This window comes from Bifidobacterium sp. ESL0800, from assembly GCF_029395355.1.
Lineage (GTDB): Bacteria > Actinomycetota > Actinomycetes > Actinomycetales > Bifidobacteriaceae > Bifidobacterium.
This window is the reverse complement of record NZ_CP113913.1, coordinates 1,845,491-1,903,161: the sequence shown is the minus strand read 5'-3', so window position 1 is coordinate 1,903,161 and position 57,671 is coordinate 1,845,491. Positions and strand designations below refer to the sequence as shown.

The 57,671-nt window shown below is 56.5% G+C and carries 37 protein-coding genes, 2 tRNA genes and 3 pseudogenes (2 of these 42 running past the window's edge); 22 read left to right on the top strand and 20 right to left on the bottom strand.

All coding sequences use genetic code 11. The annotated features are described in order from the left end of the window. Positions 1-530 carry the 3' end of a class E sortase gene (locus OZX75_RS07300; protein WP_277147503.1) on the top strand. 541 nt of this gene lie to the left of the window's left edge, so 530 of the gene's 1,071 nt are visible here — the last part of the coding sequence; its start codon lies off the left edge, out of view; the stop codon is at positions 528-530. A gap of 430 nt (positions 531-960) precedes the next feature. After that, positions 961-2,076 carry a thioredoxin-disulfide reductase gene (trxB, locus tag OZX75_RS07295; protein WP_277145983.1) on the top strand — a complete coding sequence of 372 codons (1,116 nt, stop codon included), beginning with the start codon at positions 961-963 and terminating at the stop codon, positions 2,074-2,076. Positions 2,077-2,460: 384 nt separating this feature from the next. Here trxB and OZX75_RS08695 read toward each other — a convergent pair. The 8 genes and pseudogenes from OZX75_RS08695 to rpmH all read right to left on the bottom strand — a co-directional run. Then, positions 2,461-3,375, bottom strand: a pseudogene (locus OZX75_RS08695) (ParB/RepB/Spo0J family partition protein); the annotation flags it as partial. 604 nt (positions 3,376-3,979) lie between these two features. Then, positions 3,980-4,927 carry a ParA family protein gene (locus OZX75_RS07285; RefSeq protein ID WP_525930290.1) on the bottom strand — a complete coding sequence of 316 codons (948 nt, stop codon included), beginning with the start codon at positions 4,925-4,927 and terminating at the stop codon, positions 3,980-3,982. A 697-nt stretch (positions 4,928-5,624) separates the two neighbouring features. Further along, the gene (gene rsmG / locus OZX75_RS07280) at positions 5,625-6,311 is read right to left on the bottom strand and encodes a 16S rRNA (guanine(527)-N(7))-methyltransferase RsmG (protein ID WP_277145980.1); all 687 of its coding nucleotides are present in this window, start codon (positions 6,309-6,311) and stop codon (positions 5,625-5,627) included. Positions 6,312-6,645: 334 nt separating this feature from the next. Further along, positions 6,646-7,185 (bottom strand): annotated as a pseudogene (locus OZX75_RS07275) (Jag family protein); the annotation flags it as partial. Between the two features lie 98 nt (positions 7,186-7,283). Beyond that, entirely contained in the window at positions 7,284-8,306 is a 1,023-nt protein-coding gene (locus OZX75_RS07270; RefSeq protein WP_277145978.1) for a membrane protein insertase YidC, read from the bottom strand. Then, the gene (gene yidD, locus OZX75_RS07265; RefSeq protein WP_277147499.1) at positions 8,306-8,596 is read right to left on the bottom strand and encodes a membrane protein insertion efficiency factor YidD; all 291 of its coding nucleotides are present in this window, start codon (positions 8,594-8,596) and stop codon (positions 8,306-8,308) included. Before yidD ends, OZX75_RS07270 begins: the two co-directional genes overlap by 1 nt. Positions 8,597-8,832: 236 nt before the next feature. Beyond that, a complete protein-coding gene (rnpA, locus tag OZX75_RS07260) occupies positions 8,833-9,348 on the bottom strand; it encodes a ribonuclease P protein component (protein WP_277145977.1) in 516 nt (171 codons plus the stop codon). Between the two features lie 19 nt (positions 9,349-9,367). Continuing rightward, the gene (gene rpmH / locus OZX75_RS07255) at positions 9,368-9,502 is read right to left on the bottom strand and encodes a 50S ribosomal protein L34 (protein ID WP_277145976.1); all 135 of its coding nucleotides are present in this window, start codon (positions 9,500-9,502) and stop codon (positions 9,368-9,370) included. Between the two features lie 1,119 nt (positions 9,503-10,621). On the opposite strand from rpmH, the pseudogene dnaA reads away from it, so the two are divergent. The 12 genes and pseudogenes from dnaA to OZX75_RS07195 form a co-directional block, all read left to right on the top strand. Then, positions 10,622-11,857 (top strand): annotated as a pseudogene (dnaA, locus tag OZX75_RS08690) (chromosomal replication initiator protein DnaA); the annotation flags it as partial. A gap of 228 nt (positions 11,858-12,085) precedes the next feature. Further along, entirely contained in the window at positions 12,086-12,817 is a 732-nt protein-coding gene (locus OZX75_RS07245; protein ID WP_277145974.1) for a response regulator transcription factor, read from the top strand. Between the two features lie 26 nt (positions 12,818-12,843). Continuing rightward, on the top strand, positions 12,844-15,168 hold the full coding sequence (locus OZX75_RS07240) for a sensor histidine kinase (RefSeq protein ID WP_277145973.1): 2,325 nt from the start codon (positions 12,844-12,846) through the stop codon (positions 15,166-15,168). Between the two features lie 599 nt (positions 15,169-15,767). Next, positions 15,768-16,889 (top strand): DNA polymerase III subunit beta, encoded by a 1,122-nt coding sequence (gene dnaN / locus OZX75_RS07235; RefSeq protein WP_277145972.1) that lies wholly within the window; start codon positions 15,768-15,770, stop codon positions 16,887-16,889. A gap of 139 nt (positions 16,890-17,028) precedes the next feature. Then, positions 17,029-18,669 (top strand): DNA replication/repair protein RecF, encoded by a 1,641-nt coding sequence (gene recF / locus OZX75_RS07230; protein ID WP_525930238.1) that lies wholly within the window; start codon positions 17,029-17,031, stop codon positions 18,667-18,669. After that, the gene (locus OZX75_RS07225; protein ID WP_277145971.1) at positions 18,666-19,163 is read left to right on the top strand and encodes a DciA family protein; all 498 of its coding nucleotides are present in this window, start codon (positions 18,666-18,668) and stop codon (positions 19,161-19,163) included. The genes recF and OZX75_RS07225 overlap by 4 nt, the downstream gene beginning before the upstream one ends. A 499-nt stretch (positions 19,164-19,662) precedes the next feature. Then, a complete protein-coding gene (gyrB, locus tag OZX75_RS07220) occupies positions 19,663-21,768 on the top strand; it encodes a DNA topoisomerase (ATP-hydrolyzing) subunit B (protein ID WP_277147497.1) in 2,106 nt (701 codons plus the stop codon). 71 nt (positions 21,769-21,839) lie between these two features. Further along, positions 21,840-24,575 carry a DNA gyrase subunit A gene (gyrA, locus tag OZX75_RS07215; RefSeq protein ID WP_277145970.1) on the top strand — a complete coding sequence of 912 codons (2,736 nt, stop codon included), beginning with the start codon at positions 21,840-21,842 and terminating at the stop codon, positions 24,573-24,575. 211 nt (positions 24,576-24,786) lie between these two features. Further along, positions 24,787-25,347, top strand: coding sequence for a DUF3566 domain-containing protein (locus OZX75_RS07210; RefSeq protein WP_277147495.1), 561 nt, complete (start codon positions 24,787-24,789; stop codon positions 25,345-25,347). A 52-nt stretch (positions 25,348-25,399) separates the two neighbouring features. Further along, positions 25,400-26,104, top strand: coding sequence for a signal peptidase I (gene lepB / locus OZX75_RS07205; protein ID WP_277145969.1), 705 nt, complete (start codon positions 25,400-25,402; stop codon positions 26,102-26,104). A 325-nt stretch (positions 26,105-26,429) separates the two neighbouring features. After that, entirely contained in the window at positions 26,430-30,326 is a 3,897-nt protein-coding gene (locus OZX75_RS07200; RefSeq protein WP_277145968.1) for a BspA family leucine-rich repeat surface protein, read from the top strand. Between the two features lie 355 nt (positions 30,327-30,681). Further along, positions 30,682-31,878 carry a VanZ family protein gene (locus OZX75_RS07195; RefSeq protein WP_277145967.1) on the top strand — a complete coding sequence of 399 codons (1,197 nt, stop codon included), beginning with the start codon at positions 30,682-30,684 and terminating at the stop codon, positions 31,876-31,878. 176 nt (positions 31,879-32,054) lie between these two features. Here OZX75_RS07195 and gdhA read toward each other — a convergent pair whose 3' ends face one another. Beyond that, entirely contained in the window at positions 32,055-33,401 is a 1,347-nt protein-coding gene (gene gdhA, locus OZX75_RS07190; protein WP_277145966.1) for an NADP-specific glutamate dehydrogenase, read from the bottom strand. Positions 33,402-33,778: 377 nt separating this feature from the next. On the opposite strand from gdhA, the gene mscL reads away from it, so the two are divergent. The 4 genes from mscL (at position 33,779) to OZX75_RS07170 (ending at position 43,819) form a co-directional block, all read left to right on the top strand. Beyond that, the gene (gene mscL, locus OZX75_RS07185; RefSeq protein ID WP_277145965.1) at positions 33,779-34,255 is read left to right on the top strand and encodes a large conductance mechanosensitive channel protein MscL; all 477 of its coding nucleotides are present in this window, start codon (positions 33,779-33,781) and stop codon (positions 34,253-34,255) included. Between the two features lie 90 nt (positions 34,256-34,345). Beyond that, on the top strand, positions 34,346-35,341 hold the full coding sequence (locus OZX75_RS07180) for a helix-turn-helix domain-containing protein (protein ID WP_277145964.1): 996 nt from the start codon (positions 34,346-34,348) through the stop codon (positions 35,339-35,341). 359 nt (positions 35,342-35,700) lie between these two features. Beyond that, positions 35,701-40,266: a CshA/CshB family fibrillar adhesin-related protein gene (locus OZX75_RS07175; RefSeq protein ID WP_277145963.1), complete on the top strand. Its 4,566-nt coding sequence runs from the start codon at positions 35,701-35,703 to the stop codon at positions 40,264-40,266. A 421-nt stretch (positions 40,267-40,687) separates the two neighbouring features. Beyond that, the gene (locus OZX75_RS07170) at positions 40,688-43,819 is read left to right on the top strand and encodes a CshA/CshB family fibrillar adhesin-related protein (protein ID WP_277145962.1); all 3,132 of its coding nucleotides are present in this window, start codon (positions 40,688-40,690) and stop codon (positions 43,817-43,819) included. 83 nt (positions 43,820-43,902) lie between these two features. On the opposite strand, the gene OZX75_RS07165 is transcribed toward OZX75_RS07170, so the two are convergent. From OZX75_RS07165 to OZX75_RS07145, 5 genes are all read right to left on the bottom strand, one after another. Next, positions 43,903-44,313: a hypothetical protein gene (locus tag OZX75_RS07165; RefSeq protein ID WP_277145961.1), complete on the bottom strand. Its 411-nt coding sequence runs from the start codon at positions 44,311-44,313 to the stop codon at positions 43,903-43,905. Continuing rightward, positions 44,310-46,880, bottom strand: coding sequence for a ferrous iron transport protein B (gene feoB, locus OZX75_RS07160; RefSeq protein WP_348519486.1), 2,571 nt, complete (start codon positions 46,878-46,880; stop codon positions 44,310-44,312). Before feoB ends, OZX75_RS07165 begins: the two co-directional genes overlap by 4 nt. Before the next feature lie 255 nt (positions 46,881-47,135). Then, entirely contained in the window at positions 47,136-47,375 is a 240-nt protein-coding gene (locus tag OZX75_RS07155) for a FeoA family protein (protein ID WP_277145960.1), read from the bottom strand. Positions 47,376-47,634: 259 nt separating this feature from the next. Continuing rightward, positions 47,635-47,707: transfer RNA gene (locus tag OZX75_RS07150), tRNA-Ala, on the bottom strand. A 58-nt stretch (positions 47,708-47,765) separates the two neighbouring features. After that, positions 47,766-47,839 (bottom strand) — tRNA-Ile (locus tag OZX75_RS07145). Between the two features lie 136 nt (positions 47,840-47,975). Here OZX75_RS07145 and OZX75_RS07140 point away from each other — a divergent pair. Both OZX75_RS07140 and OZX75_RS07135 read left to right on the top strand, forming a co-directional pair. Then, positions 47,976-48,572, top strand: a complete 597-nt coding sequence (locus OZX75_RS07140; protein WP_277145959.1) for a M48 family metallopeptidase — start codon at positions 47,976-47,978, stop codon at positions 48,570-48,572. Positions 48,573-48,962: 390 nt separating this feature from the next. Then, on the top strand, positions 48,963-49,790 hold the full coding sequence (locus tag OZX75_RS07135; protein ID WP_277145958.1) for an SDR family oxidoreductase: 828 nt from the start codon (positions 48,963-48,965) through the stop codon (positions 49,788-49,790). A 146-nt stretch (positions 49,791-49,936) separates the two neighbouring features. Here OZX75_RS07135 and OZX75_RS07130 read toward each other — a convergent pair whose 3' ends face one another. Beyond that, positions 49,937-50,434, bottom strand: a complete 498-nt coding sequence (locus tag OZX75_RS07130) for a Dps family protein (protein ID WP_277145957.1) — start codon at positions 50,432-50,434, stop codon at positions 49,937-49,939. Positions 50,435-50,735: 301 nt separating this feature from the next. Next, positions 50,736-51,806 carry a Fic family protein gene (locus tag OZX75_RS07125; protein WP_277145956.1) on the bottom strand — a complete coding sequence of 357 codons (1,071 nt, stop codon included), beginning with the start codon at positions 51,804-51,806 and terminating at the stop codon, positions 50,736-50,738. Between the two features lie 149 nt (positions 51,807-51,955). Here OZX75_RS07125 and OZX75_RS07120 point away from each other — a divergent pair, with 149 nt between their 5' ends. After that, the gene (locus OZX75_RS07120; RefSeq protein ID WP_277145955.1) at positions 51,956-52,486 is read left to right on the top strand and encodes a DUF1643 domain-containing protein; all 531 of its coding nucleotides are present in this window, start codon (positions 51,956-51,958) and stop codon (positions 52,484-52,486) included. 2 nt (positions 52,487-52,488) lie between these two features. On the opposite strand, the gene OZX75_RS07115 is transcribed toward OZX75_RS07120, so the two are convergent. The 4 genes from OZX75_RS07115 to OZX75_RS07100 all read right to left on the bottom strand — a co-directional run bounded on the left by OZX75_RS07115 (position 52,489) and on the right by OZX75_RS07100 (position 57,345). Beyond that, positions 52,489-53,841, bottom strand: a complete 1,353-nt coding sequence (locus OZX75_RS07115; protein ID WP_277145954.1) for a hemolysin family protein — start codon at positions 53,839-53,841, stop codon at positions 52,489-52,491. Between the two features lie 303 nt (positions 53,842-54,144). After that, positions 54,145-55,188 carry an NAD(P)-dependent alcohol dehydrogenase gene (locus tag OZX75_RS07110; RefSeq protein ID WP_277145953.1) on the bottom strand — a complete coding sequence of 348 codons (1,044 nt, stop codon included), beginning with the start codon at positions 55,186-55,188 and terminating at the stop codon, positions 54,145-54,147. Between the two features lie 165 nt (positions 55,189-55,353). Beyond that, complete coding sequence (locus OZX75_RS07105; protein ID WP_277145952.1) at positions 55,354-56,175, bottom strand: histidine phosphatase family protein; 822 nt, start codon at positions 56,173-56,175, stop codon at positions 55,354-55,356. Positions 56,176-56,358: 183 nt separating this feature from the next. After that, a complete protein-coding gene (locus OZX75_RS07100) occupies positions 56,359-57,345 on the bottom strand; it encodes a LacI family DNA-binding transcriptional regulator (protein WP_277145951.1) in 987 nt (328 codons plus the stop codon). A gap of 243 nt (positions 57,346-57,588) precedes the next feature. On the opposite strand from OZX75_RS07100, the gene OZX75_RS07095 reads away from it, so the two are divergent. Then, positions 57,589-57,671, top strand: the 5' portion of a protein-coding gene (locus tag OZX75_RS07095) for an ABC transporter substrate-binding protein (RefSeq protein ID WP_277145950.1). Its footprint extends 1,180 nt past the window's final position; the window shows 83 of its 1,263 coding nt (coding positions 1-83); its start codon is at positions 57,589-57,591; the stop codon falls past the right edge of the window.

Sequence of the window (57,671 nt, the reverse complement as noted above, 5' to 3'; positions counted from 1 at the left end):
CGCCGAACCCGGAGAATCCGTCGGAACAGCCGACGCAACGCATGATTACGCTGACGACCTGCGAACCCAAATACTCCACGCCCACCCATCGCTGGATCAGCTACGGAAAGCTCAAATACTGGGCGAAGGTCTCCGACGGCGTGCCGCAGGAGCTCACCCACACGGGGCAGAACGGCAAGGTCGAGTTCATCAACAATCAGAAGGAATCGACGTTTGCCAAGCTTCCCTCGCTGATTCCCGTCATCATCGCGCTGCTCGTCATCTATGCGGTGCTGTTCATCGCCGCTATGATCGCCTGGCGCTGGCCGCTTCGTCGCGACATCAAGGCCGGGAAGGCTGCGAAGCCGGATCTGAGCATCTACGGCGGGCTGGCAAGGCTGCAGCCGGGCATCAAGGGCATACGCATCATCCTGGTGCTGTTGCTGCTGGCGGCGGCGGCGCTCGCCATCCTGCAGTGGGGCTGCCCGTGGGCTGCCAGCAACATTCCGATCTTGCATCAGATGTCGAACTACGTTGCCGTGACCAGCTGAGAGGCTGAACGGCTGAACGGGCTCGGTTTAAGGCGGAAACGCCTGTCTGCCTACAATCAGTCTTGAAACAGGTATTACAAAACGGGGAGATGTGAGGTCGCGTCTCCCCGTTTTGATGTTATCGGCGTTTCAACATATGGCTGATTTTTAGGCTCCTTTCCTTGACGGTCTATCCAAACTGACGATTTTGAATGACCCAACTGAGTTCACATGGACGGGTGCAAGTACTTGGTTGATATTGGTTGATACAGCCAATGCATTACAGCACTTCGCTTTTGTATCATCAACGGGATAAGCGGAAGCTCGTCTTATCCGATCGTTTTGCATGTGGTGATACGTTGATTGCGGCCTTTAACGCGATTTTCCGCCCTAGAATCAATGAGGGCGGCTCCGGGTTCTCATTAACCGGATGCGATGTTAAAGTGATTTCATGACTTTAGAGAACATGCAGCTTAACCTTAATAATGCCGGCATCACCGTCGGCAACGGCGCGCAAGTAGACGCCGGGAACAACGCACAGCACGATGCTCAGGGCAATGCCCAGGGAAATGGCAACGCGCGGGGCAACGCGCAAGGCGACACCCGGAGCGATACCCAGCGCAACGTGCGTGACGTCATCATCGTCGGTTCGGGCCCAGCCGGCTACACCGCAGCCATCTATCTCGGCCGCGCGGGCTACAAACCGCTGGTGATCGCCGGGGCTTTGACCCCTGGCGGGCAGCTCGTCAACACCACCGAAGTCGAGAACTACCCGGGCTTCCCTGACGGCGTGATGGGCCCGGATCTTATGGACAGCATGCAGAAGCAGGCCGAAAAGTTCGGCGCCGAAATCGTCTTCGACGACGTGGTGTCCGTCGACTTCGGTGACGGCTCGAGCAAGGCCGCGCTCAAGAGCGTGACCTGCGATCAGGGCGACGTCTATCAGGCCCCGGCCATTGTGGTGACGACCGGCTCCAACGTGCGTAAACTCGGGGTTCCCGGCGAGAAGGAATACTCCGGCAAGGGCGTCTCCTACTGCGCCACCTGCGATGGCTTCTTCTTCCGCGGCAAGCCGATCGTGGTCGTCGGCGGCGGAGACAGCGCCTTCACCGACGCGGAATTCCTGACCCGTTTCGGCTCGTCGGTCACGCTCATTCACCGTCGTGACGAATTCCGTGCCGCGAAGATCATGGTCGACCGCGCCAAGGCCAACGACAAGATGTCGTTCATGGTCAATGCCGTGGTCGACAAGGTCAACGGCGAGGACGGCAGTGCCAAGTCCGTCACCGTGCGCAACGTCAAGACAGGCGAGACCACCGAGGTTCCGGCCGAAGGCGTTTTCGTGGCCATCGGCAACACCCCGGCCACCGAATTCCTGAACGGCGCCCTGCAGCTCGACGACAAGGGCTACATCGAGGTCGACGGGGCTTCCACCCGCACTTCCCTGCCCGGAGTCTTCGCCGCCGGGGACGTGGTTGACAGCGTTTACCGCCAGGCCGTTTCGGCCGCCGGCATGGGCTGCCGTGCCGCCCTTGACGCGCAGGACTATCTGGATAGTCTTAAGTAAGTAAGCCGGTCAGTAAGCTCGTCTCGTTAGTTGGTCGGTTGGTCGGTTGGTCGGTTTGTCGGCCAGCTAGCTTGTCTCGTTAATATATGTAATACATATTATATGCACTTCGGTAGGCGTCCACCCGAAAATCAATAACGGACAAACTGCAGTGCCAGCTAAAAGAACCGGCTTGAGAAACGTTATTGTCTGCGATCTGGTTATCTATGGCCGTATCGGTTTATTCGGATTAACCGATACGGCTTTCCTCTTTTAAATCAGGCTTTGCACAGAAATGGGCTATCATCGCAGAACCCTGTTGGGCGGTATCCGAGATTCGTATGAGATGCCTCCCAACAGGGTTCTGTTATATGAAATTGTAGCGAACTGATCTGCAGAACTGATTTACACCCAGCCGTTTTGTTGGCTACTGTTTTGGCGCGGGACCAGCAGCTTGACGATGCGATCCATATCTTCGGGCGAAGAGAAGACGATTTCGATACGCCCGTGCTGCTTGTTGCCCTTGATGGCGACTTTGGTGTCGAATCTGTTCTCCAACGTGTGCTGAATCGGAGACTGGGCCCACGGATTGTTTTGCTTGGCTTTCTGCTTCTTGGAATCGTTGTTGCCATTGGTTTTCATCGCGACGATTTCCTCGGTGCTTCGTACCGAAAGGCCTTCGGCGATGATGCGGTTCGCCAGCTTCTCCATGTCTTCCTCATTGGGAAGACCGAGCAACGCCCTTGCGTGTCCTGCGGAAAGCACACCGGCCGCAACCTTTTTCTGCACTGAAGGCGGCAGATTAAGCAAACGCAGCGTATTGGCAATCTGAGAACGCGACTTGGAGACGGACTTGGAAAGCTGCTCCTGTGTGAGCCCGAAGTCCTGCATCATCTGTTGATAGGCAGCCGATTCTTCCAAAGGATTCAACGCCACTCGATGCAGATTCTCGAGCAACGCGTCTCGGAGCATCTGATTATCCGATGTGGTTTTTACGATGGCCGGAATCGACTTCAGACCGGCCAGATGGGCCGCACGCCAGCGTCTCTCCCCCATGATCAGCTCGTATTCGCTGTCCATGTTCTGCTGCGAATGCCTATTGATGACGCCACTGTCGGAACCTACCGAATTGGAGACTTTCTGGTTCGCCGGACGCTTACGTACGACTACCGGCTGCAACACCCCGACTTCCTTCAAGGAAGCCGCGAGCTCTTTCAGCTCGTCTTCATCAAAGATAGTCCTCGGCTGATTGGCATTCGGTCCAATCGCGTCAAGGTCCAGCTCCACCAGGTATCCACCCTCGACAGGCTTCAGCTCACCGGACTCAGGCCGGTCTGCTTTTTCACTTCGGTCTGACTCCTTACCGGGCTTAGTGTTTTCTTTACCGCTCTTCTTCGTTTCTTCAACCCGGTTAGACCGAGTAGCAGCGACCTTGCTTGCGGTATTATTTTTCCCGTCCTCGACAGTAGAACCGAAGAACAGATCACTCGGGTGAGCCATTCCGTCCGCTAAGGACGGCATGGTCACACGTTTTTTCATCGACCGGGACGATGTTTCACGTGAAACATTCCCCTTCTTTGACTCGTTCTTTTTTGGCGCGGCGTTGTTGGCAGTCGACGTTTTTACAGCAGTTGTCGCAGTTTCCTTGACTCCAGCGGTTTCCTTTTTCGATGTTTCACGTGAAACATTGCTCTTTCGGCTATTATCCGCTGCCTGCGAAGTTGCACGTTCAACCGTTTTTTTCGCTGCTGCTCCTCTTTTAAGCGATGTTTCACGTGAAACATTGCCAGAGGAGGCAGCCTTGGCAGATTGCTTTGAAGATTCCGAAACGTCTTCGTCTACAGAACTCTTTTTCTCCGGCTCTCCAGGCAACGCAGGGAACAGCGCACCAAGGCCTTTTCCTAAACGTGACTTCGATGCCATATCAGTTTCTCCTCTGCTTTCTATCTTCCAATGCCTTTAATACCTGTGGGGATCGCCTTGCTATTTCCAGCGCTGCCTCTCGATACGAGACTGCCCCCGTTCCACGCGGATCATACTCGATAACGGTTTGGCCGAAACTCGGAGCCTCTGAAATCTTCACTGACCTGGGAATAGTGGTCCGCAAGACGATGTCAGGATAATGCTCTTTGACCTGATCGTAGACCTCTTTGCTGAGCAGTGTACGTTTATCGAACATCGTGACCAACATCGTAGAAACGAGCAACGAGGGATTGTAGTGTTCCTGAACGAGACCAATCGTCTGGATCAGTTGGCCCAGACCTTCAAGCGCATAGTATTCAGCCTGTATCGGAATCAACACTTCGTTGACTGCACACATCGCATTGATTACCAAAAGTCCAAGGCTTGGCGGGCAATCAATAATGACGTAATCATATTTTTTCTTCGTTGTAGCAACGAATTCCGCCAAAGCCTCTTTCAGCAAGTCGTTTCGATTACTTAAATCCACAACTTCCAGTTCCGCTCCGCTCAAATCTATTGACGAAGGAACCACGTCGAGTGTTTTGAAAGCACGAGAAGTCTTTTTGACCTCATCTATCGTCTGTCTCGATTCGAGCACATCATAGACTGAAGACTCTCCGGCATTGTGTTTCACGCCTAAGGCAGTGGAAGCATTCCCTTGGGGGTCCATATCAATCAGCAGCACTTGCTGCTTGGCATAGGCCAAAGCGGCTGCCAGATTAACGGTGGTGGTCGTCTTCCCTACCCCACCCTTTTGGTTCGCTACAGCGATGAAACGGGTTTCCTTGGGCTTTGGAAAGCGAACCTTATTCAAGGCTTCATATCTAGATGTCACCTCGGCCATTTCGAAACCGAGAGAACTACCTTTACTGCCGAAGATACGTCTGATTGTTTCCGAGGCAGATTCCATATCCATCAACTCCCTACGACTATCCGCCGTGAATCACAGACTGTGGGATCAGCACAGCAAGTTCTTATTCCAGTGCTTCTAGTTTCGTCATTCGTATGGACAGATCTAATGTCTACACACTTATCCACACCGTTGTGGATAAGTGTGCGTAACTTTTGTGGACAATATTTGTCGTTCGAAAATTTGTTCGTATAACCGTTGAAATTCCAATAATTCCGCAGGCAATATGAAATACAACCAAAAATGTGGATAACTTTTGGGAGATGAGGAAAATGTGGATAACTCCGTTCATTGACGATGTTTCACGTGAAACAATCGACGATCACAACCAGCTTATTGAAGACAGCCTCGATTAATGAAATTGGAACTCACCGATCAATATTCCATAGTTGCGAAACAGAAAGAACGAATCAATACAATCTGAACTTAAGCAACAACTCACTCGTGCCTTCTTGAAGTCTCAACGCAAAGAGGAATGTTTCACGTGAAACAATCTTGCTCTAAGTAACAACAAGCCGGATGCAGCATGTATTGAACATCGAAATCCTCACACAGACACTCCTGATTCCAGTACAACCCTAGACGAAGGAATCAATGCGATATCAATTCTTCTGAAACAAACTCGCGCTCTCTTGCACTCCAAACAGAAAAAGGAATGTTTCACGTGAAACATTCCTTTAATCAATACCAGACTAATCTATTTCTTGTCGACGATCACTACATGCGTCGGTTCAAAACCGTCAGCAATGGGAGCTTCAAGAACCTGAGGGTTACGACCACCGCTCTTCTGAATCTCCTTGGCGGCCTTACGAACCTCGGCTGGTGCGGAACGGCCCTTAAGAGCGATAAGCTGCCCGCTGTGCTTGAGCAAAGGCAACGTCCACGCGCTGAGTTTTGTCATGGGCGCAACCGCCCTGCACGTAACGACAGCAAAAGGATGCAGACTTTTATCATGCTTGAGTTCTTTGATGTACTCCTCGGCCCTGGCACGAACCACCTGAACATTTTCCAGTTCAAGCTCATCGACACATTCGTTCAACCATTCGACCCTACGCTCCATCGGTTCGATAAGCGTTACGTCATGATCCGGCAGGCAAGCACCAACGACGATACCCGGGAACCCTCCGCCACTTCCGACATCGGCGACTGTTTTAAAGCGCTCGCCATCCGTCGAAGACTGGATAAAAGGAACAATGGCGGCCGAATTCAGGACGTGACGTTCCCAGATGATATCAACATCGCGAGGCCCGATAATGCCTCGCTCTTCACCTTCTTTAGCGAGTTTCTGTTTGAAAGCCTCCATTCTGGGAAACACGTCTCCAAACAGATCATGCAATAGCGTAGATTTCTCCAGCTCTTCATCAGTGTGTATCTCAGCGTCCATCTCATACCCTATCTATCAAGAACAACTACCCAATCTACCAGAGGCTTTACACATGTTCCTATCAAGCATACAGAAAAGCAGGAAAAGCACCATACAGGTAGGCAGCAAAAACAAATAGCGGGGCACGACCATCAAACCGTGCCCCGCTATCGAAAGATAAAATCAATCAAAACAGTGCCGTAATGAACTAACGCTCTTCGTCACTATCTTCTTCCGTATCTTCGTCTTCGCGTTCATCATCAAGAGGCTCGCGATCATCGTCAGAAGCCAGATCGTCCTCATCTGGCTCGTCTACATCATCGATTGTTTCACGTGAAACATTCGCACGATCCTCATCGTCAAGATCGTCGTCTTCGTCATCATCCAGATCATCGTCGACAGGACGTGGCTTCAAATAGATGGTGACATAACGATGCGGTTCCTCACCGTGCGAACGAGACTTCAAGCCCTCTTCACGCACGAGATCATGGACAACCTTACGCTCGAACGAATTCATCGGGTCAAGATTCGCCGGCTCACCGGTCTCGCGAACTTCGTCGATCACATCAAGCGCCTGATCACGCAGGTGCTGACGGCGCTTCTTCAGATAACCGTCGACATCAAGAATCAGACGAGACCTGTCCCCGGTCTTCTGCTGGACGGCCAGACGGGTCAGTAATTGTAATGCATCAACGACTTCGCCCTTGTGCCCGATCAGATTCCTGATGTCCTCGTCGTCATCGGCTACGATCTGGACGGTCGGGCGCCCGTTGCGCACCCCCATCTCGATATCGCCTTCGTAATCCGCGATGTCCAACAGTCCCTCAAGATAGTCAGCAGCGATGTCAGCTTCGTCATTGAGCTGCTCGACCGTCTTTTCTTCATCTCGAGACATATCCAACTCCTTTATCCGACTTATTGTCCTTAAGTGTAATCCATACCCGACCCCGAACGATATATGTAATACACAACCAAACGAGGCCGAGCCCGTCCTTACTTCTTCTTCCTGCGCTTGCGCTTCGGCTGCTCGCGCTGGTAACCGTGCTCCTCGCGCTCTTTCGCGGCTTCCTCGGCCTTCTGCAAGGCCTCTTCCTCGAGCGAGATCTGGCCGGTCTTCTCGCGGCGCTTGTTCTCGTTGATGTGGTCGCGCTTCTTCTTCTCGTCATCGGCGCGAGACCCCGGAGTCGGGAACTCACGGACCTGCCAGAGCGAACGCAGCATATTGCAGATGTTGTTGGTCAGCCAGTAGACGAGCACGGCGAACGGCATGGAAATCGCGGAGAAGATGTACATCAGCGGGAAGATCCAGGTCATCGCCTGCTGCATCTTGTACTGCTGCCCCTCCATCGCGGCCGGCGGCAGGTTCTTGCGCATGTTGTTGAACTGCATGTACCACATCGCCAGGCACATAAGGACGGTGAAGATGCCGATGACGATTTTCCCGGAAACGTCGGCCATGCCGAACGTGTTGGAGATCTTCAAGCCGAAGAGATAGGTGTCCGCGAATTCCGCAGCGGTGGCCTTGTCGAAGGCACCGAGCGTGGCCCGGGAACCGTGCGCGATATAAGGAATGGCCGAAAGCATATAGAACATGCACATGAAGACGGGGCCCTGGATGACCATAGGCAGGCACGAACCCATCGGGTTGACCTTGCTGTCCGAATACAGCTTTTGGGTCTCGCGGGCCATCGCCTCTTTGCTCGCCGAGTCCTTCTTGCCCTTGTACTTCTTCTGGATGTGCATCAGCTTGGGCTGCAGGGCCTGCATCTTCATCATGCCGCGCATCTGCTTGACGTACATCGGCAGGATGATGGCGTGGACGACGAGCACGAGGAAGACGATGGCGAGAATCCAGGAGAGCCCTCGCGACGGCAGACCAATGAGGGTCATGAGCTTGTGGAACCAATACATGATCTCGCTCATCAGCCATTCGATGGGCGTCAGGATCTTGTATACCCAACCAAACAGTCCTTGATCGAGAAGGAAGTGGTTGTAATCGGGATTGGTGAACTGCATTAGGCCGTCTCCTTCACGTCTGAGGCCAATGGGGTCAGTCTCGGCTCTTCGTGAGCTTTGGACCAGGAAAATCTATAGAAAATCGAATACTGCTGGGGCACGTCGTCGATGCCGCCGTTGCTCCAAGGCCGGCAACGCAACAGCCGCAGCAACGCGAGCAATCCCCCGCGTGCGGCGCCGTAGCGGGTCACCGCCTGAATCGCATAGTTGGAACAGGACGGATAGTACTTGCAACAGGGCGGGTTACCGGCGGAAATATGGACCTGATACCAACGCACGGCCGCAAGCATCGCGCGGGAAACAACAGAACGCGATTTGCAGGTACCGGAAACCGGCACCCTCGTCCCTGCCACCATTTCCGTATGCATCGTTTCCGGAGACGTTGCGCTGCAATCCTCGCCTTTCAAGGCGACCCGACCTGCATCGCCCGTCGTTTCAACCTTTGCGGCCTTTGCCGATCGACCCGATTTCTTGCCCGAGCCGAAGGCAACTTGCATCGACGCCGTTTTCTTTACGCATGCGGCAGTCATGATCGACCACCTTCAGCAACGGCGGTCTGCTTCGTGCCGTTGCGTGCTTGCCGCGCCTTGCCGTTTGGTGCGGTCTTACGCGTTACGGCGGCGAACAGCTCCCCGACCTGGGCCTCCAAAGAGGAAAAGTCGGCACGCGCGGCACTCGGCTTGGCACGCATTACAATATCGCAATGCCGAGGCAACGCGCCTTCGTAAGTTCTGGCCAACACTCGAAAACGCCGTTTGACGTGATTGCGCGTCACGGCGTTACCGACGTTTTTTGACACGGCAAGCCCAAGGCGTCGCTCCGGCGTACCCTGCCGGACCGCGTCTGCGGATACGGAACCTTTCATAGCTCCCATAGCCTTGCCAGTCGATTCTGCGTGTGCTGCTGCGGCTTCATGGCCATCGGCGTGATTGCAACAAGAATCGTCGTACACCAAGAAATGCACGACGATATCCTTTTCAGTGACTTTTCTGCGACGCTTCAGCACCCGGACAAAATCACGATGGCTTTTCAGCCGATCCATGCCCTTGCCGCCGATGTGATCAGACAGCCAGGTTCTTGCGACCCTTGGCGCGACGGCGGTTCAGGACCGCGCGGCCGGCACGGGTACGCATGCGAGCGCGGAATCCGTGCTTCATGTGGCGACGACGGTTATTCGGTTGGAATGTCCTCTTCATAATATGCTCCCGGTTGTTTTTAGCCATGCAAAGACATGGCTCCTCATGAGTCAAGCTCTACCAAATTACTCTTACCCCTAGTCTCAAGTCAAACCAAGCGTATTTCACCGGCTAAAATGTGGATAACTTTTTGGACTTTTTCACAATTCGCGGTATCGCTGCGAATACTGATAAAAGGCTGGAGTTACGCCGTTTGTCACCTCAAAGTTATCCACAAATTACATTGATGTTATTCACAATTCAATGTTTCCAACACGCAAGACGGTGGATAACTTTTCTATAGGTCGGAGTACATATAGATTATTGCATCGCGGGAGTCAGCAGTGTGGTGCTACATTGATTCGGTTCTGGCGCGATGGACAAGGCATCGTTGCCTGAAACGTACGAAGAAACTAGGAAAGAGCCACCATGGCAGATGAGTCGAATGACCCGATAACCCAGGCCATACGGATTTGGGATGACGCCCTTGCGGTCTTGCGTCAGGACACTTCGATCACCCCGCGCAGCAAAGGATGGCTCGAGGGGGTCCGGCCTGAAGGCGTGTTCGGCCCGACCATCGTGCTTTGCGTCGCCAATAGCGCCACCCAACAAGCCCTGCAGGGCGAGCTCAACCATGCCCTGCTTGGAGCGCTGAAACTCGCGACCGGCCATGAGATGTTCCCCGCTTTCAAGATCGCGGAACCCGCGAGCGCAGCCGACGGCCAGCAAACCCGGCAGGAAACCGGCGGCGACGACGGTGTCGGCACCGCTGCAAACAGTGAGCATGCAGCTTACCCAGCATCACAGAACTTTGGAAACGAACCGCTAAACCCCTATCAGGCAGGCGCAAATGGCTTTGGCGATAACGTTCCTGCCGAAAACGGTTATGAAAACGTACGTTCGGGACAGGCCGAACCAATCAGACAAACCAACCCGAGCGGACCAGCCGATCCATACCGTCAATATCAGCCCAACGCCGATGCCCTTCGCTCCCAGGCCAAGGCGCCACAAGCATCCCAGCTCTCGTTCGACGAGCCGGATTTCGTTTCGCAGCAGACTTCACCCGAATTGCGGAACATGCATAACGACCCGAATTTCGGCGGTGGGTTGAGCAACGCCGGTAATCCCGACAACTTCGGCAATGCCGCCAATCGTACGGGCGCCGCGGCTCCGGCTGCACAACAATCGCAATTCCCGACACCGTATCCATCGAGTTCCAAGCCTCCGACGGCCCAGCAGGCAGCGCAACCCGTGACGCAACCGGCCAGCCAGCCGGTTCCGCAATCAGTTCCGCCCTTTGAGGTGGACGACCAGAAAACCACGCGTGACCCCGAAACGCACCTGAACAAGAACGCGACCTTCGACACGTTCGTGCCCGGCGATTCCAACCGTTTCGCCCGCACGGTGGCGCTGGCGGTGGCCGAGGGCAGCGGCAAGGACTTCAACCCGCTGTGTATCTACGGCGGTTCCGGGTTGGGCAAGACCCACTTGCTCAACGCCATCGGCAACTACGCGCTGGTCAAGGACGCCGGCCTCAAGGTCCGCTACGTCACCAGCGAGGAGTTCACCAACGAGTTCATCGAAGCGCTTCAGACCCCGAACCAGAGCCAGGGCCAGATCGCTGCGTTCAACCGCCGCTACCGCGAGGTCGACGTGCTCTTAATCGACGACATCCAGTTCCTGGGCGGCAAGGAGGCCACGCTCGAGCAGTTCTTCCACACTTTTAACGCGCTCTACCAGGCCGGCAAGCGCATCGTCATCGCCTCCGACGTCGCGCCGAAGAACCTCAAGGGCTTCGAGGCCCGCCTGATCTCGCGCTTCGAGTCGGGCCTGACCGTCGACGTCAAGCCGCCGGACCTCGAGACCCGCATCGCCATCCTGCGCATGATGGCGAGCATGAACCGCTCCAATATCCCCAACGACGTGCTCGACCTGATCGCCGAACGCTTCACGGAGAACATCCGCGAGCTCGAAGGGGCGCTGACCCGCGTCACCGCCGTGGCCAGCCTGAGCAACCAGCCGGTTTCGCGCGCCCTGGCCGAGCAGACCCTGCAGGACTTCTTCACCACCGACGTCGAGATCAAGCCGACCGACATCATCGGGCAGGTGGCCAAGTATTTCCACCTCACGTTCGACGACCTCGTGGGCCGCGCGCGCACCAAGAACGTCGCCCTGGCCCGTCAGATCGCCATGTATCTGGCCCGCGAGATGACCAGCATGAGCCTGGTGGACATCGGCGAGGTCTTCGGCGGGCGCGACCACACCACCGTGATGCACGCCTACACCCGCATCTCCAACGAGATGCAGGAAAAGCAGGAAATCTACAACTATGTGATGGAGCTCACTGTCCGCCTCAAGCAGCACCCGGAAGGCTGAGAACGGCGGCAGGTCAATCATTCGAACGGCATTCGCCCGAACAATCCCATTTCCGACTCATCGACAAAAAATCGTAAAACGGACTACAATAGTTACCTAGGATAAGATTAATCCTCTTAAACGGATTAATGAGTGCATTGATTGTTTTTACGTTTTATAGTTCGATGATTGAGGCGCAATTTTGCCGCGCTGACTCATAACAGAACAGGGAACACAAAGGAAATGTCCATGTATAGCAGCACGGGAAACACCCCCGATCATGAGAATAAGGTTCGCGCATCCTCACATGCGCCGGTCGACAGCGCAACACGACCACTACGTATCGCCGTGACCGATAATGACAATTTCGCCTTGATGACGCTGGCGAGCCTTCTGCCACGTACCCTGCCCGGCTCCAAAGTGGTATGGAGCTCGACCTCCGCCCCCGACGCCATTGCCAAGGCGACGGACCCCGTCTCGATGCCCGACATACTCCTTCTCGACATGTCACTGAGCTCGACCCTGACCGGCCCCGACGTCTGCCGCGCCATCCGCAAAAAGACGCCGAAAGTGAAAGTGCTGGGCATCACCTCGTATTCGCTTGAACACTATGCGGCGGATCTGGCCGACGCCGGCGCACAAGGGCTGGTATCCAAATCCGACATCCCCCAACTCCAGATGGCGCTGCACGCCATCTCGCAAGACGACACGTATTCGGTATTCAACAACATTCACTTCGCGAGCGCCGACAAAGCTTACGCCCGCATCAGCCAGGAACCTTCCAACGACAAGATTTCACTGACCCAACACGAGAAGACGATCATGGACCTGCTGGCCCGCGGCAAACGTTACAAACAAATCGCCGAAGACATGGGAATCAGCGAGTCGTCCATACGCACCGGCGCGCATCGGGCAATCAGAAAACTCGGCGCCTCCACATTGAGCCAGGGCGTGGGCATATGGATGCTGGAACGCAAGTGAACAAGGAATGTGATACATTATAACGAATGCCCACTCATCAGCCATTTGCACCATACGTCATCAAGGATGCCCTGCGATCGATAGGTGAAGAATTCGGCGATCACGTCAAGGCCGAGCCGCCCGTAATCGTCGTGGCTGTAGGCAACGCCGTCATTCTTTTGATTGTCGACTTGTTCAGCGGCCTTTTCACTTCAGCGGGAATCGCGGGAATCGCCGCCATCATACCTATAGCGGCACTGCTGAGCAACCTGTTCGCACCGACGTTCGGCGCCGTGGCCTCGTTTCTGGGCGCTATCTTCGACCTGTACCTCTCAACTGTCATCAAGAGCCAGGGCAATGTCGTCATCTCGGAATTCGCATTGGTCAACTTTCTGCCGATATTAATCACCTCCGAGCTGATGCTGGGCTATCTCAAACGCTGGGGAAAACTGGCGGGCTTGTTGCCGGTTCCGCTTATGAGCGTTATGGTGGCAGCGGTCTTTATCAACAATGCGACGCCCGGAAAGCCTATGATAGAGGCCGACCTCATGTTATTCGGTCTGGCATTTTTGATGCCTTTCCCCTGGATCATGGGACTGATCGGCAGATGGCAGAACAACATGCGCAGCGCCATACGCCAAGAGAACGAACTGCGGCGGGCCACCATGCGGCTTGAAACGGAGCAACGAAGCCATCGGATGGCGGTGACCCTGCACAATAAGGTCATGAAGGAACTGAACTCCATCAGGGCGTCTGCAGGCCGCGTCGAAGCACTGAGCGCCGATGGACGCCGGCGAATCTCGGAAGAGGCGAAGAACGCCCTGAACGAGATGCATCAGGTCATCAATATCTTCGACGAGCAACCCGACGCCGGCGAGGCGATAGACAGCGAAACGACGGTATACGACACGTTGAGACGAATGGTACATCGTCTGCCTTGGCCGGGCTTCCGGGGCCAAGGCGGAAGCCGGGCGCAACACCGGCTGCAAACGACGTCACAGGCGGCAACGTACACCACCTTGTGGCACAGGCCCGCGTCTTCACCCACCGGGCACCAAGGCGTCAAATACCCGGACGTCAAGTACCAGGCCGGTGACGGTGGCCAAGATGGCGCGAACACGGAAACCAACCACGGATCAGACGCCGAGGCGGCAGGCAAACCGAACGGCGCAACAGACCAGGCCCATGCAGGCCATGCCCGTGCAAGCCATATCCACGTCGATCGTTTTACCGCAACCACCATCGTCACCGGGCTGGCGTCCATCATCCTCTTGACACTCATCCCTTCCACCCACCCCCGGCCGCTGTCGTTTCTGGTGGGTACGTGTATGGCGTTGACGCTGATTCCCGCGGTGTTCCTACCGACCGCGGGCCCCGCGATGGCATTCATGCTGACCACGATCCTCATACCGATACCGGTGATTCCAAAAGCAACCGTCTACACACTGGCCATCTGCAGCGGCATTTTGCTGGGTTATTCGCGGCGTAGGAGATTATGGACCCTCGGATTGTGCACCACCATGACGGCAGTGCTTTGCGCCCTTGTCATTTTGGCGAGATCTACGGTATCCGGCTACGGATGGCTGGTCATAGCACCGCTCATGTATCTGGGTCCGTGGGCCATCGGGCAGTATGCCAGGCACCAACAGGGACTGAACCAAACGGCGTGGATCAACAGCCAGTTGTCGCTGAAGACGGCCCAGCTCAACAAGGAACGCTACGACACCATGCTGGCCGACGCCGTCCACGATTCCATCACCAACGAGCTTTCCTCGGTCATCCTGCTCACCGACGATCCGAACAGGGATTGGAGCGAGCAAACCTTGCAATTGGTGGAGCAGGCGGTACACAGAGCGTATGACAACACCGGAAAAGTCATCGATCTGCTCAACGGCAACGGCAACGGTTTCGACGAGTTCATTGACGCCTCCCGCGATGTTCGCGAATGGCTGGTCGTGCAGCTTGCCCATGAGGATTCGCTGCTTCAAGACCTCGGCTATACCGGGATATCACAGGTGCGCGGCCAATTGGCCGAGGGAGAGCAGAGCGATACGAAAGCCATCGAGATAACGAGCCACCTGCTTACCGAAATCTATACCAACATCATCCGGCATTCAAGCCCCGGCATCGACAGCTACATACTGGTCGCCGAACTGGAAAACGGGTATCTCAACATCACGGAAACGAACGATTGCAGCGGTCCGGGCCTGAAATTCAAGGAATCGGAACACGGCAAGGGATTGGAATTGCATCAGAAGTCGGTAAAGGCGATAGGCGGCACGCTCGAGACGTCGGCCGAAGACGGTTCTTGGATCGTCAACTGCACCGTTCCGTTGGTTCCGGTGCAGAAAAACCTCGTACCCGATGGTTGACATCCACATCTAGTACCGGACGTTGATTCGCGATCTTTTCGTTCCTGTGCGCGCATGCAAACCCGAAACCGACCGGATCGCCGGCTGGTTTGCCGACCAGTTTGCCACGGCTGGTTTCGGCATCGGCTGCGCTTGCGAGAGGAGCATTCCTGACGACGGATTCGGGGGTTTTTACGATTATCCACTGGGCGACACACCGGTTGTGGAAAATTTATCCCGGAAATTTATCCACATAGTTATTCACAAATGGGGGTAAACTCGGCGGATAAGCCGTGGATACCACGATAAAACCCGGTGGAAAAGTCGTGGACGACTTCGAAAATCATGTGGACAAAAAATCAACGAAAGCGCTCCGGTGGATAACTTGCCGTTTTATCCACAATTCCTCGCTTAGTTATCCACATAGCCACTTGCTGTGGATAACGCTGTTCGTAAGCGGTTTTGAAGGTTATCCACATATTCACCGTGCTTATTATCCTGATTACTAGAGCAAACTTACGTTTCATCATGGTAAGCAAAGCGAACAAGTTGAATCTGCATCTCACGATTAAAAGAAGCAACTAGAATAGAAATCAGTTACCACCCAAAGTAGGAGCATTATGAAAGTCGAAATCAACTCCACCGCACTTGCGGACGCGGTTGCCTGGACTACCCGTGTCATCGATGCGCGGCCAGCCAACCCGATTCTCGCCGGAATCAAACTCGAGGCAGCCAACGGGACATTGCAGCTTTCCGCCTTCAACTACGAGGTCTCCGCTCGTCACCATATCGAAGCCGGCGTCGACGAGGCAGGAAAAGTGCTCGTGCAGGGCAAGCTTCTGGCCGATATCACCAAGGCGCTGCCCCAGGAAAAAACGTATCTTTCGACCACCGACACGACGTTGACGATCTCATCGGGAAAGTCGACGTTCAACCTGCAGCTCATGCCGGAATCCGAATACCCGGACTTGCCCGAAGCCCCGGCGATGCTGGGCCAAGTCGACGCCCCCACCTTTGTCCAGGCTGTTTCGCAGGCTTCCGTCGCCGTTTCACATGAGGAGAATCGTCCGGTCCTGACCGGCGTGCGCATCCAGTTCAACGGCGACAAAGTCGTGATGACCTCGACCGACCGTTTCCGTCTTTCCCGTTCCAGTTTCACCTGGACCCCGCAGGACAGCAACCTCGAAACGGAGACGCTGGTTCGCGGCTCCCTGCTGCGCGATGTGTCCCGCGCCGTCGACGAACATCAGAACGTGGTCATCGATTTCAACCCGGAAAGCCCGTCATTGCTTGGTTTCGAGAATGCCGGCCGCGTTTCGACCTCGCAGCTGATCGATGGGGAATTCCCCGCGGTCGACAGGCTTTTCGCCGACGAATATCCGATCGAGGCCGTGATTTCCAAGGAAGCGTTGCTCGGCGCCATCAAGCGTGTGGCGCTCGTCGCAGAACGTAATGCACCGATTCGCATGGTCTTCGAAGGCCAGAGCCTGACGCTTTCCGCCGGAACCGCCGACGAATCGCAGGCCAAGGAAGTGCTCGACATCGACATGGACGGCGAAAACATCACCGTCGCCTTCAACCCGTCATATCTGATCGAAGGCCTGAGCGCGATCACCGAACCGTTCGTGCGTATGAAGATGACCACCGCGGTCAAGCCGGTCGAGTTCAACGGGCAGCAGGAAGCCGATTCCGACGAATCGATGGATTACCGCTATCTGCTGGTGCCGATGCGCTTCAACTGATAATCAGGGTATGAAATTTATCTTACGGTGTTCACTAAATTTGGCGCACTCCGTAAGATATTTTTTGTTCCCTCACGTTCTCACATTTCGATAATTAACCGAATGTGACAACCGATCAATGACAAGGTAAGGGGTTCACGTGTATATCTCGCGGCTGGCGCTCGACCATTTCCGGTCGTGGCCGCACCTTGTCGTGGATTTCAACCCCGGGGTGACCATCCTCAAGGGCGCGAACGGCTTGGGCAAGACCAACATCGTGGAAGCCGTCGAAGTGCTTTCCACCGGTTCCAGCCATCGCGTCTCCAGCTCGTTGCCGCTGATCGAACGTGGCGAGGCCAAGGCCACCATCCGCGCCAATGTCAATGAAAACAACGTAAACAGCACCTCTTACGGTGACGCGACTGCTGCTGAAACAGGCAGAAACGACAATGTTCAAGATGCCATGTATTCACGGGCTGACGGGAATGAAGAAGACGGCAAGAGGTCGGGAGGTGAAGGACGGGCGACTGCGGCATCTGCTGCTGATGACGTTCGTGAGACCACCTATGAAGTGACCATTGCCGCGCGAGGGGCCAACCGCGGGCGCATCAACGGCGGGAATTCGCTGTATATGCGCGATATCGTCGGCAAGGTCCCGAGCGTCTCCTTTACGCCTGAAGACCAGCGGCTGGTGGCGGGCGATCCGGCCGGCAGGCGTGGATTTCTCGACCAGGCTGGGTCGTTGCTGATCGGCGGGTATGCTGCCAACCTTTCCAATGCCAACAAAATCGCCAAGCAACGGGCCGCGTTGTTGAAGCAGCTCGGGCAGCGCAGCGAGCCGGTCGACACGCAGAACGCCGCACTCAACGGGTTGGAAATATGGACCGGGCAGTTCATCGCCGTCGGGGTGGCACTGACGCGTGCCCGTGCCGGATTGATCGAGCGGCTGGCTGGGCCGTTTTCACGCATCTACGACGAACTTGCGGGCAAACCGCAGCATGCCGGACTCGCCTATGCACCTTCGTTCGAGGAAGTGCTCGATTTCGAGGCGCCGGAGCCCGAGATCAGCAAGCACTACCAACGGCTGTATGCCGGTGAAATCGCGCGCGGACGCAACCTTATCGGCCCGCACCGCGACGATATGACGTTGACGCTTGACGGGATGCCTGCCCGTGAATTCGCTTCCAACGGCGAGATGTGGACCATGGCGCTCGCTCTGAAAATGGCGTTGTTCGGCGAAATCGCGCAGGCGCAGCAGGTCAAGCCCATCGTCATCCTCGATGATGTCTTCGCCCAGCTCGATGAGACCAGGCGCCGGCAGATTCTTGATTTCGCGATGGGGCAAGACCAGGTGCTGATTACGGTCGCGGCCGCAAGCGATATCCCGTTGAACGCTGAGCAGGCCGGAAAGGCGACCATCATCGACGTGGCCGAGCTCAAGGCCGGCGCACAGGACGAGAACGCGGATCTGGTGGCGCAACTGCAGGCGTTGCGTGGGAACAGGAAAGCTGATTCCGACGATGCCCACGAGTCAAAGCCCCGGCAATCCGATAAGTTTCTGAAGGCTGAAACCGGTCAAAATGTTCGAGATTCGTCTGATGGTGAGATTGATACAGTCGACGGGCAGGCCGTTGCTGTCGATAATTCTGGAGTCAATCAGCAGGTTAGGGATTCGTCAGATGACAAGGTCGGTTCCGCTGGCGTGTCCGACACTGTCGCTGACAATCCTGGAATCGACCGGATTCGTGCGCAGCATGAAAGTGATGAAGCCAGCGATAATAGCGACGGAGCGCAATCATGAAGCCGCCGATCGCCGAGCAACTGCATCTTGACCCGCGCAAACTGCCCGCCGAAGTGTTCAACAGGCTTGCGTCCCGCGCCGGGGCGCGCAGGGACTGGAAAGCGCGCGAGGAGAAGGCGTGGAACAACTTCGGCAAGCCGGGGAGGGACCCGGGCAGACTCGGCGGCGTGATGTCCGTCATCGCTTCCGACGGCGACTGGACCCCGCACCTGAAACTCGCGCAGCTGCGCAACCACTGGGATCTGGTGGTCGGCCCCGCCATCGCCGCCCATTCTGTGGTCACGGATTTCCGCGACGGAGTGCTCACCATCAACACTGAATCCAACGCTTGGGCCACGCAGCTGACCTACCTCATCCCCCAGCTCACCGCAACCATCCGTCAACGGCTGCGTGGCTTGGAAATCCGCGAGATTCGCGTCACCGGCCCGCAGTCACATAATTTCAGGCGTGGACCTGGCGCACGGCGCTATCCGAACCGTTATATGAGGCGGTAGTCGGTGCGGCCTGCCGATTTTGCAACCGATACGGGATTTGAGGATTGGGAGTATAAACCAAATATTCTGGCCGATAACCAGAGGCCTGCGATCCAATCGGCATTGAACTGGTTTCAAAATTGACGGATTCCACTTACCAGTGCTGGTAAACGGCATCTTATGAGTAATAATGTGCGGTTTTCCAGCATCAAGGTGAGTTACGGCCGCGAAGAGTTGGGTTGGTGCTGGTAAACGGCATCTAATAGCGAGTTATGTGCGGTTTCCCAGCACGGAGATTCGGACAGCCGTGGTTGCCATTATCTTTCGATAGAATTAGACAAAAGTGAACTTTCATCTTTTGGGGGCAATGCCTTGAAAGTCCCCATATCCGAGTAAAATGGCCACTATATGGTTAAACCTCTAGAAGCCCCCATTATTTGCTTTTTAGAGTGTATCGCCTGCGCAGGAAGCCTTTCGTGCGCAGGAAAATGCAGGAAGGAACCTTGTGGCAGATTCAGCAATGAATGAAGAACAAGCCAATGACGCTGCCGTCAATAAAGCGGAACAGGAAGCCAAGGCCCAGGAAGCCATTCAGAACGACGAGCTCGAAGACGCCCAGCTTGACGATTCGCTCGCGCCCGAGCACTATGACGCCAGCGATCTGAGGGTGTTGGAAGGTCTGGAGGCCGTGCGTATCCGCCCGGGTATGTACATCGGCTCCACCGGTCCGCGCGGCCTGCACCACCTGGTCTATGAGATCGTCGACAACTCCGTCGACGAGGCGCTCGCCGGCTATGCCACGCATATCGAAGTGACCATCCTGCCCGACAACGGCGTGCGCGTGGTCGACAACGGTCGCGGCATCCCTGTCGACGAAGTGCCCGGTGAAGGCGTCTCCGGCGTCGAGACGGTGATGACCAAGCTGCACGCCGGCGGCAAGTTCGGCGGTGGCGGTTACGCGGTTTCCGGCGGCCTGCACGGCGTCGGCATCTCCGTGGTCAACGCGCTCTCCACCGAAATCGACGTGGAAGTGCGCCGTCAGGGCTACCACTGGATGCAGAACTTCCACGATCAGCACGCGGTCGCCCCGCTGAAGCAGGGTGCTCCGATGGCCGAGGGCGAATCCACCGGCACGTCGGTGACGTTCTGGGCCGATCCTGCGATTTTCGAGACCACCGAATACGACTTCGAGACCCTGCGTTCCCGCTTCCAGCAGATGGCATTCCTCAACAAGGGCCTTCGTATTACATTGACCGACGAGCGCAAGCACAATATCGCCGGTGACGAGGTCGCGGGCGAGGACGACGTTACCGAGGAAAAGCCGGAAACCGTCTCCTATTGCTATGAGAACGGCATCAAGGATTACGTCGCCTACCTGGTGAAGTCGCGCAAGACCACGCCGATCGAGGATGAAGTCATTGACCTTGAGGCCGAGGACCTCAAGCTCGGCATCTCCGCCGAGATCGCGCTGCAGTGGACCACCGCCTATTCCGAGGCCGTGCATACGTTTGCCAACACGATTTCCACCACGGAAGGCGGCGCCCACGAAGAGGGCTTCCGTGCCGCGCTGACCAGCCTGGTCAATCGCTACGCGCGCGACAAGAACTTGCTGAAGGAGAAGGACGACAACCTCTCAGGCGACGACGTTCGCGAAGGCCTCACGGCCGTGGTATCCGTCAAGCTCACCAACCCGCAGTTCGAGGGCCAGACCAAGACCAAGCTCGGCAACTCGGAGGCCAAGACCTTCGTGCAGCGCGTGATGACCGACCGTCTCGGCGACTGGTTCGACGCCCATCCGAGCGATGCCAAGAACATCATCCAGAAGGCGCTCGAGGCCTCGCACGCACGTATCGCCGCCAAAAAGGCCCGCGAGAACACGCGCCGCAAGTCCGTTTTCGAGACCGCCGGCATGCCCGACAAGCTCAAGGACTGCCAGTCCAACAATCCCGAGGAATGCGAGCTGTTCATCGTCGAGGGCGATTCCGCAGGCGGCTCCGCCATCCAGGGCCGCAATCCGATCACGCAGGCCATCCTGCCGCTCCGAGGCAAGATCCTGAACACCGAGCGCGCCTCCATCGACCGCATCATGAAGTCCGACACCATCGAGGCGCTGATCACCGCGGTCGGCGGCGGCTATGGCGAGGAGTTTGACCTGAACAAGGTGCGCTACCACAAGGTCATCATCATGGCCGATGCAGATGTGGACGGCGCCCATATCGCCACCCTCAACCTCACGCTCTTCTTCCGTTACATGCGGCCGATGATCTACGCCGGCTACGTCTATGTGGCCATGCCGCCGCTCTATCGCATCAAGTGGACCAAGGGCCCGCACAGTTTCGTCTACACCGACGCCGAACGCGACCGCGTTCTGAAGGAAGGCCGGGAGGCCGGACGCCAGCTGCCGAAGGGCGAAGGCATCCAGCGCTACAAGGGTTTGGGCGAGATGAGTTATCAGGAGCTGTGGGGCACCACCATGGACCCCGAGCACCGCATCCTGAAACAGGTGACGATTGAGGACGCGGCCCAGGCCGACGAGACCTTCTCCATGCTGATGGGCGACGAGGTGGGTCCGCGCCGCGAATTCATCCAGCGCAACGCCCCGAGTGCGAAGTTCATCGATGCCTAGTGTGTCTGATGCTATTTAAAACAAATGAATAGCAATCTAACTGAATAATTTTAAAGATATAAGGATTTACAGTGGCAGACGAAAACAACAATACCAATGATGACAGCGAAGGCGCACAGCCTTTGCCCGACGGCTCCCTTGAGCCGCTGAGCCCGCAGGAAGCCGACAACACCGATTACGGCCTGATGACCGGCGAACGCATCCAACCGATTGAAATCGGTCAGGAGATGCGCGAATCCTACCTCGCCTACTCCCTCTCCGTGATCGTCGAACGTGCGCTCCCCGACGTGCGTGACGGCATGAAGCCGGTGCATCGCCGCGTGATCTACGCGATGTATGACGGCGGCTATCGTCCCGACCGTGGCTACAACAAGTGCTCCCGCGTCGTCGGTGACGTCATGGGCAAGTACCATCCGCACGGCGATTCCGCCATCTACGACACCTTGGTGCGTATGGCCCAGTCGTGGTCGATGCGCTACCTGCTCGTCGATGGCCAGGGCAACTTCGGCTCCCCGGGCGACGACCCAGCCGCGGCAATGCGTTACACCGAATGCCGCATGGCACCGCTCGCGATGGAAATGGTGCGCGACATCGACAAGGACACCGTCGATTTCGTGCCGAACTACGACGGCAAGACGCAGGAGCCGACCGTGCTCCCCGCCCGCTTCCCGAACCTTCTGGTCAACGGCTCCTCCGGCATCGCCGTGGGCATGGCCACCAACATCCCTCCGCACAACATGCGCGAGGTCGCCGATGGCGTGCACTGGGCGCTCGACCACCCGGACGCCACCAAGGAAGAGCTGCTCGAGGCGTTGTTGCAGCGCATCAAGGGGCCGGACTTCCCCACTGGTGCGACGATTCTCGGCCACAAGGGCATCGAGAAGGCCTATCGCACCGGCCGTGGCCTCATCACCATGCGCGCCGTGGTCAACACCGAGGAGATCAAGGGCCGTATGTGCCTGGTGGTCACCGAGCTGCCGTATCAGGTCAACCCCGACCGTCTCGCCGCTTCGATCCGTGACGCCGTGCGCGACGGCAAGATCCAAGGCATCGCCGACATGCGCGACGAGACCTCCGGCCGCACCGGCCAGCGCCTCGTGCTCATTTTGAAGCGCGACGCCGTGCCGAAGGTTGTGCTCAATAATCTTTATAAGCACACCCAGCTGCAGGAGACGTTCGGCGCGAACATGCTTGCGCTGGTCGACAACGTGCCGCGCACGCTGTCGCTCGACGCGTTCGTCAGCCACTGGGTCGACCACCAGATGGAAGTCATCGACCGTCGTACCCGCTACCTGAAGCGTGAGGCCGAAGACCGCGACCACATCCTGCAGGGCTATCTGAAGGCGCTGGACATGATCGAAGAGGTCATCGCCCTCATCCGTGCCTCCAAGGACGTCGAAACCGCCCGCACCGGCCTCGAAGACCTGCTGGACGTAGACGATGTGCAGGCCGACGCGATTCTGGCCATGCAGCTGCGTCGTCTCGCTGCTCTGGAACGCCAGAAGATCGTCGACGAGCACAACGAGCTGATGCGCAAGATCGCCGATTACAACGACATCCTCTCCAGCCCCGAACGCGAACGCAAGATCGTGGGCGACGAGCTCGACGAGATCGTGGCCAAGTACGGCGACGAACGCCGTACCAAGATCCTGCCGTTCTCCGGCGAGATGAGCGACGAAGACCTCATCGCCGACGAAAACGTGGTCGTCACCGTGACGCACTCCGGCTTCGTCAAGCGCACCAAGGCCGACGAATACCGCGCCCAGCACCGCGGCGGCAAGGGCATCAAGGGTGCCAAGCTGCGTCAGGACGACGTGGTCGACCACTTCTTCCTCACCTCGACGCACAACTGGATCCTCTTCTTCACCAACCGTGGCCGCGTCTTCAGGCTCAAGGCCTACGAGCTGCCCGAAGGGTCCCGCGATTCCAAGGGCCAGCACGTCGCCAACCTGCTGCAGCTCTCCCCCGACGAGTCCATCCAGGCCGTGCTCTCGATCCCGAACTACGAGATCGCCAAGTACCTGGTGCTCGCCACCCGCTCCGGCAAGGTCAAGAAGACCCCGCTGGCGCAGTACGATTCCACCCGTCAGGGTGGGCTGATCGCCGTGCGCCTGATGGAGGATCCGGAGACCGGTGAGCCGGCCGACGAGCTGATCGGCGCGACGCTGTGCAACGCCGACGACGACATCATCCTCGTCTCCAAGCACGGCATGAGCTTGAAGTTCAAGGCCGATGACGAGCAACTGCGTCCGATGGGCCGCCAGACCGCAGGCGTGCAGGGCATGAAGTTCCGCGAAGGCGACGAACTGCTGGCGATGGACGTGGTCCGCGCCGACATGGAAGACGACCTGAGCCTCTTGGTGGTCACCAACGAAGGCTTCGCCAAGCGTACCTCTATCAGCCAGTATCGTCTCCAGGGCCGTAATGGTTTTGGCGTCAAGGCGCTGCAGATGAACGAGGACCGCGGCGAACTGGTGGGTGCGGTCATCGTCACCGATTCCGATCAGATCATGGCCATCATGAAGTCCGGCAAGGTCATCCGTTCCGACGTCTCCGAGGTCAAGCGCACCGGCCGTAATACGCAGGGCGTCACGCTGGCCAAGCCCGACAAGAACGACGAGATCCTCTCCATCGCGCGCAACAGCGACACGGACGATGATGACGATGAGGACAGCGAAAACAGCGATTCGGCCGGCGCTGAAGGTTCCGATAGTGCAGGCACCTCCGATTCCGCTGCCGCCGCCTCCGACGAAGCGGCCGATGATTCCGCTGCCTCCGCTGATGAAAGTGACGACAAAACCGAGTGACGCCGAATGAGTAATCAAGTCACACAATAAACACGTTGCGGCCGTTGGTACCAAAGGTATTGGCGGCCGCAACGTTTAGCGTCATATCCGCATACGAACTGATGAGGCTTGCCGGCTGTTTTCGTCCCCGAAGACTGATAGCCTCTTAACAGGTCGTTTGCGCGGAAATAGGCGATTTTAAGCAGTCCGTGTGGTGGGTCAAGGAGTAATGATGAACGAAAACGTTGACGCTGATCAGTCGCGCCAGGTAACGAATACAACTGCAGGCGTCCCCGAATCCGAGCGCTCACCCCGTGTTGCCCGTTCCGTTCTTGGGGAAGGCTCCGGCGCCAAGCCCGAATCCTCCTCGTGGCCCTTGAACAACCAAGGCGCCGGCAAGAAAAACTCGTTTTCCCGTAAGCGCACCCCCCGTGCGCGTCGTATGAGCCTTTCGCTCACCCGCGTCGACGCATGGTCCGTGGCCAAGGTGACGCTTCTGCTCTCCGTGGCGGCCGGCATCATCCAAATCGTTGCGGTTGCGCTGATCTGGGCGCTGTTGAACGTGGTCGGCGTCTTCGATCAGGTCACGCAGATCGTTTCTTCCACCGGCCTTGACACCGGCGGCTTCAATCTGGCCAGCATTTTCTCGCTGGGTACCGTGCTCAGCGCCGTTACGATTTTCTCTATCGTGGAAGTCGTTGTCGCTACATTGTTCGCGGTCATCATCGCGGCTCTTTATAATGTAATCAGCCAGCTTGTCGGTGGCGTGCACGTCACTCTCGGCGATGACTGATAGTGCGCAATCGGTGATTATGGGACGAAAGTAAACGGGGAGTAAACGGTCAATGAGCAGATCAAAACGACATGCTGTTGACGATAAGTCTTCCAAAAAAAAGAAAAAGACAGGCCCCGCTCACGCGAAGGACACTTCCGGCCATATAACGGTTCCGGACATCATTTCCGTCCTCATCTACTGCCTTGTTGCGGTCATCGTCGTCAGTCTTTTGCGCATATTCGTCATCGGCCTTTACGTCGTTCCTTCCGGCTCCATGGAAACGACGCTCAATATCGGCGACCACATCGTCACCAATCGTCTTGCCAAGCCCGTGCTGAAACTGCGGCGCGGCGACGTAGTGGTATTCAAGGACCCGGCCAATTGGTTGCAGTCCGAAAATGTTTTCGCCTCCAACGATCTGGTCAAAAGACTGATCGGTTTGCCCGGCGATGTGGTGGCTTGCAAGGGCAAGGGCTCACCGGTGACGATCAACGGCGTGCCGATCGACGAATCCTCGTATCTGAAAGCCGGAGCTCAGCCAAGCAAATTCGCCTTCAAAACGAAGGTGACGCCGGGCAATGTGTTCGTGCTCGGCGACAACCGCGGCAATTCGGCAGATTCCCGCTACCATCCTGACGACGGCAACCATGGCCTCGTTCCGCTCGACCGCATCAAGGGCGTCGCGATGCTGACCTACATGCCCACCAGCAGGTTCGGCGTGGTCCATGCGCATCACGATGTGTTCGCCAAGGTCGGCGGCATCGCGCATTCGTAAAGACGAGTCTGCACAGAACGGGCTCGTCAATTCTCGTGCCGTTTTCTTTTTGTTTCAGAGTCATCGTTGACTTGGTATGATTGAACATTTGGCGTAAATGGTTTTATATACCCAGACAGTGGGGCAATGGCAAACCAGTTGATATTACTGGTACAGAATGATGTAATGGCATAAATACAGCGTTTATTGTAACTAGACATTAGCGTATTGTCTAAAGATTAAAAAATGTTTTACATTATTTGTCTGTGTGTCGTATTACTACAGATTTTGGGGAACTGGATTGGGCGTAAGTCCGGTCAAGTAGAAGTTTCAGAAAGGATTGATAATGCGTTTTAGTGGAAGAAAACTCATTGGCATTGTGGCCACTGCAGCATTGATGTGTGGTGTCGTGGCCACAGCAAGTGCTCAACCAGTGCAACCAGTGGATGCAACCTCCAATTCGGTTGCAAACCAGCAAGTTTCCACTGCCTCGACACAGGATGTCGTGAAGTCGGATAATGCCCAGAATTCGGATATCGGCAAGAATCTCAATAATAATGATGACAATAATGTCATCGGACAGGCGTCAAAGAACGAAGCGCCTCAAGATACGACAAAATCGGAACAGAAGGCACCGACTCAAAATCCTTCTGCCAAAGACGGCAATACGGCGAATACAAAATCGTCGGCTGCTCCTGTTCCGTCAACGCAGAGCAGCCAGTCTGCAAACAGCCAGAACGCGACGGCTGGACCTCAGGAAGTGCTTCCGACCACAGCGGATTGCAAGCCTTACAGAGGTGGGAACTCTGCCGAGTCTTCCGCCTACGGCTCTTGGACGCTGGGTATGAAAGACGGACAGTGCACGCTTGAGGTCACTGCCACTGATCCGGTCAACGAGTATCAGTTTACGGTGATCCCCAGCACTTTGGACGATAGCGAACCAAGCGTCGCATATCAGCGTGCGTTTATTGAGCATGTGATTTTTAATGGTGTCGGCAAAGTTAAGCTTCCCGCTAGCGCCCATGGCTATTTTGACCATATGATGAAATTGAGTTCAATTGATGGTCTTGACCATTTGGACACGAGTGCAGTAACGGACATGAGCAGCATGTTCGAAGCAACCCGGGTTCCATCGTTGGATTTGTCGAGTTTTGATACCAGCAGCGTCACAAACATGTCTGATATGTTCTACGGGGCATCAGCTGCTTCTATACAATTCGGACCACGTTTCGTCACCAACAAGGTGACGGACATGTCGAGCATGTTTGCGAGAGATCAAGCTTTGACGTCTTTGGATCTCTCTGGTTTTGACACCAGTAACGTAGAATATATGTATTACATGTTCCATATGGCCGAAGGTTTGACGACATTGAAGTTTGGAGCAAACTTCAAGACTTCCAAAGTCAAGAATATGACTGCCATGTTCATGTTTTGTAGCAAATTGAAGTCTTTGGATGTTTCTCATTTTGATACGCATAACGTGACTGACATGGCGGGAATGTTTGAATATTGCTATAACCTGACGTCTTTGGATGTCTCTCATTTTGATACGCATAACGTGACTGACATGGCGGGAATGTTCAAGAATTGCAGTAGTTTGACCTCTTTGGATATCACGAACTTCGATACGAGCCAAGTTGGAAGAGATTCATATGGGGTTGATGCAGGGACCCCACGTGATATGAATGGCATGTTCCAGGACTGTGTAAATTTGCAGTCGTTGAAGCTTGGACAAAAGTTCCAGACTGGCAATGTCAAAGATATGGGGTCAATGTTTAGTGGTTGCGAGAAACTGACGTCTTTGGATGTTTCTGGTTTTGATACACACAAGGTTATCAACATGAGTGGTATGTTTGCGGTTTGCGAGGACCTGACGTCTTTGGATGTTTCTCATTTCAATACGCGTAACGTTACCGATATGACTGATATGTTCATGAGTGACGGCGCTTTGACGTCATTGGATCTGCGAAACTTTAATATGCGAGGTGTCTCCAAAGTAAGGCATATGCTTTCAATTGCTAACAGTGACCCAGACCAATTTGATCTTCGTGAGCTGAAGCTTGGCGACAACGTCGTACTTCCGACCCCTGCCAGTACCGGGACATGGTGGGGCGATATATGGCTTGAGGATCCTTTGATGAGTGATGCGACATGGGTTCGCGTGGCCGATGTCAACGGTGCAGCGGTTCCTGAGGCGAATCTTTCCAAGCAATATTCTTCGCTTGATGTAGAGCACCGGACCCAGGGTTCTGACCCCTCACGTTCGGGCACGTATGTAAGAAGCGACTCCACAAAGCTTTCGGTCGATATGAATGCCGTAGGTGACAAGAAGTGGGGCACGGTCTCCGACCCGCAAAAGGCTGTCGGACACTTCAAATACGTTCAGAATGCCCAAGGGCAGGACGTGTGGCAGATGCAATTCGGCACGCTTAAGGCTCCTGATAAGACTGCTCTGCATGTCAATATGAGTGTCGACAATGCGGCCAACAGCCCGAAGTATTTCAAGTTCACTGGTTGGAATACGAGCAAGGACGGTACTGGTACGAGCTACGCACCTGGTCAGGATGTGCCGATGAATAATGACGTTACCCTGTATGCCCAGTGGAAGCGCATTGGCACCCCTGGTGTTTCGATGGATCTTCATGCGAAATACGTGCTGGACTTCAAGATGAATCCGCCTGCGGGTTCCGGTGTGACTGAGCCTGCTGCGCCCGATAAGGCCACTTCGGTGTTCCAGCTTGCTTCTTCTGCTGATATCACCAAGCCGAGGGCTATCAAGATCGATCATCAGGCGTATCCGGCCATTGATGGCTACCGTTTCGACGGTTGGACGATCAATGGCAGCACGACGGTCTACAAGCCGGGAGATCAGGTTTCGGTTGTTCCTGGTGTCACCGAGCTTAAGGGCCATTGGACCAAGCTCTATACCTATTCCCTGAAGTTCAATGCGAATGCCTTAAAGGGTGTGACTGGTTCCATGCCGAAGGTCGATCCCGTCGGCCCGACGGCTGATACGAGCCACACGTTCACGATTCCTGCCAATGGGTTCGTTCGTGCAGGATGGCACTTCAACGGCTGGAACACCAAGGCGGACGGCACTGGCCAAAGCCCGGTGTCGGTGAATGGTGTTGATACGTTGACGCTCAATTCGAACAATCCGGCTGCGACGCTTTACGCACAATGGGTTCCTGAATATGTGTACTCGCTTTCCTTCGTGTCCGGTCTTCCGGAAGGAACCGCCTCCAAGGCGTTTGAAGCGGTGAAGGGCGCGGCCACCACGGCCAAGTCCGCTTCGTTGAAGGTTCCTGCGGGCAACAAGTATTACCGCGAGGATAATCAACGCTGGCAGTTTACCGGTTGGAGCGATGGCATGGGCCATACTTATCAGCCTGGCGATACCGTCAACTTGACTGATGCCAATCCGCATGTCGTGCTGACTGGCCAGTGGGTCCGCGTTTACAACTACAACCTGCATTTCCAGCCTACGTCCAAGAACGACAAGGCCAAGGTCTCGCGTAGCTTTGCAGCGGTCTCCGGAGGAAGCACCACCGACGAAACGGTGATGGTGACCATTCCGAGCGAGTACGGATTGAATCTCGACGAGACCGGACACTATATGTTCTCCGGTTGGAAAGATCAAAACGGAACTATCTACAAGCCCGGCGATCACGTCATGCTGAAGAGCGACAATTCGGATGTGACGCTTTACGGTGCTTGGAAGCTAGCGCCTGCAACGCCTCCGGCTGGACCGACATCTCCGAGTGCGACCACGAATCCTACAACGCTTCCGGCCGCCACGAATCCGAACGGTTTGGTTCACGTGGCTGCTCCGGCGTTGCCTGCCGTCGCGTCTGTGGCCTCTGCCGTGTCTCCTCAGTCGGCTTTGGCTACGGCTCCTCGTGGTGCTGCTCCTCAGGCGATGACCGCTGCACCGCAGATCGGTCATGATAGCACTCCGTCCGCGCCGAAGACTTCTGCTCCAAAGGGTTGGCGCCGTGTCGAATGCAAGACTTCCGGTGCTGCCTATGTAGTCAATCTTGCTGGTTATCGGGTGATGGCAAGCGGTAATGTATGTGAAAATCCGAAGCCTGCTGCTTCAGTGGCTTTGAAGCAACATGCGAATGCGCCTGCCTGGCTCTGGTGGATTATTGTTGCCGTAGCGGTTGCGCTTGTTTATGGGGTTTATGCCAAGCGCAACAGTTCCATTGAAGCGCAACATCGTGCCAACGAGCGCCAAGACTGATTGCATGGTTCTTTGATTCGGCTTGGTTCAGGCTCAGCGATTGTCGGCTTTTAGTTGAAGGTCATGTTGCTGAGTCAGGTCTGAACCAAACCGGAGCATGAATCTACTGCTCAGTGCTGGATTCCATCGTAAACATGGAATCCAGCACTTTTGTTTTCTCTGGTTTTGCACTCCATCTTGGGCCAGCCATTCGTTATCAGCCAATATCCCGGGTATCGTGTGTAGGATCCGGTTCGATAATCGTTGCGATATGAGTTGTCGTGAACGTCGTCTCGGTTCCATCGTTGGAATTCTACCCATATGTATTTTTTATATTCATAGACTTTCGTAAGCCGCGTCCGCTAGAGTAGCCGTTGTGATTGCCTACATCAGGAATTTCAGCACCTCGTTCATCCTCGCGATGGCGATTTGGCCGTTCCTTTCGGCCGTGCTGACCCTGCCGATCCTCGCGGGAATGTACCACCGCTACCACCGACTGCGTTCCAGCGCGGTGCTCGCGGCGTATCTGTGCGTGCTCTACGCGCTCGGGCTGGTCACGTTCACGCTCTACCCGATGCCCGACGATCCGGCCACATACTGCCTGACGCACGCGCATCGTCCGCAGCTTGATGTAATGCAATTTATGAGCGATCTGGCGTTCGGCGGCAAATCCGCGGCGTTGCAGCTGTTGCTCAACATCGCTTTCTTCGTTCCGCTCGGTTTCGCGCTCTCCCGCTGGGCCCGCTGGAAGTTCTATGTGGTGATTCCGGCAGGATTTTTGGTGTCCCTCTTCATCGAAACCTCGCAGCTTACGGGCGTCTGGCACATCTATCCGTGCTCGTACCGCCAGTTCGACGTCGACGACCTGCTGACCAACACGTTGGGTGCGGTCATCGGCTGTTTCATCGCGTGGATATACGGCGCTCTGGTGCCGGTTCGCAAAGTCGAGGACCGTAACGAGGTCATCGAAAAGCCGGGTCTGCTGCACCGGACCGTCGCGCTGATGATTGATCTGGTGTTCATCGCCGTCGTGGATGGTTCGCTGACGCTCGGCTCGATCTACCTCTTCCAGAAATCCTCCAGATACCTCCCCAATGGCACGTACATGTTCCTCGGGCACGCCTTCGGAACCGGCGTATCGGACGGCCTGGCGCGGTTCTTCACCCTGTTTTCGTTCGTTATCTTTGAAGTCCTCATCCCCGTCACCCATCGCGGGCAGACGCTGGGCGGCATGTTCACGCACATGAGCTGCGAGACCAAGGAACGGCACGGCGGCGCTCGCGTGCTGTTTTACGTGGTGCGGCTGGTGGTGCTGTTTGCGGTGTTGCAGCTTTTCGGAGCCAACGGCGGAGGGGCCGGCGGTTCCAATGGCATCGGTCTGTTCGGCGCGTCCTCGATCAAAGTGGGTATGGTGACTATTTTCGTGCTCGTCGTCTTCTGGCTGTTCGCCCATCAGATGCCCTACGACCTCATCCCCGGCCGCGATTGGGATGCCGGCGGCTATGAAGCCGGTGGTTACGATGGCGGCGGTTCCATGTATGGCGATGGCAGCCACATCAACTATCCCGGTTGATTTGTTCTTCGGTCTTATGTGCAAAATGTGCGTTTTACGATAGCTATAGTGCATATTTTTCACATGGCAGTGCAAAATGTGCGATTTATAAAAATAAAACGCACTTTTTGCACAGAACAGCCCGCCGAGGGATGCGAAATCGATGGCGGGCCGGATGAGTTGTGGTGTGCAATGGGTCAGCAGACGCCCTGGGCGACCATGGCGTTGGCGACCTTCACGAAGCCGGCGGCGTTCGCACCGAGCATCAGATCGCCCTCGTGGCCGTATTCCTTGGCAGCGGCGAGCGAAGTGGCGACGATGTTCTCCATGATGTCCTTGAGCTTGCTGTCGACCTCTTCGAAGGTCCAGCTCAAACGGTACGAGTTCTGGCTCATCTCCAGGCCGGAGACGGCGACACCGCCGGCGTTCGAGGCCTTGGCGGGCCCGTAGAGCAGGCCGGCCTTCTGATAGTTCGAAATGGCTTCGGGCGTGGACGGCATGTTCGCACCTTCGCACACGACCTTGCAGCCGTTCTTGACGAGCGCGGCCGCGGATTCGCCGTCGACCTCGTTCTGGGTGGCGCACGGCAGCGCGATGTCGCACGGCACCGTCCAGACGCCCTTGCTGCCCTCGTGGTATTCGGCACCTGGCACACGGTCGGCGTATTCCTTGATGCGCCCGCGGTGACCGAGCTTGATGTCCTTGACCACGTCGAGCTTGATGCCCTCCGGGTCGTAGACGTAGCCGTTGGAATCGGAGCAGGTGACGACCTTCGCGCCCATCTGCTGCGCCTTCTCGATGGCGAAGATGGCGACGTTGCCGGAGCCGGAGATCACCACGGTCTTGCCTTTCAAGGTTTCATTGCGAAGCGTGCGCAGCGCGGCGGCAGTGTAGTAGCAGAGGCCGTAGCCGGTCGCCTCGGTGCGGGCCAGCGAGCCGCCGTATTCCAGGCCCTTGCCGGTGAGCACGCCGGAGTACTCGTTGCGGATGCGCTTGTACTGGCCGAAGAGGTAGCCGATCTCGCGCGCGCCCACGTTGATGTCGCCGGCGGGCACGTCGGTGAACTGGCCGATATGGCGCTGCAGCTCGGTCATGAAGGCCTGGCAGAAGCGCATGACTTCGCCATCGCTGCGGCCCTTCGGGTCGAAGTCCGAGCCGCCCTTGGCGCCGCCCATCGGCAGGCCGGTCAGCGAGTTCTTTAGCACCTGTTCGAATCCGAGGAACTTGATGACGGATTCGGTCACCGTCGGGTGCAGGCGAAGGCCGCCCTTGTAAGGTCCGATGGCGGAGTTGAACTGGATGCGATAGCCGCGGTTGACCTGGACCTTGCCCTCGTCGTCCACCCAGGCGACGCGGAATTTGATGGCGCGCTCGGGCTCGACCAAACGTTCGAGAATGCCGTTCTTCTCATATTCCGGGTGCTTGGCAACCACCGGTTCCAACGTCTCGAAGACCTCGCGGACGGCCTGCAGGAACTCGGGCTGGTCGCCGTCACGCTTTTCCACCTGCGCATAGACGCGCTTGACATACTCATTGGTCAGCATTGATACTCCATTGTTGAGTTGATATTACGATTTTTATTGTAAGAATCTCGCGGGTTCGGTGAAAGAGGGGGTTCAAAAAAAGCGGGTATTTTTTCGTGCTGTTAACGGAATGGAAACATAGGTAACGGCATGTGATAAACGAGGGAGTTTCGTGTCATTGAAAGCTGACGAAAGACGAATAACCGCTATTGTATTACGTAACGTATGTGCGGGATGGAATGTATTGCAGTGTAAGGAATCGGAGGAATCAGAGGAATTGAAAGGAGGGGAAAACGAATGGAAACTCCTGATTGGGCGAAACAGGCCGGTTTGCGCATGGCGATATGTTCTTTAAATCGATAGAATAGAAGTAATACGCTATCGGGAGGAGAACTACCATGTTCAAAGGGTTCAAGAAATTCATTTCGCGCGGCAACATGATCGACATGGCCGTCGGCGTGGTTATGGGCGCCGCGGTGACCTCCGTGGTCAATTCCATCGTCGACAGCCTCATCAACCCGCTGATCGCCATGATTTTCGGCAAGCCCAACATGAAGAACCTGCTGACGATCACGTTCAACAACTCCACCATCTCATTCGGCGCGGTGCTTGGCGCGCTGATCAACTTCCTGCTGATCGCCGTCGCCGTCTACTTCTGCATCCTCGTGCCGATCAACAAGTTCCGCGACATGTCCGAGGCGCTGTTCGAGAAGAAGGACAAGCAGGAGCAGATCGACGCAGACAACAACAAACAGCAGGAGGCCAGCACCGACCAGCAGACCGTCGATCTGTTGAAAGAGATCTCCGATGAGCTCAAGGATATCAAGGCGCAGGCGCCCGAAAGCGACAAGCCGGGCAACAAACTCGTCCGGTAATGCGGTAAAAACGCTGTTTCGTTGGCGTTGATGGATAGTATGCTAGGTAACAGAGACTTGTTTGGCAATGAGAGGCGGTAAGGTCAGGCTATGTTCGACCGTAACGATTTGCTGAGAAACGGCAAACTGAGGAACGTGCGTCTTGCGAAGCAAGGCAACGATTCCGTACGGACGAATGACGTGAACGCCACGGATTACTCCCCCAACAGCCATGACCCGAACCACCGCTACGACTCGGAATCCGTAGGTAATACACATTTCCAGCCTCTTGCGGGCAATAAGAAAATGACCTCCCGGTCCGCGATTTTCCCTGAGGTGAGTTTTTCGCATATCAATCTTCCGGCGACGGTGCTGGATTGGAAACGCGAGAATTCCACTGCGGAAATGGCCACGATGACTTTCGTGATCCACGGCCATGTGGAAATCAGCACGCCCGACAACAAGATCCTCAAGCGCCATCCGGGCGTATACCTCATTCCCCCGGAAACCGGCGACGTTGTTTACAAAACCACAGCGCCCGCCAACGAGCTGATCGGGGTGAGCCTTTCCTCGCGTCTGTTCGCCACGATTCTGCCTGATTACAAGACTTTCTTGATGATGGGCCAGAATACGAAGCTTGACGTCGTTTCGCTGCAGCCGCTGCTCGCCTTCGTGGTCAGCGCATGCAATCTCAACAACCCGCATTCGCAGATGGTCGATACGTTGGAAAACGTGGCCAACGACGTCGCGCGCTCGCTGCTGATCGCGTGCTTCGGGCAGGGTATGAGCGTGATGCCGCTGATTGAGCGGGTGCGCAAATATGTCTCTCAGAACTACACCGACCAGACGCTGAGCGTCACCAAGACGGCCGAACACGAGAATGTCTCCGTGCGTACCGTCCAGCTGGCGCTGCAGGAGGCGGATACCAATTTCACCGCGCTCGTGCGTCGTGCCCGCACCGATGCGGCACTTGAGCTGCGCAAGAGCCAGCCGTCGCTGACGTTGGTGGAGATCGGCGACCGCTGCGGGTTCGGCTCGGTTTCCTCGTTGCGCCGCGCGCTGAAGTTGTACGAACAAATGGAAAACCACGAAGTCGATCCGGAGTAACGCGATGGCCGCGTTGCGGTGCCTTGTCTGCGGTGTGATTATCGAGTATTCGGCTATTGTGCACACCGTTCTGTAGGAATGTATATATACAGCATGTATGCATATATTTGCATCGATGTAAATAGACATGTGAAATCATGCTGTCGAATGACATAGCGTTTTAAAATAAAGATAATTGAGCAGATTATATATTTTGTTCGTATTACGCATGATTTGTTTCATTCAGCGCATAATCTGACGTTTGCATTTCAATCCTGCAATACTAGAAACTGTTATAGATGTGGGTTGAGCGTCTGTTTTTGTTGATTTTCTCGGATAAAAGCTCCCCACGCGAACTCTCAATGAGAGGAGAGAATTGAATGTTTAGACCAGGAAGATTGAAGCGACTGGCAGCCACCGCAGGTGCCGTTGCGATGAGCCTCACCGGGGCGATCGGCTTTGCGACTGCCGCCGATGCGGCACCTTCGCAGGTTGGTGCGCAGGACGGACTTGAACGTTCCGCCGCCGCCGATGGCACCGGACGTTTGAAGGACAGCATCAACTGGATCGAGTGGGGCGACACCGACGGCGAGGCCATCGACGGCTCGCGCGTGGCGTGGACCGCTCCGGTTCAGGCAGGCACGAACGATTGGATTGCCACCAGATGCGACATTGAGCCGTCGAATGATTTCGGCACGAAGAATCCGCTTTCCCCGTCTAACAGAATGAAGGTCTATCAGCCCGGCGACTACTATGGCGACGGACTCGCGCAAATGTATTACCAAGGCGGCGCCGGTGGTGACAACACCATGAAGATCGGCCTGGCCAACGAGAACGACGGCGACACTGTCGATTTCGACTTCTCCTGCCACGCCTATCTCATTGATTCCCCTTCGACTCCTACGCTCACTTCGACCACCGACACTTCCGGCTACCGCGACGTCGGCCTGCAGGGTCTGGTGTTCGCGGACTCCGAATCCAACAACTGGACCGCCAACAGCGACTACGGCCAGAAGGAATACATCAAGGCCCAGCCGACCGAGAGCACCACGGGCACCAATGCCCCGACCTGGCGCTTGCTCGACAGCTACCGCACCGCAGGCTGCACCACCAATTCCGTGGCCGAGCTCGCCAGCGACGGCACCACGATGCGCTTCCGCTCCGACGGCGGCCAGTGCGCCAACGAAGGCGGCACGGGTCCGTCCTCGGTGATGTTCCTGCAGAACTCGCACAAGGCCCACGTCGAGCTCAAGGGCGGCGGCGTGACGGCCGTTGCGCTGGGCAGCATCACGGCGATGGACTTCGGCGATGCGCCGACGACTTATGGCACCGCAAGCTCGCTCTTCCAGCCCGAATGGACCGGCGGCAAGCTCGGTGGCGAAGGTATGCCGGGCAAGCCCTACCCTGGTGATGATACCGATCCCGACAACGCCAACGCCAAGGGTGCGCAACTTTATAATCTTTCCGCGGCCAAGGACGCATCTAACGCTCAGCCGCTGTATGTGGCCAATTTCAAGGATCCGGAACCGCGCCTGGGCGCGCATGAGGATTCCGAGACCGTCGCCCACCCCACTGCCGACGATTCCGATTACTACAAGACCGGCGCCAACTGGGACGACGAGCATGGCGACAGCTCGAAGCTCAACGACGCGAGCGGCGCCGTGCAGAGCGACGAGGACAGCATTCCGGCCGCCAACTTCAGCAAGGATGGCGCCGTCAAAGTGCTGCCTTCCGGACAGGGCACCAACAAGGGCACGTTCCAGCTGAAGGTCGGCTGCGCCGGTACAGGCAATGTCAAGGGCTGGATTGACTGGAACAACAACGGCACGTTCGATGAAAGCACTGCCGCCGGCGCCAACGAGGCCAGCGATCAGGTGGCTTGCAACGCCGATGGCACGGCCACGCTGACCTGGCATGTGACTCGTGACGCGAAGCGCCGTGTCCTCTCCGAGGGCACTGGTTCCTCATATATGCGTCTGCGTATCGCGGCCCCCAGCGCCGGCGACCTCAAGGCCAGCGGACTGACCACTGATGCCGGCGAGGTCGAGGACTATCGCGCCGATATTCATGTGCCTACGCTGAACGTGCGCACCGACATCGTCGGCGACCGCAAGAACCCCACCGATCAGTTCAAGATGACCGTGGACGGCGATGCCAGCAATCCTGGCGGTGTCGGCGATTCTTCCGAGGCAACTACGGAAGGTTCGAGCGGCGGCATCCAGGGCAAGCAGATCGCTCAGAAGAGCGTCGGCCCCGGCTTCAAGTACACCATCAAGGACGATCTGGTCAGCGGCGATCCCAATGACTACAAGTCCTCAGTTGAGTGCGTGGATCTGAGCAAGGATCCCAACGCTCCCGTCACCATTGGCGCGGACGGCCATATGCAGATGCCGGCCGATGACTATGACGCCAACGTGCAGTGCACCTACAAGAAGACGGCAATCGGCGATGGTCAGCTGACGTTGGTCACGCAGGTGAACAACAACCATGGAGGCTCCGCCAAGGGCAGCGATTTCACCTTCGACGCGACGCCGACGCCTCACGAGGGCACGACGCCGACCGATCCTAATGCGGCAGCCAAGCACTATGCGGTCGATCCCAATGCCGAAGGCGAAGATGGCGCCACCGCAAGTGACTCCCATACGCTCGACCCTGATTACGACTATGCGATCACCTCATCCGATGTGCCTGCCGGATATCATGAGGTTGTTCCTTCCACTCCCACTGATCCCAATACAGTGGTTCAAGGCAATATCACCTACACCTGTGTGAAAGATGACGGCACCGTTTGCAAGCCTTCGTTTACCGCGGACGGCAAGCTCGACGTACAGCAAGGCCAGCATGTCACCGGCACGCGAGTCGTCGAAGATCAGCCAGCCAAGCTGACGTTGAAGACCGTGGTCGACAACACCTACAGCCCCGATGGCAAAGACAAGTCATCTGACGACTTCGCTTTCCGTGTGACGCCCGACGGCAAGAGCTCATCGCAGGCCACGAAGTACGACAGTGACAGCGGCGCCCATGAGATGGCGGCCGGCAAATATACGGTCAAGGGCATTCTGAAGGATGACGATGCCCACATGCTCGGTTGGGAGCAGCAGGGTGAGATTGCCTATACGGATGACGCCACGGGCGCTCCGCTGACCGCCGCACAGGCGCAGATCGCGCTCGCCAACGGCCAGAGCGTCACCGGTGTACGCAAGGTACGCGCCCAGCCCGGCAGCCTCAAGGTCGTCACTCACGTCGATGGTGGTGACGCGCAGCCGAGTGATTTCCCGGTTACCGCGACGCCGAATGGTGGTAGCGCGGTCAGCTTGACCGATAACACCGCCGCCGATCTGAAGGCCTCGAACTACAAGATCGGTACCGATATGTCCGGCCAGTCCGGTTACGAGGTGACCAAGGACCTGAGCTGTGTGACCGGTGCGAAGGATGACATCAACGGTTGGCCTGCCAACAAGGATCAGAAACTCAACATCGTGCCGATTTCCAGCGATGACGCCACGTTGGCGCTGAAGAACGGCGCGTTCGTCGCCTGCGAGCAGACCGTGGCCCCTAAGGCCGCGAAGCTCAAGCTGACGACCAAGGTTGAGGGCGGCAACGCGAAGCCGGAAGACTTCAAGTTCACCGTGGCTCCGACGACCGGCTCTAATGAGACCGTCTCCGAAGGCAAGACTGTGGATGATATCGCCAACAACGACATCGCTTCGGTGACCGGTTCCGACAAGGACAACTACGAGCAGGTTGGCGACATCGCCTACTACAACGATGACACCGATCCCGGCCACACCGGCACTCCAATGACTTTGACTGAGGCCAAGACGGCTCTCGCCAATGGCCACAACGTGACCGGCGTGCGCACCATGCAAGGTGCGCCGGCCAAGTTGACGCTCAAGACGGAGATGCAAGGCGATGGCACCGTTCCGGATGGTATGGACTTCACGGTCAAGCCAGGGAATGGCGGCGCTGATATTCCCGTTACCAACGGTGGCAACACCGGTGATATCCCCGGCGGCACCAAGTACACGGTTACCGGCGCAGCGCTTCCGGACGGCTATGAGGACGTCGGCGAGATCGTCTATACCGACGACGCCACCGGCAAGGTGCTGACCCCGGAACAGGCGCAGATCGCGCTCGACGCCGGTCAGCATGTCACCGGTGTGCGCACCATCGCCCAGAAGCCGACGCTCACGGTCCATCTTGATACCGACTACAAGTACGGCGGCACGGCTGCGGGTTCCGGCTCGAAGATCACCATCAAGCCGGTCGGCGGCTCGTCTCAGGATGTGACGCTCGATCAGAGCAAGCAGGTCGCGTCCGGCAAGTACTCCGTCGAAGAGGCGCTCAACGCGGGCTACAAGCTCGAAAGCATCAAGGTCTACACCACCGATGCCGACGGCAACAACCGCAAGCCGGTCAAGCTGAACGCGGACGGCACCTTCGAGGTGGCCCCGGGCTCGCACGTCCTCGTCGATCTGAAGAACGTCGACGTGCCCGGCACGCTGACCTGGTCGCGCTACGACAAGGACGGCAAGACGCTGCTCAACGGTTCGCAGTGGCAACTGACCGGCCCGAACGGTGAGAAGATCGACGTGAAGGACTGCACGGCGCTTGAGTGCACCGGCGCCGACAAGGATCCGACGCCCGGCAAGTTCAAGGTCACGGGCCTCAAGTGGGGCAAGTGGACGGTTGCCGAAACCAAGGCCCCGGCCGGCCATGAACTCACCAAGCCGGTGACGCTGACGCTCGACCCGTCCGCTAACAACGGTGACGGCACTGGTCTGTTGCAGGACGCTTCGTTCAAGAACGGCAAGACCGCGGAGGCCGCAAAGCTTTCGGCCACGGGCGCCGAGGTCACCGGTGTGGTGGCGGTTGCGCTCGTCACGCTGATGCTTGGCATGGCGCTCGCAGCCGGGACGCGCAGGATGCTGCGTCGCCACGAGTGAATGAGGTGAACGCACAGGCAATCTGATGAGCCAGCAGTTGTTGGCTCATTGGGGTGACATGACGGTGGGTAGCAAGGGATTCAGTCTCTTGCTACCCACCGTCTTTTTGGTTGCTTGCATAGGATATGTATATTTACAACGGCGTGAATGATATTGCGACAATGACGACGTTTTATCGCCATTATTATGCAATATTTATGAATAAACGTATTTTCTGTACAAAAGATAACCGTATGGCTTCTCCCCTCGCGTAAATGACAAATTACTGTATTTCTTGTGAGAAGGTAGTTAAGAATGAGGAAAAATATCATCAGATAGCATTTCTTTTTCGTGCACATCTGAGACGGGGGACGAAGAAGTGTCGAAATATCAACAAAAGCGTGGTACGGCAAGCGGGAAAGCAAAGCGGGAGCATAGTCCATTGCGTAAGATCGCGGCGATTGCCGCTACGGCCGCCATGGCACTGACAGGACTGGTGGTGGCGGTCCAGCCGGCAAACGCGGTTTCGGCGACCGGCGGCAACGGACGTATGCTCTCCAACATCAATTGGGTCGAGTGGGGCAGCGCCGGTGAAAGGATTACCGGCAAGAAGGTCACGTGGACCACGCCGATCGAGATAGGGAGCGGCCATTGGCTTTCGACGCGTTGCTCGCTGGAACCGTCAAATGGCGTCGATACCGCGCTTTCGGACAAATTGCCGATTCAGGCCTATAGAACGGGCGTGTACAGCGGCGACGCTTTGGCCCAAATGTATTACAAAGGTGGTTCCGGAAACGAAAACCAGCTGACGGCCGGCCTCGCCAATGTCAACAATCGTGAGACCGTGACCTTCGATTTCGGTTGTGCCGCTTATCTGATTCCTTCGTCCGGCAACCCGTCGGCCACGCTCAACGACGGCACCAATACCAGCGCTTTCGCTTCCGTGCCTCTGCAAGGTCTGGTGTTCGCCGACGCGGAATCCAACAACTGGACGCGTCATCAGCAGGAATACATCAAGGCCACGCCGATAGAAGGCAATCCGACCTGGCGTCTGCTTGACAGCTACCGCACGCCCGGATGCCGCACGAACTCCATCGCCGAGCTCAAGGATCGCACGCTGCGCTTCCGCTCCGACGGCCCGCAATGCTCCAATCACGGCGGTACCGGGCCTTCGTCGGCCATGTTCCTGCAAGGTTCCACCGGCGCTCGGGTGACGTTCAGAGGCGGCGGCGAGACTGCTGTGGCTCTTGGCACCATCGTCGCCTCCGATTTCGGGGATGCGCCGCAAAGCTACGGGGCCGCGGGCTCGCTCTTCCAGCCGCAGTGGCATGGCGGCGCGTTGGGCTCCGATATCGCCGGTACCACGTATAGCGAAAAGGACCCCATCGATCCCGATTCCTCCATGGTCGGAGCCCAGTCCTTCAACCTCTCTCAGGCTCGCGATGCCGCCACGGCATCTGCCGACTCGAATACCGTTGCGAATTTCGCGCAGCCACAGCCGCGACTGGGCAGCCGCGAGGATTCCGAAGCCGAACCGCACTTCAGCTCGGGAGCCAATTGGGATGATGCTCACGGCGATGTCGGCTCTGATGGCAAGGTCATCAACGACGAGGACGGCGTCACGCTTCCCGCCGATACCAAGGCCATCAATGTGACCCCCGATCCGTCCGGCCGGTATTCGCTGGCCGTTCGCTGCAGCGGAACGGGGGACGTACGCGGGTGGATCGACTGGAACCACAACGGCAAGTTCGACGAGGCTCAGGCCAGCGCCGGCACGGACAGGAATGCCGAGGCGAGCGATCAGGTGGCCTGCGCCGCCGGTGGCGCGACCCTTCACTGGCAGGTTCCCGACGATGCCCAGAATCAGATTTCGGCCAGCGGCAATCCCTCGTATCTGCGTCTTCGCATCACCAGCAGTACGGGTTCGGCCATGTCTCCGACCGGATTGGCGAGCGGTTCCGGAGAAGTCGAGGATTACCGGGCAGATGTGCACGTGCCCACCTTGAGCGTGCTGACCAACATCGTCGGCGGGCGCAAGAATCCTGCCGACCAGTTCACGATGAACGCCCAAGCCGTATCGCCCAGCACGCAGGATCTGAGCGTGACCACCAGTGGATCCGAAAACGGTATTCAGGCCGCGCAGATCGGTCCACGAAGCGTCGCACCGCGCAGCGAATACCGGATATCGTCGGCGCTCGCTTCCGGTTCGCCTACGCCTTCCGGTGACTATGCCCAGACCGTCAAGTGCGTCGATGCCAATAATGGCAATGCTCCCGTGGCTTTGGACGGCAACGGCAAGCTGGCGATACCCGACAATTACGACGCCAATGTGCAGTGCACCTACCGTGAGAAGGCGTTCCCCAACCCGACGCTGACGCTGGTCACCGTGGTCCATAACCGGCATGGCGGCACCAAGACGCCGGGTGACTTCACCTTCACCGCTGCCGACAGCGACGGCGATCCGGCGCACGTCTATCATTTCCGGAACACGGCAGGCGGAGATTCGCATGTCGTGTTTGACGGCGATTACAACGTCACCGGATCGGCCATTCCCGACGGGTATAAGCAGGACGGGCCGATTACCTACGTCAACGACGACACCGGGGCCACCGTGCCGATGGTCGATGGCAGGCCGCAATTCACGGTCCGTGAGCATATCATCGGCACGCGCGTGGTGGAGGATCTGCCGGGCAACCTGACGCTCAAGACCGTGGTTGACAACAGCAACGGCGGCAGCGCCAAACCCGGCGATTTCAACTTCTCCGTGACCGCGGACGGCGGGGATCGCAGCGATACCACGCCGTTTGCGCAGGGTGAGAGTCGCAGCGTCAACGCCGGCAAATACACGGTTGAGGGGTCTGACCTGCCAGTCGCTTATGAGCAGGTCGGCGATATCGTCTATACCGACGTCACTGCCAACAGGCCGTTGACTCCCGCCAACGCGCAAATCGCCATTGCCAACGGACATGCGGTCGTCGGCGTGCGTACCGTGCGTTCCAAGCCCGCAACCATCAAGGTGATCACACACGTCGACGGGAATGGTAATGGTTCCGGGAACGGCAATGGGTCCAGCAACGGATCTGGCAACAGTAGCGTAACCCCTGCCGATTTCCCGGTGAGGCTGGTTCCGTCGTCCGCTGACGGCGGTTCGGACATCGCTCTGCCCGACAACGTCGATCGCAGTGTGAAAGCCGGTAACTACAAGATCGCTACCGACATGTCGCGCGAGCCGGATTATCAAGTGACGAAAGCCATGAGCTGCATCATCAACGACTCTGAGGATGTTTCGCTCGACACGGGCAAGCTCGATCTTCCCAACGACCAAAGCGTGGTCTGCGAGCAGACCGTGGCCCCGCGTCCCAAGCCGGTTCAGCCGACCGGGCCGACCGGGCCGACCGGACCAAGCGGACCTGCGCAGCCTTCGCAGCCTGCAGAACCGAACGCGAATCCGCAACCCAAGCGTGCCATACCCGCGACGGGTTCCGACGTCGCCGCTATCGTTGCACTCGCCATCGTCACGCTGCTCGCCGGCTTCGCGTTGTCCGCTGCAATCAAGCGGTATGGCCGTCGGTAACGGGGTGTCATGCTGGTAACGGCAGAACGCGCTGAACACGAAATCGGGATGGTAGGAATTCAAGTGTTCTTACTATCCCGCTTTTATTTGTGCAACTTTGCTTTGAGCCGGCCGAAGAGGGATTGGCGACGGCGGATGGCGGCAGGGAGAATCGGACAGCCGGCGCAGACCAGTGATTTCGGGTCGGGGTTACAGCCGTCGCCCGTTGTGGAGTTGCAGGAACGCAGGTCGTAGATATCGAGGCGGCCGGCACAGCGCTCGCGTTCGATCGCCAGGTTCACGAAGTCAAGCGGCAGGCCCAGCTTGTCCGCCACCATACGCGGTGTGCGGCCGTGAGTGAGTTCGTCGACGATTTGCTTGGTAATCGGTGTCGAATAGGCTGGCCGGCTGGTGGAGATGCTTTTCGCGTTTGCTGTTTTTGCGTCACGAGGCTCCGCAATGAATGAATCCGTGGGTTTTGCGGTCTTACGGAACCCCGACGGCGTCGCGCTCATAATAATCGCCCGACTTGGAAGACGATAATGGCAAGAATATAGGCCACTATCAGGCCTGTCGCCACCGATTGCAGCGCGGTTTTCATTCCATATTGCCGTTTCATTTCGGCCACTGTCGCCAAGCAAGGGGTATAAGCGAGGATGAAGATCATGAAGGCTGCGGCCGCGGCGTTGGGGTGCCCGTCGCTGGACTTCTCAAAGCTCTCGTGCACGGCCTGGCCGAGACTCCCCTGGCCCTGTGCCTGCTCGGATTGATCGCCGGAATCATTGATGGCATAGCTCTGCGAAAGCGAGCCGACCACGACCTCCTTGGCCACGAAGCCGGTGACCAGCGCCGAGGCCGCATGCCAATCGTCGAAACCGGCCGGCTTGAAGATAGGCGCGATGGCCGATGAAGCCGCGCCGAATACGGAATTCTCCACCCTGTCGACGTGGCCGAAGGTGTTGGGATTGGCTGCGCCGGCCGCTCCCGCCGAGACGGGAATGGCCGAGAGAATCCACACGACGATGAGCATCGAGACGATGACGGAGCTCGCGCCGGTGATGAACGACCAAAGGCGCTGCAGCACCGACTTCAGCAGTTGCAGCAGCCGTGGCATCTGGTAGGGCGGTAGTTCCATGGCGAACGGCTGAGTTTTGAGGTCCCTGAACTGCGTCTTGCGCAACGCAAAGCCGACTGCGAGGATAATGGCGATGGAGCTGACGTACATCAGGAAAATGGCCAATCCTGCGAACTTGCCGAAAAATGCGTAGGCGAGCACGACGTAGACGCTCAGTCGCGCGGAGCAGGACGTGAAGGGAATCAGCAGGCCGGTTAGGAGACGTTGCCGCGAGTCCGGCAGCGTGCGCGTTGAGGCCAACGCGGGCAGGTTGCAGCCGAAGCCGACCACCAACGGCAGAAAGGCGCGGCCGTCGAGGCCGACCATGCGCATCGCACGGTCCATTACGAACGCCGCGCGCGCCAGATAGCCCGAATCCTCGAGCAGAGAGAGGATGATGAACATGATGCCCATCGGCGGGATGAACGTGCACACTGTGATCGCGCCGTTCAGGAACCCGTCGACCACCAGCGAATAGAGCCAGCCGTCGAGCGCTCCCTTGCCGGCGATGGCGGTGAAGATCCAGGCGATGCCGTCGGTGCACCAGCCGCGCAGCGTGACGTCGAACCAGTCCTGCAGCGGGCCGGCGAGCGTGGTGGTCGCTTCGAAGACGAGGAACATGGTCACCAGGAAAACGACGATGCCGATGGCCGGGTGCAGCAGCACGCGGTCAAGCTTGTCGGATGGTGTCTCGCGGTTCGCTGCGGCCGCCGCGCCCTTGGGCAGGTTTTTGTTGATTTCCCGCAGCTTGGCCGCGATCCACTCGAAGCGTTCGTCGGAAGTTGCGCGCACCCACTGTGAGACTTCCTCCTGCGTGGCGCTCGCTGTCGGCGCCGGGATGCTGGTGACCGGCGTCGGCGTCAGCTGCACGTGAATCTCGCGGGAAACATCTGCTCCGCCATCGTCCAAAGAGGGTGTCGCATTTTCCGCTTTGGCGAGTGTGGCTTCTACGACTTCTGAAGCTTTATGCGCAGCCTCGATTACCGTTTGTTTGGCCGCTTTTGTCGCGGTTTGTCGTGTGGTTTCGTCGGTTTCAGCATCCGGCTGAGAGGCGTTTATGGCATTGTCTGGTTTCTCTGCCGCATGCCTCTGCTCTGCTGCTGCTTTGATTTCGGTCAAGGTCGCCGATATGGTGTCTAATAATTCGGCCTTGCCAACGCCCGTGCGACCGTCGACGCGGACCATCGGGATGCCGTCAAGTGTGCGCTTGAGCCGCTGTAAGGTGATTGGTGAATCCTGCTTTTCCGCCAGGTCGAGCATGGTCACGGCGATGATGATGGGGAATCCCAGATCCATCAGCTGACTCAAAAGGTAATACGATTTTGAGGGTGAGGTCGCGTTGAACGTAAAGACGATGACATCGGGCTTCGCATAGCTGCGACGGCCCATCGCCGCCTCCCCCGCGACCTGCTCGTCGGGACTGTAGGCGTCGAGCGAAGTGGTGCCCGGGGTATCGATGAAGTCCCAGCGCTCGTGCTTGCCGGTGGCGGCGTCGCTGCGTTCCAAGCTGCCGGATTCCACCAAAACCGTGGTTCCCGGCGCGTTCATCACCGTCGCGCTGGCGCCGAGTACCGCGTTGAACAGCGTTGATTTGCCGACGTTCGGGTTGCCGACGAAGACGATGCGCGGGTTGGCGTGTGCAGGTTTGCCGGTGCCGCCGTGCATGCCCGTCATGCTCATACCGGCCATATCGTCGGTGCCGTCGCCGTGATGCTGGTGGCTGTGGTTGTGGCTGTGGCCGTGACGTTGCGGCAACAACACCGCAAGCCCGCGCCGATGATGATGCCCGCCGTGGCCGCCATGCCCGCCGTCATCAGTAAATCTATCGATACCATGCCCGCCGTGTTCCGCGTAATTCTCGCCTTTGCTTGCAACGTCGTTGGCACCATGCCCGCCTTCGGGCCCGCTGACGGATCCACCTGAACCGCAGCAATCCGCCGGTTCCGGCATCAGATCCGGGTCGTTCAAATGGTTTGTGTCACTGAGATTATTCGCATTGTTGGTTCTGACGGTGCTGCTGGAAGCGTTTGCTTCGTTGCGGCTATTGTGTTTTTTAATTTGCCCGGTATTGTCGAAACTGTTCATATCGTTGTGGCTATTGCGCCTGTCGCATTCGTTGCCGGGTGCTATTGCTTCGTTGCCAAGGTTTTCCGCGGGTGATGTGGCCGTAGTCGTCTTGTCCATATTCGCCCGCCAAATTTCGCCGATAATTACTACTTAATACTATAAACGTTGCGTTCGAGGGGACACGAAAATATGACGCGCGGTGGCCCCGTCGATCGCGATGCGTTCGCCGCCGTGCGCGACCACGCAACCGCCGAACATCGCCTTCTGGATCACGCGAATCGGCTCGTGCAAGCGGAACCCGAGCTCGCCCAGCCTAAAGCGGCTGCGGGCCTCGAAATCCATCCTGCATATCTCCACCTCGACCCCGAGCGGGCAGGTTCGCAACGTTTCAGCCATACATTGGACCTTAGTTCATTACCCGCGCCGAGTAAAGGTTTTTCGCGAAAATCTCAATATTTATTGACATCAGGAACAGAAAGTTAAGAAATCATTAGTAGCGGCTATGTTATGAGATTCAGTAGAAGTATTCCATATTATTCCAAAATGCTCTTTGATTTGGCATAATACGGAATAATTGAGAATAAAAAGTGGGAATAACGGTTCAGCGTATTAGCCAATATTTTCCTTTTAAACTATTAGCTATATCAATCTGAAGTGGAGCTAGCCGGGTTCGAACCGGCGACCCTCTGCTTGCAAAGCAGATGCGCTACCAGCTGCGCCATAGCCCCAGAAACACAACGATTCTCACTGTTAATCTTGTTTGGATTGAAAAGCAGGAATCTTGCGTGGGCCCGGGAGGACTTGAACCTCCGACCTCATCCTTATCAGGGATGCGCTCTAACCAGCTGAGCTACGGGCCCAATCAGCACGTCTTGAGACGTACAAAGAGATAGTTTACCATCTGAGTGCCGATAGTCAACCCGGCAGCGTTGCGTGTCGTGAACATTTGTTGAAGATATAAAGATTCCGGTCAATCGCACGCGAGACAATGCGGGTATGCCTTATCGACGCCGCCAGAAAGCCAAAACCGTTTCGCGCACCGTGCTGCGTGTCGATGACATGGACGTCAGCGTGACCCGCAAAACCATGCGCAATATGTATCTGCGGATCAAGCCGCCGGCCGGCACGATCGAGGTAAGCGCTCCGGCGAGAATGAGCGACGTGAAAATTGCGGCGTTCGTGCGGGAACGCCGGGACTGGATCGAACGGCAAAGAAAAGCAATAGCCGAGAAAGCTGTGTCCCCCTCTTTTGAATGGACGGACGAGCGGAAGCGCGCGGCGAAAGCCAATATCGACGCGCAATTGCCCGTGCTGCTTCGGCGCTGGGAGCCGGTGATCGGGCGCAAGCCGACGCATATCACCCTGCGGCTGATGACTTCGCGCTGGGGATCCTGCACCCCTGCGACCGGTCGGATTCGGCTCAATCTGCAGCTTGGGCTGATGGATCCGCGCTTTCTTGAGTACGTTTTGGTCCATGAAATGACGCATCTGTGGGCAAACGGACACGGTGTCGAATTTCAGCGGCGGATGGATGTCTACCTGCCGAATTGGCGGGCTTTGCGGCGCGATCTGAACCGCGAAATGGTGTGGTGATTGGAGCTGATACGTACTCATGCGTGGTGGCCGGGAGCAACTGCTTGGAATTCATGTGATATATCTTTTAGCGGCCGCGCGTTTAGCGTGAGTCCTGATGTGCGTAAAGGCGATTCCGGATGCCGTGGTTGTGCGTCTGACGTTATGTTCTCGGGAATTGAATTTGACGTGTCCTGTGACGGCAACGTTGGTATTGAAACGCGAATTCATGGGCCATGTACATCGTTGACATTGAGCATTTCGAATTCTCGTAATATTTGTGCATTTTTATGGGCCTTGCTGAGGGCCAAGCGACGTATTTTGCGGTAGCGTTGATAGTGAAATATGGCCGCCTCGGCGACGCGGCGACATGGCATATGGCGGCTCGGAAGGGCAGCGAGGAGGTTCTCAATGGTGGGAACGTTGGCCGGCAATACGGCGGAAAACGAAGGAAAATCCGAGATTCGGCTTGGAAACACCGTCACGTCAAAGCGGGCGGTGGTGACGGGCGCATCCAGCGGCATCGGGCGTGCGACCGCGCTGCAACTTGCTTCGGCCGGTTGGAAGGTTGTGGCGCTCGCGCGTAGGCGTGACAAGCTCATCGAGCTTTCCGACCAGCTTGGTGACGCCTGCGAATACGTGGTGTGTGACGTGACCAACGAAGTCTCGACGCAAGCCGCGGTCACGAGGATTTTGCGCGGCGGGCCGGTGAAGGCGCTGGTCAACTGTGCCGGCGGCGCCATCGGGCAGGATCCGATCGAGGAATGCAGCGTCGAGGATTGGCGCAAAATGTATGACGTCAATGTGCTCGGCACGCTGCGCATCACCCAGAAACTGCTGCCGGCGCTCAAGGCGGCTCCTGGCGGCGGCACGGTCGTCGTCGTTTCCTCGACGGCAGGCATCGAGCCTTACGAAGGCGGCGGCGGATATTGCGGCGTGAAGTCGGCCGAGCGCGTGCTGGCTCAGACGTTGCGCTTCGAGCAGGTTGGCCAGCCGCTGCGCGTCATCGACGTCTCCCCCGGCATGGTCGAGACCGAGGAGTTCTCGCTCAATCGCTTCCACGGCGACCAGGCCAAGGCCGACGCGGTCTACGCTGGGGTGCCGAGTCCGCTGACCGGCGACGACATCGCCGAGTGCATCGAGTGGGCACTTGACCTGCCCGACAGCGTGGATATCGATTCGATTGTGGTGCGCCCGCGCGCCCAGGCTTCCGCCCAACGCGTCTATCGCGAGAGCTGAAACGAGATTTGATAGTTGACATAAAAGTGCGCCGCCACCCATATTGGAATGGATGACGGCGCGCTTATTGGTTATTGGAGTTCGCCAGGTTTCATGCGAATGCGGTGATGCGCTCATCGCGGAACGAAACCGAACAGCCCCAAAGCTCAGGCGTGCGGGGTCTCTTCGATCAGGTGGCTGTTCATGAACCAGTTGAAGTGTTCGAGTTCCTGCACATGGTCCTGCATGATGTTGGAGCTGATGACGTCGATCGGATCGAGCTCCTCGTAGGCCTTGCGCTCGGCGATAATGAAGTCGCTGTAGTAGTCGACCAGTGCCTTCAGATAATCCTGGGTGTTCTGGCGGCCCATGAGCTTGAATTCGCTCCAGGTGCGGTTGCTGATGATGGACTCCGGGGTGCCTTCGGCGCTGCCGCCGAGGGTGGCGATGCGTTCCGCGGTCTCGTCGGCCATGTTGCGCACGGCGTCAACCTCGGGGTCGATCATTTCGTGCACGCCGATGAAGCTCGGGCCCGCGACGTTCCAGTGCGCGTGCTTCAAGATCAGCGAGGCCTCTTCCTCCTGCGCCAAACGGTTCTGCAGGATCGAGACGACCTTGTCGGATGCTGCCTGATCGATGCCAGGGCTCAAAAATTCATCTGCCATAATTGTTTCCTTTCGTTGGGGACAATTGCTGGTTTCCATTCTAGCCATTTATGATATTGGACACAGAAATTCATCAGTAGCCCAATATCGCCAAAAGGCTTGAAATATCGGGCTTTTTGCGCTATGTGTGAGATAAGTCTCATCGTCGTATATCGGCAACATTTGCGCCACCTGCAACGTTTGATTTTTAGGCGGCATGGGTCTACGAGGAGCAGGGGCGAATCGTGTTAGCCAGATAGTGCTTGGATGTCGTTTTCTGGTTGTCTACGCGGCATCTTCGATTGAGCTGAGTCCGACGTTTTTATTGAAGATGCAGGCTCACGTATCTGGTGGATCGGCCGGAGCCGAGTTTTTGGATTCGACCTTCGTCGAGCAGGGTTTTCAGTGTGCGTTCGATGGTCGAAGTGCTGATGTCAGGAAGCGTTTGCTTGATGTCGGCTTTGGAGAGCGGGCTGAGGCTTTGGCCGAGAATGTCGGTGATGCGCTGCTTTTTGGTTACGGGATGGTGTGGCGAAACTGAAGTGCTTACGATTGCGGCTCGTTCATCGAACTGGCGGTAGGCGACCAAAATGACGCCAAGCAGATAGTTGACGAACGGTGCGTAATCATTGGTGTTTTCGTTCCAGCCGATGGTGCTCGCCGCCAGCGCTTCGTAATAGGTGTTGCGGCTTTGCTCAATGAGGTGTTCGATGCTGATATATTTTCCGATTTCGTAACCAGAACGATAGAGCAGAAGCAGTGTCAGCAGTCGGCTCATACGGCCGTTGCCGTCATTGAACGGGTGGATGCAGGTGAAATCGAAAACGAACATGCATGTCAGCAATAAGGAATCAACGTTGCCGGATTCGCTTGCTTTGCAATAATCGTCGCAAGCCGCTGCAATGAGATCAGGCGTCTGAAGCGATGATGGTGGCGTGAACCTCACTCTTGCGTGTCCGTTGCCATCGGATTCGACGATCATATTGTCGGTGTCTTTCCAGTGGCCAGCGAACACAAGTGGTGTATGCCGGAAGAGGTCGCGGTGCAGTTGCAGGATAACGTTCGGTTTCAGCGGTATGTACGCATAGTTTTCGTGGATCGTATTGAGCACATCGCGATAGCCTGCGATTTCTTCCTCGTCACGGTTTCGAGGTGCCACTTTTTCGCTGACAATGCCGGCCAGACGCTTGTTGGTGGTTGAGATTCCTTCGATGCGGTTCGATGCGTCGGTGCTTTGGATACGGGCAACGTTGACGAGTGGTTTGGCGAGGTCCGGGCTGATTTGCAGCTGGGTATTCTGACGCCCTTTGGCTTCGTGAATCGCATTGAGCAGATTCACGGTCTGCGGCGTCAGCAGATTGCGCCCGGATTCCTCATAGTCAAAAGTACGCATGTTATCTGCACCATTTTCTGCATCATTAGTAAGTTTTCTGCATCATATTATACCAAGCTGATGCAGATAAATGTTGGTTGAGGTAGAAAAAGTAGAATTATTCTGATTATTTACTTATTTTTAAGATTATGAATTGATTGGAGTCAGTGATGACAAAGATAATCGGTACAGCTGGATTCGGAGATGAAGTGTATAGGTATCGTTATTCGCTCACTAGAACGTGGAACGATTCTCTCCCCAAAGCTGCGTTTATTCTTTTAAATCCGTCAACTGCAGATGCAGAAAAGGACGATCCGACGGTTGAATGCTGTATAAAATATGCCCAACAATGGGAAGCTGAAAAATCAGGCGGGATTATCATTCTGAATCTGTTCGCCTTCACAACTTCAGATCCTGAAGAACTAGCTGCCTTTGGATATCCTGTTGGCCCACAAAATGATTATCAATTCCGTATGCTTGGAGCTGCATACCGAGACAGGTTGGTTAACCATATTGTCGTAGGTTGGGGAGGCAATCGGCCAAAAGAGAGAATTCGCAAAGTTATTCAGTTGCTCGGCAATGTAAAAATTGAATGTTTGACAGAAAACGTTGATGGAAGCCCTCGACATCCACATGCTCGTCAATACCAAGTTCCTTATGGCCAGAAGCTGGAACCTTGGAATATCGCCGATATGGAATAGCGTTATTTGTTATCTTCGCCTGAGTCTGCGCCATCTACCGAGCTTTTCCTCACCTCTAGCGTTTCGATGCGGCGGCCGTCGACCTTCGTGACCACCATGTCGTAGCCGTCGTCGGAGTGCAGGGTCTCGCCTACTTCGCCCATGCGGCCGGTGTGCGCGAGGAAGTAGCCGGCGACCGTTTCGTAGGGGCCGTCTTCCAGCTCGATACCGGTGAGGTCGGCGAAGTCCTCGATGGTCATACCGCCGTCGACCGTGGCCACGCCGTCCACGAACGCCGATTCGCCGTTGCGCCCGTCTCCGACGCCGGCACCCGTGCCGCTGCCGTTCTTGTCGTCAGGTAGGTCGTATTCGTCGCGGATGTCGCCGATCAGCTCCTCGGTCATGTCTTCAAGGGTGACGATGCCGTCGGTGCCGCCGTATTCGTCGATGACGACGGCCAGATGAATCCCGCGTTTGCGCAGCAAGGCCAGGCTCGGCAGGATTTTCGAGGTGCCGGGCAGCGAAATGCCTTCGCGGGTGACGTCGGCAACGGTTTTGGCGTTCGGATCGCGCACGTCGAGCAGGTCGCGGACGTGAACGAAACCAATTACGTCATCGAAGTCGCGCCCGGTGACCGGGTAGCGGGAATATGGCATATCGCGCACGTATTTCGCGGCTTCCTCGATCGGCTGCGAACCCTCCAAAAAGACCACATCGGCACGAGGCCGCATCACTTCCGCCACAATGGTTTCCGAGGCGTCGAACACGTCGTCCAGGATGGTGCGTTCGTCCTTGCTCAGGTTGGAGTTGGAATTGACCAGCACGCGCAGTTCCTTGTCGCTGACCTCGCTTTCGGTCTGGCTCGGGTCGAAGCCCATGAGCCGGACGATGCCGTTGGTGCTTTTGGCGATGGCCCAGATGATCGGGCGGCAGATTTTGGCGAACACGTCGATGGCAGGTACGGCGGCGCGGGCGATCTGCTCGGTGCGCTGCATGGCGATGCGCTTGGGGACCATCTCGGCGATGATGATGTCGCAGAACGAGATGATGAGCGTCAGCGCGACCGTAGTGACCGGTTCCGCGATGTGGCGGGCGACGCCCCAGCTTTCGACGACGGGCACGACCCAGGGCGCGATGGCGGATTCGCCGAATGACGCCGAGAAGAAGCCCGAGAGCGTTACGCCGATCTGCACGGTGGAGAGGAACGTGTTCGGGTCCCTGCCGATTCGGGCGACTTTCGCGCCGCGGGCGTCTTCCTGCTCCATTTCGTCGAGCTGCGAGCCGCGCAGGCTCACCAGCGCGAGTTCGGTGCAGGCGAACACCCCGCCGATAACCATAAAGACGAAAACGAAGACGATATCCAGTGCCAATGACATGCCTATCAGTCTAGAAGGTCGGCGGGATACAGTTGAAATGATGCGCGTGAGCTTGGTCCAGTTGTCGAAACCCGGGAATCGTTAGGATGGAGACGGAGCGTATCTTCGAAATCGTGAGGCAGTAGTCGTTCTTGTCGAACACAAAAGGTTGCCGGTTTCCGAAAGCATCCGTTGGGAATATCCATTGGACTTTTAGGGAACCGGCAACCTTTTGCGTTGACGCCCTGGTTTCGTTATTTGTCGCTTTTTGTTGGCTGTGCCATCGCTCCTCGGCACGGGTCGTGGTCGGGTACCGGTGAAGGTTTACTTTTGCGGTACCTGGATCTGGATCTTGACGTCTTCGGGGTGGGCTTCGGCGACGCGGTCGAACGCGTCCTTGGCCTGGTCCATGGGGTAGACCTTGGAGACGAAGGGCTTGAGGTCGATCTTGCCGGCGGAGACGAGGTCGATGGCCTTCTGGTAGACGTTGGCGTAGCGGAACACGTTCTCGATGCGGGTCTCGCGGGCCTGGACCTCGGTGATGTCCATCGGGACGGTGCCTTCGGCGGGGATGCCGACGATTACGGAGGTGTTGCCCGGGGCCCCGAGCTTCCAGAAGTTGTCGTAGGACCTCACGTTGCCGGACGCCTCGAACACGCGGTCGGCGCCCCAGCCGTCGGTCTCGTCCTTGACGCGCTCGAGCAGGTCTTCCTTGGTGATGTCGACGGGGACGATGCCGGGGATCTTGGAGGCGATGTCGAGTTTGACGGCGGAGGTGTCGGAGATCAGGACCTTCGAGCAGCCGCCGGCCAGCGCGCAGGCCGCGGTGAGCATGCCGACGGTGCCGGCCCCGGTGACCACGCCGATGTCGCCGGGCTTGATCGCGGCCTTCGTGGCGGCCCACAGGCCGACGGAGAGCGGTTCGAGCAGCGCCCCTTCCTCGTAGCTCATGTTGTCGGGGAGCTTGTAGGTGAAGGCGGCGGGGTGGATGACCTCGTCGCACAGGCAGCCGTCGACCGGCGGGGTGGCGAAGAAGCGGACGCTCGGGTCGATGTTGTAGAGGCCGAGCTTGGCGGCGCGGGAGTTCATGTCGGGAATGCCAGGCTCCATCGCGATGCGGTCGCCGGGCTTGAACCCCTTGACGCCCGGCCCGACCTCGAGGACGGTTCCGGAGGCCTCGTGCCCGAGGATCATCGGCTTCTCGACGATGTACTTGCCGACGCGCCCGTGCGTGTAGTAGTGGACGTCCGAGCCGCAGATACCCACGCTGTGGGGCGCGATCTTCAGCTCGCCCGGCCCCGGAGCCCCCGCGTCCGCGACCTCGCGCACGTTGATGACACCTTTCTTCTCAAGAACCACAGCCTTCATTATTTCTCCTTTGAATTGATTACTTGTAATGATTTTATTGATTTTGTAGCAAGAGTGATTATTCGTTAAGCTAATAGTAGTATTTTATCCTTTCTGCCACGTGTTAATTATCTCCAAACAGCTTTTGACAGAACGAGATAGTAAAAATGCGGTTTACAATTAGTTTTATAACCCCGGTGACATTTTCGGCATACTAGGATTACGCAATTCGTCAGGTCCGTCATTCCAGTTGCTTAAATCGGCGATTGATGGACCACAGTTAAATGATTTGAGTTCCCAGATAATATTGTTAGAAGTACTGTAATGAGGTGTAATTTTTGACCAGAATGCATTATCCATGTTTGAAATTTTGGAATCGTCAGAGTCCAAATTCAGCATTGCTTCGATGGTGGCTCCAAACAGACTGCCGTGTCCAACGAGCATCAATGTCATCGGTTCTGGATTGGTTATTTCTTCATTTACTAGGTCGATAACGGTGTCCAGACCTCTGCGGCCGACTTCGGTTCGGGGTTCTATACCATGACGCTCTTCATCATGATGTGTACGCCAGCATTTGAGAGCCAAAGGGTCAACTTGATTGACTTCTGCTTCGGTCAGGCCCTCCCATTTCCCGAAATTCTGCTCACGCAGTCCTGGATTAAGCGCGATAGGCAATCCTAGAATATCGCCAAAAGCATGAGCTGTTTGAATCGCACGAAAGAGATCGCTGGAAACGATTCTCATCTTTCGCTTGGCCGCGGGCGCTTGCTTATATTCATCAATCCTGTTGTAACGGATGTCAGACGACTCCGGCTGCGGAAGTTGTTTGCAATTTTGAGCAATATTGCTTACTTTTGCCCAATAATATTGTTGTGCGAGCTCTAATCCTGTTTGATCTACTTGCCACTGGCCGACGATGTCAAGAGGCATATCGACTTGCCCTTGTAGTCGATGGTGAAGATTGTAGGCTGTGCGACCGTGCCTTAGCATGATTATTTCATCAATCATGGTACTCTTCCTTTAAGCTTCATTGCGCAAAATAATTTTTAAAACTACACGTGTAACTATTTTATATAGACTATAGACCTATTGTCAATCAGGCATGTTTGGGAAGTGGCGAATAGACTAATGATTTGCAATTGAGGAATGCCCTATCGTTGTTTGCAATTAAATATGCTTCTGTTCATTCCTTTATCCGTTGCAGCCGCATGATTTACGAATCACAAGTTTTGCTTTGATGAGGTGAAGAGTAGGCTCCTGATCTTCGTCGATTGCTGCCTTAAATGCTAATCGTGCAATTTCTTGTGGATTTTGTTCCATCGTTGTTAATTCGGGATACGTATATTGTGAATCGACGGTACCGTCAAAAGAGATAATCGCCATATCGTTCGGTACGTTGACATGCCGCTCGTGTAAAGCCCGTAAAGCTCCAATCGCGAGAAGATCGGAACCGGCAAATACCGCGGTTGGCCTGTTGGGCAAATCAAGAATACGCATCATGGCTTCATACCCGCCTACACGGGTGAAATCTGTGTATTCGATATGTCCTGTTGGAACGCCACGCTCCATATAAGCTTGGTGCCAGCCTTCGACGCGACCGTCGCTGATGCCGTTGCCGGATTTCCCGATAATTAAGCTTATATTGGTGTGGCCATGATTGAAAAGATGCTCCATTCCTACCAACATGGCTTCCTTGTAGTCTGCAGATATGGTGGTTACGCCATTGATTTTACGATCGACATCGAAAATTATGTTTCTACAGGCTTTGGGTCTAAGCGGAATAAGTTCTATATTTTCGCAAGGTGAAACGAAGAGCGCTTCAACATTTTGTTCGATGAGTTGCTTAATGACCGTATGTTCCCTTTTGGAACTTCCGTGAGAGGTCGCGAATAATATCGAATAGCCATGTTCTGCAGCCAGCATCTCGAGTTCCTCGTAAACACCGGCATTAAAGGGGTTGGTTAGGTCATTGATGATGGCACCGAACGTATTGCTGTTGCCTGTTCGCAACGCACGTGCTATCGGATTTGGTTTATAGTCGAGTTTCTTCGCAGCATCCAAAACTTTCTTGGTGGTTTTTTCTGATACGTGACGAGGTCCGTTGTTAAAGACATAGCTCACTACCGCAGTTGAGACGTTAGCCAGACGCGCTACGTCGTTACGAGTAGCTTTAGACATAGAACCCTCCGTAATTATAGAATCAAGAATCTATTTACTCAGTATAATGAACTACTTCTCCGCATAAAGATATAAGGCAATACGCGATGAGGCAAGTTTTCCAATACAAGAAACCGCTTGAATAATCCGGAAAACAACATGAATTCGAACGATTTGCAAAATAAAATCTACACGTGTAGTATACGAATTGTTGGAGAAGAGCATAGTAGCTCAACTCCTCTCAATGAAATTACAAAAGGAGTAATGATGAAGAAAGTTCGAATTTGTGTCGCTGCACTTTGTGCTGCTATGACAATGACGTCACTTGCGGGATGTGGAGGCAGCAA

Excerpts from the sequence above, each read along its gene's own strand:
- OZX75_RS07180 (WP_277145964.1), top strand. The coding sequence starts at position 34,346 with ATGTTCGACCGTAACGATTTGCTGAGAAACGGCAAACTGAGGAACGTG.
- OZX75_RS07125 (WP_277145956.1), bottom strand. The coding sequence starts at position 51,806 with ATGCGTACTTTTGACTATGAGGAATCCGGGCGCAATCTGCTGACGCCG.
- OZX75_RS07110 (WP_277145953.1), bottom strand. The coding sequence starts at position 55,188 with ATGAAGGCTGTGGTTCTTGAGAAGAAAGGTGTCATCAACGTGCGCGAG.
- OZX75_RS07155 (WP_277145960.1), bottom strand. The coding sequence starts at position 47,375 with ATGGCTGAAACGTTGCGAACCTGCCCGCTCGGGGTCGAGGTGGAGATA.
- rsmG (WP_277145980.1), bottom strand. The coding sequence starts at position 6,311 with ATGGACGCTGAGATACACACTGATGAAGAGCTGGAGAAATCTACGCTA.
- rnpA (WP_277145977.1), bottom strand. The coding sequence starts at position 9,348 with ATGGATCGGCTGAAAAGCCATCGTGATTTTGTCCGGGTGCTGAAGCGT.
- OZX75_RS07115 (WP_277145954.1), bottom strand. The coding sequence starts at position 53,841 with ATGTCATTGGCACTGGATATCGTCTTCGTTTTCGTCTTTATGGTTATC.
- mscL (WP_277145965.1), top strand. The coding sequence starts at position 33,779 with ATGTTCAAAGGGTTCAAGAAATTCATTTCGCGCGGCAACATGATCGAC.
- OZX75_RS07225 (WP_277145971.1), top strand. The coding sequence starts at position 18,666 with ATGAAGCCGCCGATCGCCGAGCAACTGCATCTTGACCCGCGCAAACTG.
- OZX75_RS07140 (WP_277145959.1), top strand. The coding sequence starts at position 47,976 with ATGCCTTATCGACGCCGCCAGAAAGCCAAAACCGTTTCGCGCACCGTG.
- rpmH (WP_277145976.1), bottom strand. The coding sequence starts at position 9,502 with ATGAAGAGGACATTCCAACCGAATAACCGTCGTCGCCACATGAAGCAC.
- OZX75_RS07105 (WP_277145952.1), bottom strand. The coding sequence starts at position 56,175 with ATGATTGATGAAATAATCATGCTAAGGCACGGTCGCACAGCCTACAAT.
- OZX75_RS07200 (WP_277145968.1), top strand. The coding sequence starts at position 26,430 with ATGCGTTTTAGTGGAAGAAAACTCATTGGCATTGTGGCCACTGCAGCA.
- OZX75_RS07210 (WP_277147495.1), top strand. The coding sequence starts at position 24,787 with ATGAACGAAAACGTTGACGCTGATCAGTCGCGCCAGGTAACGAATACA.
- trxB (WP_277145983.1), top strand. The coding sequence starts at position 961 with ATGACTTTAGAGAACATGCAGCTTAACCTTAATAATGCCGGCATCACC.
- OZX75_RS07175 (WP_277145963.1), top strand. The coding sequence starts at position 35,701 with ATGTTTAGACCAGGAAGATTGAAGCGACTGGCAGCCACCGCAGGTGCC.
- dnaN (WP_277145972.1), top strand. The coding sequence starts at position 15,768 with ATGAAAGTCGAAATCAACTCCACCGCACTTGCGGACGCGGTTGCCTGG.
- OZX75_RS07245 (WP_277145974.1), top strand. The coding sequence starts at position 12,086 with ATGTATAGCAGCACGGGAAACACCCCCGATCATGAGAATAAGGTTCGC.
- OZX75_RS07130 (WP_277145957.1), bottom strand. The coding sequence starts at position 50,434 with ATGGCAGATGAATTTTTGAGCCCTGGCATCGATCAGGCAGCATCCGAC.
- gdhA (WP_277145966.1), bottom strand. The coding sequence starts at position 33,401 with ATGCTGACCAATGAGTATGTCAAGCGCGTCTATGCGCAGGTGGAAAAG.
- OZX75_RS07270 (WP_277145978.1), bottom strand. The coding sequence starts at position 8,306 with ATGCAGTTCACCAATCCCGATTACAACCACTTCCTTCTCGATCAAGGA.
- yidD (WP_277147499.1), bottom strand. The coding sequence starts at position 8,596 with ATGCTTGCGGCCGTGCGTTGGTATCAGGTCCATATTTCCGCCGGTAAC.
- OZX75_RS07100 (WP_277145951.1), bottom strand. The coding sequence starts at position 57,345 with ATGTCTAAAGCTACTCGTAACGACGTAGCGCGTCTGGCTAACGTCTCA.
- lepB (WP_277145969.1), top strand. The coding sequence starts at position 25,400 with ATGAGCAGATCAAAACGACATGCTGTTGACGATAAGTCTTCCAAAAAA.
- OZX75_RS07240 (WP_277145973.1), top strand. The coding sequence starts at position 12,844 with ATGCCCACTCATCAGCCATTTGCACCATACGTCATCAAGGATGCCCTG.
- OZX75_RS07165 (WP_277145961.1), bottom strand. The coding sequence starts at position 44,313 with ATGAGCGCGACGCCGTCGGGGTTCCGTAAGACCGCAAAACCCACGGAT.
- OZX75_RS07120 (WP_277145955.1), top strand. The coding sequence starts at position 51,956 with ATGACAAAGATAATCGGTACAGCTGGATTCGGAGATGAAGTGTATAGG.
- OZX75_RS07285 (WP_525930290.1), bottom strand. The coding sequence starts at position 4,927 with ATGGAATCTGCCTCGGAAACAATCAGACGTATCTTCGGCAGTAAAGGT.
- OZX75_RS07135 (WP_277145958.1), top strand. The coding sequence starts at position 48,963 with ATGGTGGGAACGTTGGCCGGCAATACGGCGGAAAACGAAGGAAAATCC.
- gyrB (WP_277147497.1), top strand. The coding sequence starts at position 19,663 with ATGAATGAAGAACAAGCCAATGACGCTGCCGTCAATAAAGCGGAACAG.